Source organism: Rosistilla oblonga (genome assembly GCF_007751715.1).
Taxonomy (GTDB): Bacteria; Planctomycetota; Planctomycetia; order Pirellulales; family Pirellulaceae; genus Rosistilla; species Rosistilla oblonga.
Genome location: NZ_CP036292.1, coordinates 7,208,934 through 7,250,512 on the forward strand (window position 1 = coordinate 7,208,934; position 41,579 = coordinate 7,250,512).

Below are 41,579 nucleotides of genomic sequence, written 5' to 3' on the forward strand. Positions count from 1 at the left end.
CGCAGTCGAAGAACGGATCGCCGCCGATGGCACGATTTTGCAACCGCTGGATCTCGAAGCCGCCCGCCTGCAGATCGATGCGCTGCGACGCTCCGGAGCTGAATCGCTGGCGATCGGTCTATTAAACGCCTACATCAACCCGGCCCACGAACAAGCACTGGTCGATCTTGCCCTGGCCGCTGGGTTCGCCAACGTCAGCGCGTCGCATCGGATTGCTCCGGTGATCAAGTTGGTCGATCGAGCTGAAACGACGGTCTTGGACGCCTATCTGAATCCGGTCATCGCCGACTATGTCGCTCGAGTTTGGCAGCAGTTCGGCGGCGTCGATCGATGTCAGTTGCAGTTGATGACCAGTGGCGGGACGCTGGTTCCCGGCGACGCCTTCCGCGGCAAGGACAGCATCCTTTCGGGGCCCGCCGGCGGTGTCGTTGCGCTTGCGGAAATCGCCCGCGCGCATGGAGCGGCCGAGGCGATCGGTTTCGACATGGGAGGGACCAGTACCGACGTCAGTCGATTCGCGGGGCAGCCGGTCCGCCAATACGAAGCCTTCAAAGCGGGGACGCGGATCCTGACACCGATGATGGCGATCGAAACGGTTGCCGCCGGGGGCGGTTCGATCTGCCGATTCGATGGCCAACGGATGTGCGTGGGGCCCGAAAGCGCTGGCGCCGATCCGGGGCCGGCCTGTTATGGACGTGGTGGTCCGTTGACGGTCACCGACCTGAACGTCGTCCTGGGTCGCGTGTTGGCCGATCGGTTTCCCTTCCCGATGGATCGCGATGCGGCGATCGCTCGGTTGGCTGAGATTCAACAGACGATGGAAGCGGCGGGACATCCGATCGAATCGGCCGAAGCGTTAGCCGCTGGTTTTCGTGCGATCGCAAACCATCATATGGCCGAAGCCGTCCGCGCGGTCACGACCGCCGAAGGCCGCGATCCGCGAGGGATGACGCTTGTCGGATTTGGCGGCGCCGCGGGGCAGCATCTGTGTGATGTCGCCGAGGTGTTGGGGATTCGCAAGATCATCGATCACCCGCAAGCGAGTCTGTTGAGCGCGTTGGGGATGGGATTGGCCGCGACCGGCAACACGCAATCGCATGGCATCTATCGGCCGCTGGAAAAAGTCTCCGACGAGGAGCTAACCGATCGGATCGAAGCAGTCACGCAACAGGCGCTCGCCGAACTTCCAACCGCTCCCGACGGTGTCGCGGCAACGATTCGTGAAACGATCGACGTCCGCTACCTCGGAACCGACGCGGCGCTCGAGATCGATTGCCGATCGCGCGACGAGATCGCAGCGGCATTTCACCGTCAGCATCGCGAACAGTTTGGGTACCAGCGGATCGATCAACCGTTGGAACTTGTCGCGGTTCGTGCGACTGTCAGCTTGCCGGGTGCAGCCAGTTTGCAGCGTCTTGCCGAAGTCGAATCTCAGGCTTGCCAACCGGCAGCGTTTCAAGACGTCTGGCTCGGCGACCGCTGGCAACAAGTCGCTTCGTTCGACCGCGACCAATTGGTCCCCGGAGCGCAGATCGTGGGACCCGCGATCGTCGCGTCGGACCATCACACGTTGGTCGTCGATCGCAACTGGAAGGCTCAAGTCGCCGAAGACCTTTCGATCGTGTTGGTTCAAGAGGAAGCGGCAAGCGATCGGCGAGTTGCTGTCGAAACGGACGAAGCGACTTGCGATCCGGTGCTGTTGGAAATTTTTGCCAGCCGATTCCAGCAGATCGCCAATCAGATGGGACTGGTCCTCGGGCGGACCGCGATCAGTGTGAACGTCAAAGAGCGGCGGGACTACAGTTGTGCAATCTTCCGTGGCGACGGCAGCCTAGTCGCCAACGCGCCTCACGTGCCGGTGCATCTGGGTGCGATGGGGCATACCGTCCGATCGATTATGGCGCAGTTTCCCGAGATGTTTCCGGGGGATTGTTTTGTCACCAACGATCCGTTTGCCGGCGGTTCGCATCTACCCGACGTGACGGTGATCACGCCGGTCTTTGTCGATAGCGATCCAGAATCCGCAAGCGATCGGGGAACGAGACGTCCCGATTTCTTTGTCGCCAGCCGTGCGCATCACGCTGAGATCGGTGGGATCACCCCCGGTTCGATGCCGCCGGACGCGAGCAACCTCAACCAGGAAGGCGTCTTGATTCGCGGTCTGGCATTGGTCCGCAACGGCCAGCAACATCAAGAGGATTTGAAGCGGTTGCTTTCGGCCGGCGAATATCCTTCGCGATGCGTGGCGGAGAATCTTGCCGACATCGCAGCGCAACAAGCCGCCGGAACGGGCGGGGCACGTGATCTGTGCTCGCTGGTCGCTCAATACGGCGGCGCGGTGGTCGATCGCTACATGATGCATCTGCAAGATGTCGCCGCCGCCGCGGTTTCCGCTCGCCTGCGTCGGTTGCCCGCTGGGGCGATGCAGTTCGAAGACTCTCTGGACGATGGCACGCCGATCTGCGTGCAGATGCAGGTGATCGACGATCGCTTGCGGATCGATTTCGCCGGCACCGCCGGCGTCCATCCGCGTGGTTTTAATGCGACCCCGGCGATTGTGACCGCAGCGGTTTTGTATGTGCTGCGAACCTTGATCGATCAACCGTTGCCGTTAAACGAAGGCGTGCTGCGATGCGTCGACCTGCATCTTCCGGTTGGGCTGTTGAACCCGACGCGAGACGACGATCCGAGAAAGTGTCCCGCGGTGGTGGCGGGAAATGTGGAGACGAGCCAACGCGTGGTCGATGTGCTGTTGGGGGCATTAGGCGTGGCGGCGGCAAGCCAAGGGACGATGAACAACTTCGTCATCGGCGACGCCACATTCGGCTACTATGAAACGATTTGTGGTGGCAGCGGCGCGACGGCGACTGGCAACGGAGCGTCGGCGGTCCACACGCACATGACCAACACAAGGATCACCGATCCGGAGGTGCTCGAATTGCGGTATCCGATGCGTTTGATTCGGTTTGCGATTCGGCGCGGCAGCGGCGGCGTGGGCGAACATGACGGCGGCGACGGCGCGATTCGCGAGGTCGAGTTTTTGAAACCGCTGACCGTTTCCTTGTTGACAGGGCGGCGAACCGATCGCCCACCCTACGGTCTCGCTGGTGGAGCCGATGGCGCGTTGGGCGAGAATTGGCACACCGCGGCCGACGGCGAGAAACAGCGGCTAGCCGCCTGTTGCCGGATCGAAGTCCAAGCCGGCGACAGGATCACCTTGCTGACGCCCGGCGGCGGCGGGTACGGATTAAAACCCAATTGATCTCGTTTTGCGAAACGCTCGACCTACGGCGGCTTATCGACTGCACAAGCCGAACCTGGTTAGCGACTCTCCGCTATTACAGCTGCGGGCAATCGAACCAGTTCAGCAGCTTGGCGTCCATCCAGTAGCGGTCGCCGGTTTCGAGTTGCCGGCCGCCGATGAAGCCGACATGTCCGCCGCGGCGGGTGGTGTGCAGTTCGACGTGGCCGGGCCAGTCGGCTTCGCGAAGGCAGCCGATCGGGATGATCGGATCGTCTTCGGAAGCCAGGATCATCGTGGGGACTGCGATCCCGGAGGCCAACGGCGCCGCGGCAGCTTGCGCGTAATAGTCCTCCACGTCGCGGAATCCGCTGAGCGGAGCGGTGACAAGGCCATCGAAGTCCCACAGCGTTCTGGGGTGAGGATTCCAGTTGATCGCCCGCCAATCCTCCCGCTGCTCGACCAACGGAGCGACCCGCGACCGCAGCTTGCGGATGAAGTACAGGCCGTAGGGCCGCATCATCCAGCGGCTCATGTTGCGGCAACATCGGGCTGGATCGATCGGCGGAGCGACCGCCGCAGCTCGCGTGATCCGGTCGGCTGGGAACTCGGGGACCAGGATCCCTTTGCCGATCTCGCCGAGCATCTTTAATAAGATGTTGCCTCCCATCGAAATGCCGATCGGCCAGATCGGCGAATCGTCGCACAGTTCGGCGATCCGGGTGATGGCGGCTAAGAGATCGCCGCTGCGACCCGAGTGCGGCAGCTCGCGAGCCAGATCGCGGCCGGCGCCACAGCCGCGCATGTCCATGCGAAAGACACGGACGCCGCAGCGGTTGAGTTTGTCGGCCATCCGAATCATGTAACTGGCCCCATGGCAGCCGCACAAACCATGCAGCAAAATGACGACCGGCTGGCCAGGTGTCCAACCCGGCGGAGTATCATCGTGCAAAACGATCTGATCCCCATCGTCCAGGACGACGCGATGCTGCGTCGCCTTGTAGGGGATCTGGGGCGTGGGGATCAGCGTCGTGGCGAGCGTTTGCAGATGTCCCCCCAACAGCAAGGGATGGGGTTGGAACGAAAGGGACACAGCGGCGAGTTCCTTGGTTTGGAGAAGCGGCAACAAACAAATCCAGCCATCCCGTGGCGAAGACTGCCGCGCCCGGCGAAGACGACGCGCGTGCTGGTGCCGATTTTTGATGCACCAGCTATAATAAGAGTTTCTTGATTTGGATGTCTAGCGATGCAGAAGATTCGATCGTTTATTGCGATACCGCTCACCGATGAAATTCAAAACGCCGCGGGTCGGATGGTCGATCGGCTTCGCGAACCGGCAACCGGCGTAAAGTGGGTCGATGCCGACAATCTGCACCTGACGCTGAAGTTTCTCGGCGACGTCGACAATATCGAAGTCCCCGACGTCTGCAAGGCGTTGCGGAAGTGTTGTGCGAACGTCGAACCCTTCTCGCTCTCGATCCAGGGGATCGGTGGATTCCCCGATCTGCAACGGGCCCGCGTCGTCTGGGCTGGCGTCGAAGATCAATCCTCGGGTCTGTGCCCGTTGGCAGAATCGATCGACATCGAAATGGGCAAGCTGGGCTTTAAGCGGGAGTTCCGCGACTACACCCCTCACCTGACCCTGGGCCGACTGAAAAAAGGAAGTCGTTTAGGGGAGGACTTTGTCGCCGCGGCGGAAAAGGAAGCTGATACCGAACTGGGGACGATTCATGTCCAGGAAGTCCACGTCTTCGCCAGTTTTATGGACAAACACCAGAAAGGGCCGACCTACAACGTGATGGATCGCGTCGCGTTGGACTGATCGCTGCGTAACACCAGCGTCATTGGACCGCATCGACGATCGATCGCGTCGATGCGACGGGGCTTCTAAAGAGCTCTCGTGACCTCCGGCCAGGCCCAAGGCACGGCTTATTCGATCGGCGTCAGTTCGGTCTCTTCCAACTCCGGCTCGGTGGGGACCGGCCCGTTCGCTTCGGGTGGTTCCAAACCGCGCTGCGTGGAAATGGTTTGTTCCATCTCGGCACGATTTCGCTCGCGAATCTCGAGGATGAACTTCAGCACCTGTTGCTGCTGCGGATCCAACACCGCACCGATCTCGGCATCGCGAGTGGCGACCAAAGCGGCGATCTGCCGCTGCAGCACATCGATCTGCGATTGGTAACCCTGTTGGATCTGGTAGATCTTGCGTCGCTGGGAATTGGTGATGATCTCCGAATAGCCCGGCGGCAGTCGCTGCGTCTCGACGCCGCTACCGGAACCCAATTCGCCATCGATCTGCGCCGCGTCGCTCGCTTCGCCAGCCGCCGATTCCTGTTCGTCTCCCGGCAGGTCGTTCGCCACCGGGGTGGTCCCAGCCTCTTGTTGTCCGATCGAACGAGCTGGCAGATTGGCGACGATCGCGACCGCCGCCAACAACAATAGAAATGCAGAACGTTTCATCCGAGTGTTCCCCCAATGCGAGACGGTTGTGCCTTGAAGCCTCTGTCCAAGCGGAAACGCTAGAGGCTTCATCGGTTCTAACAACAGGTCGTCACGACCTCTGCTCACCATCAAAGGACGCGTAATCGCGTCGCTCACCGTGCTCGATCGGGGGAAATTTCTGACTCGCTTAGCGGGTTGTTTGAACCCCGCCCAAAAATCGATCGAAGCTGCTTACGACTTCTCGACCCATTGTGGTTCGGGTTCGATCGCTTCGGCACATGCACCGCCTTGGTCGGCGCGGCCGCTGCCTTCGAGTCGGCTGATCAACTTGATATGTTGATCCTGCTCGCACAAGATTTGGCAACTCAATCGAACCCCCTGTTGGTCGATGCCGCGAGCCGACAGCGTCGCTTGTTCGGCTTCGGTCATCTTCGACGGTTCGCCTGCGATAAATTCAACGCGGCAGGTGGTGCAGCGGCATTTGCCACCACAGGCATGCAATTGATCGGTGCTGGCGATCTTGGTCAACGCGTTGACCAAGCGTGTCCCGGCGGGAACTTCAAATTCACCCTGACCTTCGATAGTTAACTTTGGCATCGAAAATGCTCCTGTTGATTGTTTTATGGGGGTACCCCTTTGTCAGGGGTTCCGGTGTTAGTCCGCCGTTAACCTAGCAACCGATAGCAGCCTGGGACCAGAGGTGTCACGCCCCGAGCCAATACTATTTACAGAGCAAGAGAGACTGTTCCCAAATCAAGTGGTTGTTGGTCCCCGATACAAAGGGTACTATCCGATTGTCCACTTTTGGCGAGCAGACGATGCTTACGAGCAGGTCCGGCAAGCGGGCGAATCACATTTGGGAAAGCGAATCGAAAGGGATCACCATGGCCAAGAAATCAGCAAAATCGAGTGCAAAAGCAGGTAAGATCGACCCAGGCATGAAAGCCGTTTTGGCGCGTGAACCGGGTTTGGCCTCCACCTTGCAGCAGATCGAAAAATCGTTTGGCGGTGGGGCGATCATGCCTTTGGGTGCCGAATCACAATTAAAAATCAGCGGGATTCCGACCGGCAGCTTGAGCCTGGACATGGCCTTGGGCGGCTTCGGTCTGCCTCGCGGCCGGATCATCGAAGTCTACGGCCCCGAATCGAGCGGTAAGACGACGCTAGCATTGCACGTCGCCGCCGAAGCACAAAAGGCGGGTGGCATCGCGGCGATCATCGATGCCGAGCACGCTTTTGATCCCGGCTGGGGTAAGAAGCTGGGCGTCGAACTCGATTCGCTGTTGGTCAGCCAACCCAGCAGCGGTGAAGAGGCGATGCAGATCACCGAGATGTTGGTCAAAAGCAACTCGGTCGACGTGATCATCATCGACTCGGTCGCGGCTTTGGTACCACGTGCGGAACTCGAAGGCGAAATCGGAGCGTCGCACGTCGGGCTGCAAGCGCGTCTGATGAGCCAATCGATGCGGAAGCTGACCGGTGCGATCGCGAAGAGCAAATCGGTGGTGATCTTCATCAACCAGATCCGCGAAAAGATCGGCGTGATGTTCGGCAGCCCCGAAACCACACCGGGCGGTCGGGCGTTGAAGTTCTACGCCAGTTGCCGGATCGACGTCCGTCGGATCGGTGCTCTCAAAGATGGCGAAGAACAGGTCGGCCAACGGGTCAAATGCAAGATCGTCAAGAACAAGGTGGCACCGCCGTTCCGGATCGCTGAATTCGATATGATGCATAATAATGGTATCAGTTTCGAAGGCGACATCCTCGACTTGGGACTGGAACACAACGTGCTCACTCGCAGCGGTGCTTGGTTCAAGTATGGCGAAACCTATCTTGGACAAGGCAAGGAGAAGGCGCGTAACTTCCTGATCGAGAACACCGAAACGCGCGACGAGATCCGCGACCGGATCATGACCGCGGGCGGGTTCGCAGGCCCTGTCGAAATCGGTCCCGAGGACGACGCTGCCAATGCGGATGACTTGAGCGATGTCGATGAAGAAGCGACGACCAACAGTTAACAACGGCTTCGATTTGCGGACGGGTTGATTCAAGATGCGACAAATTGCTTTCCTCGTTGTCATTTTGCTCTCGGCCTGTCCGACCTCGGCACAGCAACCGCCCGACGCGTTGCTGTCGATGCAGTCGGCGTTAACCAATGCGATCGATCGCGCGGGGCGTTCGGTCGTTGCGATCGCTCGCGTTCGCAAAGATCTGCCCGCCGATGCGATGGGTGATCTGAAATTTAATCTCCCCGGGCTCGGTCAACCGCTGATCGATCCGACCAATCCGGCGTTTGTTCCGACCGAGTTTGCGTCGGGCGTGATCGTTTCGGCCGACGGCGACGTCCTGACGAACTTCCACGTCCTCGACGATCCCAAACAGAACGACTATTACGTCTGGCATCGCGGAATCGGCAGCCAGGCGGTCGTCCAAGCGACTCCCGCCGAAGTCCAAGCAGGCGACCCGTGGACCGATCTGGCGATCCTGCGAATCGAAAACGCCAAGGATCTCCCCGCGATCAAAATGGGCGATGCCTCGCAGATCCAGCGCGGCATGTTCGTGATCTCTTTAGGCAATCCGTACGCTATCGCTCGCGACGGATACCCCAGCGCCAGCATGGGGATCGTTTCAAATCTTCAGCGGGCCGCGGCGGCGCAGCCCGACAAGGAATCGCGCGGCCAAGCTCCCCCTAGCCAACAGCTGCACGAATTTGGGACCTTGATTCAAACCGACGCCAAGTTGAACCTGGGGACCAGCGGCGGAGCGTTGGTTAATCTGCAGGGCGAGATGATCGGGCTGACGACATCGCTGGCCGCGGTCGCTGGATACGAACAATCGGCCGGGTTTGCGATTCCGATCGACAAATCGATGCGAGCCGCGATCGATCAATTGCTCGAGGGCAAAACGCCCGCGTTCGGCTTCTTGGGGTTGGAACCAGCCGACCTCCCCGAACCGCAACGCGCCCGCGGGCTGCGTGGAGCGATCGTTCGCCAGGTGCTGCAAGGCATGCCAGCTCAACGGGCTGGTTTGCGCAGTGGCGATTTGATCACCAAGATCGACGGCCAACCGATCGATGGCGCGGCGGGATTGTTTCGCGAGATGAGTCGCCGACCGGCGAACGCGAAGGTCCAGATGACACTGCTGCAAGGCAATCCGCTGACCGACGACTTTCAATCCAAAATCGTCGACGTCACGCTGGGGAAGAAGTACCTAGCGTTGACCAAACCGGGCTACAGCCGCTTTCCCGAACCGAGCTGGCGTGGATTGCGAGTCGACCACGGGACGGCCCTACCGCCGGGCCAGTTGTTTGGGTTCTCGCGGCCTCGGGAGATCCTGCCCGTTGCGGTGATCAGCGTCGATCCCGACACGCCCGCCTGGAACGCCGGGCTGCGACCGGGGCAATTCGTGCAGAAAGTGGGCGACAAATCGGTGCCAGATCCCGATACCTTCTATGAGCTAGTGAAAGAGCAGACCGATGCGGTCGCGCTGACGATTGTGGGCCCCGGCGATCGCGAGCAACGGATCTCGGTCCCGACGAGCATCCAATAGTCGCTGCGGCGATGCGAAACGCGAAGGTTTGCGGGGAATGCCCCGAGACCGCAGCCGGACCGTTTCTGCCGACTAGGCAAGCTCCACAGCTCATGCTACCTGTTGGAAAACTCCATTTCTCGTTAAAAATGCAGTTTTGAAACTTCGCCTCCCGCGCCCCACCCGACTCAAAGAGCAGCATCGATGAAGACCGACGAACTGCGTGAAATGTACTTGGATTTCTATGTCAGCAAAGGACATACGCTGCAGGGAAGCGATGTGCTGGTGCCGACCTGGGATCCCTCGGTGCTGTTCACTCCCGCGGGCATGAACCAGTTCAAGGATCACTTCCTGGGCAAGGTGAAGCTCGATTTCACGCGGGCGACGACCTGCCAAAAGTGTCTGCGAACCGGCGACATCGAAAACGTCGGCCGCACCGCCTACCACCACACCTTCTTCGAGATGCTGGGCAACTTCAGCTTCGGCGATTATTTCAAGGCCGAAGCGATCCACTGGGCGTGGGAATTCCTGACCAGCAAGAAGTGGTTGAACATCCCCGCCGGCCGGCTGAACGTGACGGTCTACAAAGACGATGACGAAGCGTTTGGGATCTGGCACGAACAGATCGGCCTGCCGACATCCAAGATCGCCCGGATGGACGAGGACGAAAACTTCTGGCCCGCCAGCGCGCCGAGCCAGGGCCCCGATGGCGTCTGCGGTCCCTGCAGCGAGATCTATTACGAATTGGAAGGTGGCGAATCGGTCGAGATCTGGAACCTCGTCTTCACCCAGTTCAACCGCATCGGCAGCCCTCCCGACAACCTGCATCCGCTGCCCAGCAAAAACATCGACACCGGAATGGGGCTGGAACGCTGTGCCAGCGTCCTGCAGGGTCAACCGACCAATTACCACATCGATAATCTGTTCCCGATCGTGCAAGCTGCCGCCGAAGTCTGCAGCCGCAATTATTCGTTGGACAGCGACGATGGCCGCCGCTTGCGACGGATCACCGATCACGTCCGCGCCTGCACTTTTTCGATCCACGAAAACGTCTACCCCGGCCCCGACAAAGCCAAATATGTCGTCCGCCGCTTGATCCGCCGCGCCGTCTTGGACGGACATCAAATGGGTTTACGTGAACCGTTCCTGCACCAAATCGTGCCGGCGGTTGTCGAACAGATGAAGAGGCCGTATCCGGAACTGGCTGAATCGGTTCAACGCGTCACCCGCGTGATGCAGAAAGAGGAAGAAGCGTTCTTCCAAACGCTCGACGCCGCGCTCTCGCGGATCGATCAGATGTTCACGCGGATGGAAGATGTCGCCGGCGTGATGGTCGACGGCAACGAAGCGGCCGACCTCTACAAAACCTACGGCGTCCCGCCGGAACTGTTGCAGACGCTGGCATCGGAAAAGAACCTGACCTTCGACTGGGACGGATACAACAAATCGATGGACCAACACGCCGTCGATAGCGGCGCGGGTCAGAAAGAGCTGTTCCAGACCGGTCCTTTGGAAACGCTGAAGGAATCGCTCCGCGAGACTCCGTTCCTGGGCTACGAACAGATCTCGGCCAGCTGCCACGTCAAAGGCATCATCGTCGGCAACACCGATGGCGACGAGCATCTGTTGGGCAAAGTTGCCGCGGGCGGTGCCGATCAAGAACTCCGCGTCGTCTTGGACCACACTCCCTTCTACGCCGAAAGCGGCGGCCAAGTTGGCGACGTCGGGACGATCCACAACGACGATTTTGAGTTCCATGTCACCGACACGCAGAAGCATGCCGCATTGATCGTCCATTACGGACATCTAGTCCGCGGCACGATCCATGAAAACGCAACGGTCACCGCCGACGTCGACGCGACGCGACGCGGCGCGATCAGCCGCGCCCACTCCGCGACCCACATCCTGCACCACGCGTTGCAAAAACATGTCGGCCAACACGCCCAACAACAGGGATCCAAGGTCGAAGCCGACGTGTTGCGATTCGACTTCACCAATCAAGAAGCCCTTTCCGAAACGCAGATCGAAGCGATTCAAAGCGACGTCTTGGAACATGTCGCCGCCGGCGATCCGATTCGGTGGGACACCGTCCCGTTGGCCGACGCCCGAGCTGCCGGAGCGATGATGCTGTTTGGTGAAAAGTATCCCGACCCGGTACGGATGGTATCGATGGGAGAGTTCTCCAAAGAGTTGTGCGGCGGCACGCACTTGGATAACACCGGCGACGTTCAAGCGTTTGAATTGACAAGCGAGGAGAGCGTTTCCAGCAACACCCGCCGGATCGTGGCGTTGACGGGCGAAAAAGCGAAAGCCTATCGCCAGCAAACGACCGAGATTCTCGAAGCGGCAGCCAAACAATTGGCCTGTCCCGTCGCTGCGGTTAGCGAAGCGACCAAGAGCTTGATCGACCAGGTTCGTAAGCTGAAGAAGCAACTGGCCAGCGGAAACGCCGACGTCCAAAAGCGGACTCCCGTGACCGGCGGCGGTGGCGAGGCGAGCTATGCAAAGATGAAGTTGATCGTCCGCGATACCGCTCGAATGTTGAACGTCGCAGCGGCCGATGTCAGCTCGCGGATCGATGCCCTGTTGGCCGACGAAAAGTCATTGATCCAGCAACTGGCCAACCTGACCGCCGGTGAACAAGTGACCGCCGACGATCTTTTGGCCGACGCCGAAACCGTAGGCGAAGCGCTGTTGATCGTCCGGACGATCGATGGTGCCAATCCCAACGTGATCCGCCAGTTGATCGACCAGCTGCGAAAGAAAAGCGACAAGCCGGTTGCGGTTCTGTTGGCGACGGTTGTTGGCGGCGACAAGGTGATCTTGGTCGCAGGGATCAGCAAATCCCTGGTCGAAGGCGGGATGAGCGCTGGCAAATGGGTTGGCGAAGTCGCAGCGGTCGTCGGTGGCGGCGGCGGTGGCAAACCCGACCTGGCTCAAGCCGGCGGCAAGGATCCCGAAAAACTCCCCGCTGCGATCGACAAGGCGAAAGAGGTCGGTCGATCGATGATCGGCTAAGGCCCTTGGTGTGACTTGGTTGAACGGAAATGAGAACTTCCGTTGCAGCATGGTGAATGGAGGCGCGGCCGGTGCAGTTGCTCAGCCTCCACGACACCTTCAAGCCGCGCATCGCTCAAGCATCGGATCTCTCAAGATTCACGTCGCGGCCGCCTCCGGCCCGATCCGGGTTGCGATTCCGTGACGAGGCGCATCGGTTGGCCTTCTTCCAACAGTGTCGTGTTCTTGATCGACACAAATTCGCGCCGCGATGACTCTCCGCAAACTGTCTCGCCTGGATGACAGTTTTTCTGATAAACGCTGGTAATTTGCTCAAAAGAGCAGCCTTTTTGCTGGGCTTTCACGGCGATAGCGCCATCTGCGCAAGTGCTTTCTAGTTCCCAAATCCGTTGACCGGACAGCCGATACCTGTAACATACAGCTACCTAGCAGCGGGATCGCGGCAACCGTTCCTCATGCCTCAAGTCATTAGCACTTCCTCATTAACTCATGCACGGGACAGATGTTTTGTCACTAGAAACACGCAGCATCCGAATCCCGCGTGTCGCGATGGCGGTACGACTTCTGTTCGCTCTCTTTCTGTTGAGCACCGGGATCATGACGATCAGCTTTGCCATCAACGGGTATCCCGTCGGTGATCCACCAGGAGATGTCGGTCGATTCATGATGGCGCTCGAAAAGACGGGCTATCTGATTTTCTGGGTCGGCTTTTTCAAAGCGGTTGTGGGGGGACTGATGTTCGTGCCTCGGACCGCCCCCTTGGCTGTGCTGATGTCTCTCCCTTATGCCTTCAATATCCTGCTGTATGTGACGCTCTTCGCCCATCAATATCTTGTGGTCGGCCTCCCCGATTTCGCAGCGTGTGCGCTGTTGATTTATTGCTACTTCGATTGGTATCGCCCGATCTTTGCTGGACCAACGACGGCGCCGTGGCAGGTTTCTTGTGGAGATGGAAATGCACTTTGATTCCGAATCCTCGCCCGGATTTGCCATAGGGCGTGTCGCTTATCTGATTCGTAGTGGGATGGCGGCAGAGCTGAAGAAAGCCGGCTGGCCCTTTTCGCCGGAGGAAACGCAGACGTTGATCACGTTGTCCGACGCCGGGGAACCGAGGAGTATGAACGAGTTGGCATCGCTGATGATTCGCGATCCAACGACGGTGAAACGCCAGTTGGATCGGTTGGTCGAACATCAATTTGTCGAACGCAGTGCCTCGAGCGAAGACGCCCGGATTGTGATGATCCGCTTGACTCGCCGTGGCGAACAGAAACTGCAGAAGATCCTCCCACTGCTGGATGACTTGCGAAAAACTGCATTGCAGGGAATCCCCAAGTCTGACTTGGAAACAACGCGAAACGTCTTGCAAAAAATGCAGATCAACTTAAGAAACCACGTCGCAAAGGATTAAGCTCATGAGTAAAAACAGATTCTCATTCGACCTTTCTCGGTTCACTGTTGGCGCAGCGAAAGCCTGGCTACTCGGCATCGTCGCGCTGACCGCCACGGTCGCCCATGGCCAAACGCAAACCGATCCCGACACGGCGCTACGGATGCTGAACGCTCAGCAGCAGCAGTTTGAAAAGGGAGTTATCCAAGTCGCGGACAACGTCTTCACCGCGGTAGGTTTTCACGGCGCGAACACTTCGATGATCGTCGGCACCGACGGGGTGATCATCATCGATACGCTCTTCGGTCCCAGCAGTGCGGCCGACGCAGCTGAGGCCTTTCGGCAATACAGCGACAAACCGGTCAAGGCGATCATCTATACGCACAGCCATGGCGATCACATCGGTGGCGGCAGTGCGTTTGTCGGCGACGCGAAGCCCGACATCTACGCCACCGAGAGTTTTGGTTCGGCCGAAGGCGTCAACAAAGCTGTCGATCCGATTAAGCAGAAGCGAAACGTACGCCAGTTCGGTCGCAAGCTCTCGCCGGCCGAAAGCACCAACCGCGGTGTTGCCCCGGCGGGTACAAAAGATGGCGACCGCGGCGAAGGGTTTCTTCCACCGACCGTCACCGTTCCCAACAGCGGACTCAAAACAACGATCGCGGGAATCGATATCGAATTCCACATCAGCCCCGGAGAAACCGACGACGCGATGTTTATCTGGCTGCCCAGCGAGAAGGTGCTTTTCGCGGGGGACAACTTTTACAATTCCTTTCCCAACCTCTACGCGATCCGTGGCACCGCCTATCGCGACGTGCTGAATTGGTCCGAAAGCGTTGGCAAGATGGCCGCGTTAAAACCACATGTAGTCGTCCCGGGCCACACGATGCCGATCGCAGGAGAGGAAGCGGCGACCGCGGCACTGCAGGATTACAGCGATGCGATTCGCAGCGTGTACGATCAAACCGTGCGAGGCATCAACGCCGGAAAAGGTCCCGAACAACTTGCGCACGAAGTCGAACTCCCCGAGCATCTTCAAGACAAACCGTACCTGATTCAGTTCTACGGAGCGGTGCCGCATGCGGTACGCGCCATCTATTGCGGGTTGTTGGGTTGGTACGACGGCAATCCAACGACGCTAAATCCGCTGGAGCCCAGGATCAAAGCGAAGAAGATGGCTCAGCTGGCAGGCGGGACTGCCGAACTAACCGCTCAGATGGAAGCCGCCCTGGAGAAGCAGGATTACCAATGGGCACTGGAGCTGTCCGACCACGTGAAATGGCTCGACGATGCCGATCGGAAGCTCGCCCGCAAAACAAAGATCGCGGCGCTGCGAGGCTTGGCAGCGAGAGAGTACAACGCGCCCAACAGAAACTACTACCTCAGCTATGCCAACGAACTCGAATCGGGCCAGTTGAGCAACGTCTGGTTCTAATCGCGATCCGAGTTCGGATCCGAACGTTCCCGACAACGCGAGTTGTCGGGAACGCTGCGGTTGCACGGGCTACTTGGCGGCTGGAAGGATGCCTCGCGAGATCATCCACTCGTGGCATAGCATCGGCCAGTGTTCGGCGCCGGGGCGGCCTGCGGCTAGGCCTAATCCGTGTCGGCCCTTCTCGAAGATGTGCATCTCGACGGGCACCTTGTGCTTGTGGCAGGCCAGATAGAAGTGGATGGAGTTCTGCGGCGGCACAGCGGTATCTTCGCTGGTGTGGAGCAAGAAGATCGGCGGTGTCTTTTCGGTCACCTGCGATTCGTTCGACAGCGACTCGACAAGTTCTTCGGGTGCGTCTTCGCCCAGCAGATTGCGTTGGCTGCCGCGGTGCGTATACGGTTTGTTCAGCCCGATCACCGCGTAACACAAGACGGCAAAGTCGGGGCGGCAGCTGACGCGATCGATCGGATCGGCCGCGTCGGGATTCCCGTCGTCGAAGTGGGTCGCCGCAGTCGATGCCAAGTGACCGCCGGCGGAGAAGCCGAGGATCCCGATCCGATTGGGATCGATGTTCAGTTCAGCAGCTTGAGCGCGGAGGGTGCGGATCGCTCGCTGGGCATCCATCAACGGATAGGGGTGTTTGTAACCGGCTCCCTGGTTTCCTTTGCCGCGATGGCGGTACTGGCAGATCGCTGCGGTGACGCCGAGATCCTGCAACCAATTTGCAATCGCATACCCCTCGTGATCGATCGCCAATCCGCCGTAGCCACCACCGGGGAGGACGACGATCGCCGGCCGTGGACCGTCGCCGGCCGCCTTGTAGATCGTCAAATTAGGCAGATCGCCAACCTGATCGCCTCCCGCACCGGGAGCTCCATCCTTCCAAAGCGGTTTCGGTTCAGGCGAATCGGCAACAACGGTGGCTGACAAAATCAAGCAGGTCAGCGGTGCAAACAGGAAGGCTTTCAGCTTCATCATGTGGAATCTCACGTCGTGTTGAAGTAAATCGGGGGTGCGAAACGGTCACAACGAGCCAGCTCGATGTGCCGCGGCTGCCATCGCCAACATCATACTCACCCGAGAATGAGTGTGTGTGCCGTGGTCGCGTGCAGATCATTTGACGTTGTCGGTGAACCGCAGTGCGTAGAGATCGGCGTCGATCATCTTGACCCGCAACCGAATCGTCTTCCCGCGCAGCGAGCTGAGGTCGGAGCCCGAGTTCCAGGTTGCGGTTGCCGCCAATTCGTCTCCAAAAAGTTCGGGCATCTCCTGCATCGTGAACCCTGGAATCGGTTGGCCCTTTTCGTCCTGGATCTCGATCTGGATGCTGCCAGCTGCGGAGCTGGCGTAGTTGAGCTGCAGCGAGTCGCCGTCGAATTGGATCGGATGCGTGGTGAACTCGCCATGTTTGCCGCCTCCGACATGAGCCGAGGCAAATCCTTGTTGGCGGACGGTCAGCCGACGGATGCGATGGTCGGCGTGTCGATAGTGCTCGCTGATATAAAGCGACCACTCACCATCGCCCCCGTCGTAGATGCCATACGCAACCATGTTGCTACGGTCGGTCCAATTTTTTGGATCCAGCCCCGGCCTAGCCCAGGCTTGCAGGAAGGGGCGATCCCAGTGGACCCCGTCGCGGCTGGACATGAAGATCGTATCGGAAACGCCTTTGACGCTGTGTTCGGGAATCTTCCGCCGAGCGGGTTGGAAGCGTTTGGGGAACGACAGAAACAGATGAGGCGCGGTCGGGCAGGGAATGGTGGCCGAGGTGTAAAAGTGTTCCTTCGGTGCATCCTCCGCATAACGATGGGGAACGCCGGTCGACCATTTCAGAAAGTCCTGTGAATGGCTGCTCTGAATCGCTCGCAGTTGGTCTTCGACGGAAAAGATGCGACTGAAACATGCGTACCGGTTTCGCGCGGCGTCCCAAAAAGCGAGGTTCTGAGAATCGAACGCCCCTTTGGTAATGACCGGTTCCTTTTGAAGCTTTCGCCAGTGAATCCCGTCGGCCGATGCGAAGGCGTACAGACCGCCTGGCGTGTCACCGTATTGCCAGTTCTTTCCGGGCATCTTGACCCCGCCCAACGCTTTGAAACGGGCATCGGGTTTGGCCGACGGGTTGGCATCGAGGAAAGGAGCGAAGTTGTGCGATTCGACGCCACGCCAGATCACGTTGTTTTCTTTGGTCCCCCCCGCTTCGATCAGTCCCAGCTTGGGACGCGTGAAATGAATCCCATCCTCGCTCTCGGCGACACAGGTGAATTGCGACTCGGAATGATCGGGGCCTCCGTCGGATCCGCGGTAGTACAGCCGAACCTTCTCGCCATCTTGGACTACCGAAAAATAGGCGCTCGTCGGCCCCTCCCAAGGTTTGTCGGTCGTCAGCACGATCTCCCGGCGAACGGGCTCGTGCAGCTTCAATTCGACGTTCTGCTTGGAATCGATAAGGTATTCGTCGACGAACAGCTCCCATCGCGACCCGAGCATCAAAGGTTCGGCGGCATGGTTTGATGCGGTCAGCGAGGCAAGGATCACGAGTGCCGGAAGCATGCGATTGCGAGGGTATCTCATGGCGACTCCAAAGGGTGGGGGATGGGGGTAGGTGAGGAGTTGGAAGACCGACAAACCTACGGCGGCGGAGACTCGAGGAATCCGATTCGCGATCAGCTCCACAAACCGGAGGGCGTGGTGTGATCCCGTAGTAGGCTTGGTTGGCCCCCATCATAACCGCTGCGCACGGGCGATGCGCTCTGCGCCGCAACCGATGCGCACCGTCGAGAATGCGTTGTATACTTGCGCTCAAAAGTTGACCTAAGCCCCAAAACCCGAACCCCAGAAAACCCAGCCGTTCATGTCATCCGTTGGCAAACTAGCGCTATCTTGCCTTTGCCTGCTGGGCACTGTAACGATTCTGCATGCCCACTTTAATCTAGGCATGTTCGATCGGCCGCAACACATCGCCGGAGACGAGAATGGGGCGGTTCGGAAGTCATTGCGAGTTGGTCATCTGCCGGTGACCTGCCATCTGACCTGTCCGGTCACCAGCTGGGTCAGCAAGCATTCGCAGCAGCATTCGGAATTCGTTTCGTGGCGGTACACCAGCTGGCCAGCGATGACCGAAGACATCGACGCGGGGAATCTCGACGCCGCCTTCATCCTGGCTCCGCTTGCGATGGTGATGCAGCGTCAGGGAACGCCGGTCAAGATCGTCCACCTGGGGCATCGCGACGGCACGGCGATCGTCGTTAATAAAGACTCACCCTACAAAACGTTTGCCGATCTTCGCGGCAAGCGGATCGCGATTCCGCATCGCTATTCGAACCAACGCATCCTGATCGAAAAACTGAAAGATGAGTTCGGGTTGACGAATGCCGAGATCACGCTGATCGATTACCCGCCGCCGGAGATGCCTGCCGGTTTGAAATCGGGGCAGTTCGAAGCCTACATCGTCGGCGAACCGTTTGCCGCCAAAGCAGAGATGGACGGCTTCGGCCGCGTCCTCTACTTCACCAAAGATATCTGGCCCAACTTTATCTCCTGTGTCTTGGTCGTGACCGAGCGGTTGATCGAGCGCGACCCGGAACTTGTTACCGAACTGGTGCAGGGAATATCGGCATCGGGAAAGTGGATCGACCAAGGGGACGATCGCTTGATGGCCGGTCTGGCTGTCGAAGGAACGCCGTCGGCCGATGGCGATGCGATTCCCGAACAGTTCGGCCGCTCGCCGCGGATGCAGGCCGCCTGGATCGCCGCCCGGCAAGAATATTACAACCAAGATCCCGAGCTACTAAAGTTTGTCCTGACGCGTCCCTTGGACCGCGTCAGTTACAGCCGCTTGGATCTGGCCAGAGAAGATTTTGCCGAGATCCAAGATTACGCCCAACGGCTGGGCTTCTTCAGCTTTCGCCCCGTGACAGCCGACGATCCGTTTGGATTCGACGACTACTGCGACCCATCGTTTGAGCAATCGGGAATGTGGTCGCTGCCGCTGGAATCCGAGGAGCCGCAGTGATGCTTGCACGCAAGATTCTGCTGGGCACTCTGGGGATCGGGATCTTCCTGTTGATCTGGCATCTGGCGACGCTGGGGAACAGCCGGACCGATGTTCCCGGGCCTTGGTTGGCGTTCAACGGGCTGATCGAACTGGCCGGGCAAGGCGTGTTGTGGCGGTACGTGATCGCTTCGGTCTTCCGCGTCGCTTGGGGATTTTTCCTGGCCGCGATCGTTGGTATTCCGTTGGGCCTGGCGATCGGTTGGTCGCTGTGGATTCGCGAGTTGTTGAATCCGTTGGTTCAAGCGTTGCGGCCGATCTCGCCGATCGCATGGCTGCCGATTGCAGTGTTGGTCTTTGGCGGAGTGCAATGGTGGGAACCAAGCGATCTGGCGGCGATCTTCTTGATCTTCCTGGCGTCGTTGTTTCCAATCGTTACCGCCGCGACATCGTCGGTCGGTGCGATCGATGAAAAGTATTTGCGAGCCGCCGAGAACTTTGGCGTTCGCGGGTTGCCGCTGCTGCGATTGGTGATCCTGCCCGCCGCGCTGCCTCAGATTTTGACGGGCCTGCGATTGGCGATGGGGATCGCCTGGGTCGTCGTCGTGGCGGCGGAGATGTTGGGCGTTCAATCGGGGCTAGGGTTTCAGATCAACGATTCGCGGAACAACCTCCGCTACGATTTTGTCGTCGCTGCAATGTTGGTGATTTCGGTGATCGGGATGCTGTTGGATGCCGCGATGTCGCGGATCGAACGGACATCATTGGCACGCACCGGGATGGCAAGACGATGACCCAACCAACACCCAAGATCGAACTTCGCGATCTGCAACTGGAATACAGCGGCCGCGATGGGGCTGTGATGCCGGTGCTGCAATCGATCGACCTGACGGTCCGCGAGGGAGAGTTCATCTGCATCGTCGGCCCTTCGGGTTGCGGCAAGTCGACGTTGTTGAACATCGCCTGCGGATTCCTGCAACCGACTCGCGGTCAAGTCTTGATCGACGGCACGGTGGTCCAGCGTCCCGATCGGCGCCGCGTCTTTATCTTCCAGAACAACGCCGTCTTCCCGTGGCTGACCGTCCAGCAGAACATCGGATTTGGTCTGTTGGATCAATCGCCAAAAGAGCGCGACGAAGCGGTCCGGCATTACACCGAGATGGTCGGATTGACCGGTTTCGAACAGGCCTATCCCCGCGAACTCTCCGGCGGAATGAACCAACGGGTCGAGATCGCAAGGGCATTGGCTGCCGATCCCGATGTGCTGTACATGGACGAGCCGTTGGGTGCGCTCGACTTTTTGACCCGTCTGAAGATGCGGACCGATCTGGTCGAGATCTGGCGGCGGACGCAGAAGACGATCCTATTCGTAACGCACGACGTCGAGGAATCGGTGCAATTAGCCGACCGCGTCGTTGTGATGAGTCCACGGCCGGCGGAGATCCGCGCGATTCTCGACGTCGACCTGCCGCGTCCCCGCAACCTCGACTCTCCCGAATACCTCGCGATCCGCGACAAGATCTTCCGCACGATGGGGCTGGACCATTCGGGAATGCAAGCCGAAGCGTAAGACCGCAAAATCGCAGCGATCTCACCCCCGGCCGATTCATCGGATAACTCGCTCGTCCCCAATACGCCAGGTCCCCGCGAACAGGTCCTGGCGCTTGGGTTGGACGTCGGCTACTCGCTAGCCTTGTTGTTCCGCTGAGCCGCTTCGAGCTTGCGGATGTCTGCAGGACTCAAGTTGGGCCGCTGCAGTTCCAACGTCAGCTTGTTCAGCTTGCCGGTGAACTCAAAGGGCGTTTTGTAATCTTTGTCATCGACCGGCGTGCCGGTGTCCGATCCGATATCAAACGTTTCGTCCCATTGCAGAATCAGTGGAATCGTATGGGGCAGCTTGCCGGTGGCGACTTCCTTGCCATCGACTTTGAGGACGCCGATTCCGCTTTGCCCAATACCGCTGAGGTTGTTGAACGCCAATGTCCCCATCCCCATTCCGTCGTAAGTGAATTCGAACTCCAACACGTGCTTGCCGGGAGCGAGCGCGTCGGGTCCTTCCCAACGCTGGCGTTTCAGATCGACAAGGTTCCACAGAAAGACCGGCTTGCCTTTAAGTAGGTAGAAGCCGTAGCCACCGAATCGGCCGCCCGATGTCAGCAGCATCCCTTCGGCACCATTTTCTGGGACTTCGATATCGGCGGTGATCGAATACGAACAATTGATCAGTACCGGCGAATCGCCTTGTGGGACGCCCGTCATCGGCTGCGTGTAGGTGAACTCGGTCCGCCCGGCGGTGATGTTCGGACGGGGCGCGACCAACCGGGTCGCCACGGTGGCGTCCAATGGAAGCACTTGGTACTTGCGAGCTTCCTCCAGGAACAACGCCTTCAACTCTTCCAGCTTTTCCGGATGCTCGGCGGCGATATCGTTGCTCTGCGTCCAGTCTTTGGTCAGGTCAAATAGTTCCCATGTGACGTTGTTGACGGGATCTTGATTGACAGCGCCCACGATTTCCCATGGCGGACGGACGACCTTTGTGCTGGCCATCCAACCCTCATGATAGATCGCGTGATCTCCCATCATTTCGAAGTATTGCGTCTTGTGCGTCGAGGGCGCGTTGGCGTTTGATTCGTCGAACGTGTAGGCAAAGCTGACGCCTTCGATCGGCTTTTGCGGGATGCCATCAACTTCTTCGGGAGCCGCGATGCCAGCCGTTTCCAGGATCGTTGGTACGACGTCGATCACGTGATGGAACTGGTGCCGAATCCCGCCTGCATCTTTGATCTTCGCTGGCCACGAAACGCACATACCCTGGCGAACGCCGCCCAGATGCGAAGCAACCTGCTTGGTCCAACTGTAAGGCGTGCAGAACGACCACGACCATGGCACAGCCATGTGATTGTAGGTCTGATCCGAACCCCAGACGTCGTAGAACTTCTCCAGTTGCAGCTCGACAGGAACTTCGACTCCGTTAAACGCAGCGACTTCGTTCGGCGTGCCAACCTGAGTTCCTTCGACACTGCCGCCGTTGTCGCCACTGATGTAGATAATCAGCGTGTCGTCCAGTTTGCCCATATCTTCGACGGCTTGAATGACGCGGCCGATTTCATGGTCGGTGTAGGCCAGGTAGGCGGCGTAGACTTCGACTTGGCGAATGAACAGCTTCTTCTCGTCGGCAGTCAATTCGTCCCAATGCTTCAACAGATCATCGGGCCATGGCGTCAGCTTGGCATCCGCCGGGATCACTCCCAACTTCTTCTGGTTGGCGAAAATCGTTTTGCGAAGTTCGTTCCAGCCCTCGTCGAAGAGATGCATGTCGCTGATCTTCTCGATCCACTCAGGCGTCGCGTGATGAGGTGCGTGCGTGCCGCCGGGGACGTAATAACAGAAGAACGGTTTGGTCGGATCGATCTGATTCAGTTGGTTCAGTTTCGCGATCGCGTCGTCCGCTTGCGCGGTCGTCAGGTTCCACTCGGGATTGTCGACATAAGGATAGATGGGAGTTGTCTGACGGTACAGATTCGGTTGCCACTGGCTCGTATCTCCACCGACAAACCCGTAGAAATAGTCGAATCCCATGCCGATCGGCCATTGGTCAAACGGGCCGACTTGGCTCGCTTGGAACGTGGGAACATTGTGATCCTTGCCGAACCATGACGTGCTGTAGCCATTGTCTTTGAGGATTCGGCCGATCGTGGCTTTGTCCTTTTCGATAATGCTGTTGTAGCCGGGGAAGCCGGTCGATTGCTCGGAGATCACACCGAAGCCGGCGGAGTGATGGTTGCGACCGGTGATCAACGCAGCCCGAGTTGGCGAGCAGAGCGATGTCGAATGGAACTGCGTATAACGCAGGCCGGCTTTGCCGATTCGATCCAACGCGGGCGTTGGGATGACGCCGCCAAAGGTGCTTGGTGCGCCAAATCCGACGTCGTCGGTCATGATCAACAACACGTTGGGAGCTTCTTTGGGAGGCACGATCCGCGGTGCCCACCACGCCTTCGACTGAGCCGCGTTGTCTTTGATCTTTCCGCCAAACTTCTCCGCCGGAGCGGGCAATTGTTTGCCATCGATCGTAGTCGTCGCCGCGGGAGAACCAAGTTCACCGATGACTTGTGGAACAAATGCCGACTTGGCGGTGCCAGCGTTTGAGCCGCCGCGACCGGCCGCCGGCGGAGAACCATCTTGAGACCAGCCCGGACTGGTCATGACCATTCCGACAACAAACACGGGGAACAAACGCCTAGACACGGCGCGCAAGCAATTCTTGTTCATGATGAGATCTTTCTACTGAAATAGGTGACGCGAATCCGGCCAGATTGTAGCGGACAGGCTAACAGAATCGCCAGCATTCTCCCCATCTTTATATAGATTTCACCTCGACCTTGTTAGCACCCTTGATAGGTGACAGGACGAATCCGAGCGTCCAATGGAAGCGTCAGAAAAGAAGGTAACGCGACGCGTCAACGAGAGCTTCACACTGCTCCACGCAGCCGCCTTGGGTTACCAACGATCTAGCGAGATGCCGTTGGTAGATGTAGAAGACCGCTTGGAATCGCGGGCAGATGCGGCGATACGATCGATTGGGATCAGTGGCTCAACGCGCGCGGTGGCTTGCGTTTCGCGGACTCGATCAATCCCCAGCCAGCTCTGGAAAAACCTCTTCGTCGAGGTTCATACGTTTGACTAGGGTACGAACCCGTAGCAGAAAGTCGCTCTTGTAATTGGCGACTTGTTGTTCGTTGAGATTCAATTCCTCAGCGACTTGCTTGTTGCCGACGCCGCGGACGAACAGAAGTTCCAGACATCGCAGCTTCTTCCAATCGCCGCGTTGTTTCCAATGTTTGATTTGCGATTCGAGAGCCTCCCGAACTGCGGTCTCCTCCAGATTCCGCCGCTCGCCGCTGCGGGCGATCGAGCTGGCCGGGCGGGCTGTCCCGGCGAGATCCCACGATCCCTGCGATCCGGTGGCGGAGAAGGAGATCGCCGGTCGACGCCCCTCGCGACGCAAGTGATCGGTCAATTTGTAGGCGCAGATCGAAAACAGATAACTCTCCAACGGCCGCGCCCCGTCGTAGTTCGGCAGGCTGGTCAGGAAGCCGATAAACGCTTCCTGCACGATATCTTCGCTGGCCGCCCGGTTCCGAATCCGACTCTCCGCAAACGCCAACAACCGGCCTTCGTAGCGATCGATCAGATCCTCCCACGCCCGCTGGTCTCCCTCGCGAATGCGACTCACGAGCAGCGAATTGGCTTGGGTTTCGGACATCATCAAACTTAGGTTTTAGGATCGAAGGAAGAGTAGGGCGTTGCGGCGAATCGTTCGACAATCGCGATGCCGTGCGGCGACGGTTTTATGCCAACGCGGTTTTGTCGTCGTGTCCTACTTTGGACCGCGGCGAGATCGATTTTAGCAGCACCGTCAGTCCCGACAGCCCCACCAAAGCCAAGGCGGCCAACACGCCGAGCCCTTTCAATCGCTGGCCAACTTCCAAGGCCTGCCATTGTTGCGTGATCTCGGAATGGAAGTCGTCGTCCAAAACCAAGACGCTCGCGTGTTGGAACATCTCTCCGGTGCTGGTCGTCAGTTTGCCGTTGTAGGTCCGATCGGGATCGACCAGCCCCGACGCGATCTGTTCGGCCGGCACGGCGATCTTCTCGCCCGCTCCCGGAAAACCAAGGGCTTGATCGATGTAAGCGATCAACGCGATCTTCTGCTGTTGCAGCAAGCTCTCGCGACTCGAATCGGCCGACAAACTAGGGACCGATTGGACGACCAGTTCAGCCCAGTCGTCGCCGATCTTATCGGGTTGATCGACCCACATCGGTCGGTCTTCGGGATAGATCGGGTAGTCGAGCGGAGCGGTGGAAAGTTCGTGAGGCTGCGAATCGTCTTCGCTCGGCTCGACCTTCGATTCTGGCTTTTCCTCCAGCTTCGAATCCGATTTCTCATCGGCCGCCGCTTCGACTTTCGACAACTCCTTCGGCTCGTCCGCTTCGTCGGCGATGCCGCTCGACGCGACGCCCATGACAAAGCCAAACACCGTTGCCAACAGCAGAGCGAGGTAGGGCGATTTCGTTTTTGATATCAACATGGCTCTTTGAGCTCCTGACGTTTTTTCAATCACAACACCGATCGAAGACGACGATTCACGAAGGGACGTGAAGCGGTTGCCATCACGCACCGTGAACCCGCGCGATTCGGTGGGCGGGGTTTTTCCAAACCGCTGCCATCTGGATGGCGATCACCATCGCGGCGGCGGTCAGCATGCCCCAAGGTTGTGGCACGGGGATCACTTGGTTGACCAACCAGGCGACAACGACAACAACCGCGATCGACCAGATACTCATCCGGCGAGCTCGCAGCGGATCAGCCGCTCGCCACCAGCGAGCCAGGAAAAAGATCGCTGCGAAGTGAGCCATCATCGCTGGCAACAGGATCTCACCCGACCCGGAATACATGTGACGGGGCAGATCCAGCGCGACGCGGTCCAGGTCAAACCCCGAATCCATCGGGATCATCAACCCGCGTCCCAAGCCATACGCGATCGCGCCAACCACCGCTCCCACGCCCAATTGAACGATGCGTCGCGGCAGCCCTTCGGCTTCGTCGCTCTCCCACGCTTTGCCCAAGCCCAGCATCAACCAAGCGCCGGCAAGCGCCGTCGCCGCCCCCCAAGCAAAAGGAGCGATCGCACGGGCTCCGCCATCTCCTTCGGCGATGCCAAACATCGTCGCCACCCAGCCCAAAACACCCAGCACGATCAACGCGGTTGCCCAGGATTCGGTCAGTTCCGCGGCGCGGGTGCGAAGCGATTTGTCAGCCAATTCGCGGCGGGCCATCATCCGCCACTGCTGCCGCGTCGGCGTCATCTGCTGTCGCCGCTGGGCGTTGACAGCTGCCGCATGCGCCGCGGCATAACTGGGCTGTCGTTGATTGGTTAAGACCATCGTGCGAATCACGTAATACGGAATATAGAGCATCGCCAACAGCGACAGCATTGGCAGCAACCAGGCGGAGTTCATCAACAGGATCACCACCGCAACGACGACAACGATCAAGCGTCCCAACGGGTTGGCACTGCGATCGTGCCACCAATGATTCAGATCGTGAGCGCTCTTGTGTACAGCAAAGGCAAGCGGTTCACTCGGCGCCTTCTTCGCGTTATGGACCGGCCCGGAGTTCATCGCCGGTCCGGCAGCGTTGTTCCGTGGATTGTTTTGTTGTGCGTAGTGAGGCGTCGCCGGGTCGGAAATCAATTCGGCAAGGATCGGCCGTGCGTGCGCGTCGGGATCGAGTTGGGCGAGTCCATGTTTATCGAGCAACATCCCCAGCGGTTCCAACAACTCGGCGACGCTCTTCTGTCGCGCTTCGGGATTCTTTTGCAACGCCTTGGCGATCACGCCGCGGAAGGGCGGTTCGACCTGCGACAGATCGGGATCGCTGGTCAAGTGCTTCATGATGATCTCGTGAGACGATTCGCCATTGAAGGGAACGTCTCCGGTCAACAGTTCGAACAGGATGATCCCAAGGGCGTAGATGTCGATCTCTTTGCCATACTCTCCGCGACCGATCTCCGGTGCCATGTAGTGGAACGTGCCAACGCTTTCGGTGTTGCCACCGCGTCGCGAACAGGAGATGAACTTGCTGAGACCATAGTCGCCGATCTTGAAGATCCCTTCGTCGTCGAAGATGTTTCCAGGTTTGAGATCGCGGTGCACGATCCCATGATCGTGCAGGTAAGCGACACCGGCGGCGAGATCGCCGAACCAACGCAGGGCTTGCTCGCGAGGGAGACCTTGGCGGTGGCGATCGAGTTCGTCGCGAAGGGTCGCACCGGCGACATACTCCATCAAGATCCAAGCCTGATCGTTGTCGTCGTACTTCACGTCGTACAGCGCGACCAGATTGGGATGCTTCAGATTCATGCAGTGACCGACGCCACGCAGCTCGATATCCAGGTTGCGTTGGACCCGCTTCAGAGCGACTTCTTTGCCCGCACCGCTGACAGCGAAATAGACCTCACCAAATCCGCCTACACCGATCCCACGCTTGATCGTGTATCCCTTTAAGGGTTGGTCGCCGGTGGCGTAGGTGAATTTCATCGTTAAACCTGTTTTCCGCAAATCCTCGTCGGCCAGCGGATTGGGAGCATATCGCGTCGATTCTATTTTATCTGCTAATGCGGGCATCGCGTTAAGTTCCTTATCGGACAGCGTCGTTGCAGCACCGATGTGCGCCGAGCCATCGGAAGTTGGGTCCGAGTTAACAGGCCGGATCGATTCGCGTTTAGGGCGCCAAAACATTCAAATCGTCTCGTTTTTCGTGCTTTTCATAACCGCTCCATCGACATCGCCAACGTTTCTCCAACGATCCGACAGTCCGAACTCAATACCGCCGTCTGCCCGATCTGCGTCCCATCGACGACCAACGGTTCCTCGCTGCGGATCCGCCAATCGTCTCCAGAGACAAACAGGATCACGTCGCTGGTCCAATGCGAACATTGGATATGAGCCCCTTGAGAGGGCCCGATCACGCAGGTGTCGGCCAGCAGGATCATTCCGTCGGCGCGGGGCTGCGTGCGATGACGGCTGACCAAATTCAATCGCGCTGAAGAACTCAGCGGATGCGTTTTTTGAAACTCGAACTGGACGACGCTCCCCAGTTGAAACCGATCGCCGGTTCGCAGCAGGGTAGGGCGGTCCAACGGTTCGCCTTGCAGACGCGTTGAGGCCAGCGGTTGCAACACGTAATCGCTCCCCTGCCGGCGAACCGCCGCTGCCCGCCGCGAGAGGTCGCCTTGGACATTGATCTCGACCGACGAACCCGCTCCCGGACCACCGATCAACCACTCGTCGCCGGCGACGATCAAGAAGCCACCCACACCATCGATCCACAGCATCCGCGCGTTCTTGCTATCGCTGCCGCGCTGGGCATGCGATCGGTCGTGCGGTCGGTCTTCCACCACGCTGTTCACCTCGATTGTCGAACCAGCTAAATATTCGTTGTTCCACGACGGCAGCCCGGTTGGATTAACAACCGGGCCACAGGTCATCGATTGACTTTCACCACCGTCGATCAGTCGATCTGAATCATCGCAACCGAATCTTCCGCGGTAGGTTGGTCGCCGTTGAAGTAGGTCGAGACCTGATTCAAGATGTCTTCGTCCGACTCCTCGGTCAACTCGATCGTACCGTAATACTGATTGTCGACAGCCAACAACTCTTCGTCGACTTCGATCCGAGTGCGGATGCTGTCGATAAGATCGCGGGTTCGCGACAGATGGCTATCGTCCAGGTTCAGCGAGCTGGCGGCGTGTGCAACTTGGTTGGCTGCATATTGAGCCTGCAAGTTTTCGACTTCGACTTCCAACTGACGCTTGGCCGACAACATCTCATCCATGCGGTCCTTGGCAGCTTGCAGCGTCTTCTCACGAGCGGTGAGCATCTGTTGCAGCTTGTCCACGGTTGCCTTCTGGGTCTTGAATCGGTTGAAGCGACCGGCCAGATCGTCTTTCACTTGGTCGGCACTATAAGTTCGCTTGGCGTAAACGAACCGCGTGTCGCCACTTTGCAGATCGGCGGTCAAACGCATGATGTCGCGTTCAGCCGAAGCCAACATGTCGGCCTTCGAATCGATCTGCTTTTGAAGTTTTGCGACGTGGATTTTTTCCGACGCGATCAACTTCATGTTCTTGGCGATCTCCGGCTGCAGGTCGTCGATCATCTGACGGGCACGATCGATTTCCACGTTTACCGGTACGACATCTTTGACCGCATCGCGAGCGTAACCGAACCCGGTCTTCATATAGCTCGACATTCCGGTCCCAAAAACGAGCCCAGAAAGCAACAGGGCCAGGCTACCGCCAACTAGGGTTTTCTTAATCATCACACTTACTCTCTATCTAAATTTGACTTTGCATTCCCTGAATTCTTGCGACCCCACCAAGGATCCATGTTCCATTCATCCAGTAGTTCGCCGCCGCCGCGGGGATCTTGGTGAATCGAACCGAAAATTTTTCCAGGTCGGAACAATTGCCCGTCCTTCCAAGGGAAAAGCCTGATTTGCCGCAGAGTTCTTTTGGTTTGCCGGGCGAACTCGATTAAGTTCGGGAAAGGAGAGGGAACCCTGGCACGCTGGAAGCCGTATTAAAGTGACAATGCTGCTTGCTCCTCCGTTGCGGATGAAGTGTTCGCATCACTTGGACACGTTGGAAGCCGTATTAAAGAGACAATGCTGCCTTTTTGAGACATTCGCGTCCTAAAAAAGCAGCGCGGTAAACCGCGTCAGAATTTAGGCAAGTTGACTTAACTTGATAGAGCAAAAGGAGTTAAGCGTTCTCAGCAAGAATTGCCATGTCACCATGGCACGTTGATTGCTCCGAACCTTTATTCAGAAGAATCGGTCTTAATTGGCATCGACCGCAACCGCGGCAATGCCGATAAACGATACTAGGGACTGTCGAACCGGGAGACGAATTATGTCGCCAATCTATTCCAATCCGAAAAACGGAACTGCCACCACGCTTCCTATCGAAGCGACTTGGGCAGAGCTCTCCGAACGGACAGACAAATCCGATACCAGCGCTTTGGCTCAATGGATCGAGGCAGATCTCGAGCGTATCGAAAATCAGTTGAGCGATTTCATTACGCCCAACACGCTGAAGAAGTCGTTGCGCAGCGGACGCTAACGACGATTGAAGCACTCGCGGCGGGCGACACCGCCCACCGCGATCGATCATTCTATAGGCCTAAGCTTCGAACTTGCCCAAGCAGAGGGTCACGTTCTGGCCACCAAAACCGAAGCTGTTGTTCAACGCATACTTCACTTTGGCCTGCCGCGCTTCGTTGGGCACGTAATCCAGATCGCAAAGCGGATCGGGATTTTCATAATTGATCGTCGGTGGCAGCACGCTGTCGCGAATCGCTAGCAAACAGACGATCATCTCGGTCACGCCCGCTGCGGCAATCAAGTGCCCCATCATGCTCTTCGTACTGCTGACCGGCGTCTTATAAGCGTTGTCGCCAAAGACCTGCTTGCATGCTAGCGTTTCGACCTTGTCGTTGACCGTCGTGCTGGTTCCGTGAGCATTGACGTAATCAATGTCCTCGGGATTCAGTCCCGCATCGCTGATCGCCATCCGCATGCTTGCAATTCCGCCGTGCCCATCGGGTGGAATGTCGGTGATCCGGAACGCGTCGGCTGTCGTTCCATAACCGAGGATCTCACCGTAGATCGGGGCCCCACGGCGGCGAGCGTGTTCGAGTTCTTCGAGAACAACCATGCCGGAGCCCTCGCCCAAAACAAACCCATCGCGACGGGCGTCGAACGGGCGGCTGGCCGCTGTCGGGTTAGCGTTGTTCTCGCTGAGAGCCGTCAGCAGATTAAATCCGGTGACGCCAAAGGGATGGATCATGCTGTGCGTGCCGCCGGAAAGCATCACGTCGGCATCGCCGCGGCGGATGATCTCGGTCGCTTCGCCGATCGCTTGGCTGCTGGCCGCACAAGCTGTCAGACAGTTGTAGTTGGGCCCTTGAGCGTTGAACATCGCCGCCAGATGGGCCGCCGGCATGTTCGGTTCCTGTTCCAATTCGACCAGCGGATTGAGTACTTCCAGTCCCTTCTGCAGGAACTTGGCCATGTCGTACTCGCCCCCCTCCATCGCGACGGTCATCATGTCGGTGAAGGTGACAAAGTCCTGGTTTCCTTCGCCGCTGCCCAGGTAGACGCCAAAGCGGTGCGGGGCGACGCCGGCGTCCATGATCCCGCTTTCGCTGATCGCCTGCTTCGCCGCACCGGCAGCAAACTTGGTGTGCCGGCCACGGTGCTTCCACAATTCGGGATCTTCGCCGGTATCGGTGATGTCCCAACCCTTCACCTCTGCCGAGATTTGGGTCGGAAAACCTTTGGCGTTAAACAACGTCGTATACCCGACGCCGCTTTGACCCTCCTGCAAGCCTTTCCATACGGTGGTTGGATCATGTCCCATGGGGTTGATCATACCGATGCCAGTGACGACAACGCGTGGACGCATGGTGTTACCTTTGAAGATGCAAATATTTGGACAGATTGGATTTTTGATTTGCGATTCCCGCAGCCTACCGATCTTCGATGTGGCGAAGCGACGGAGACCGTCGGGACGGCTGATCGGGAAGCTTTTGATCCAAAGCTGAAAACGTGAGTTTACCGGTTGGGAAAATCGCGAGCCCGAATCGCGAAACTTAAGCGTAGCCGAACTTGCCGCCGATTGGTATTCGGGTTTCCCCTCGGATCCGAGCGATCTCGCCGGCTAGGACCCGACAATTGCGGATCCCCGCGTGGCGGCAGGGAGAACCAGTGGTCGATCCTCTTCCGCCAGCCGGGTTAGATTTGCTGGCGGCTTTAGGTTGCCGGAGTCGATTCGTCGTCCAGCAGATTCTTGGAGACTGGCAGCGGATTTCCGTCGGCATCCTGAGCGACTTCCCACAATCGCATCAGCCGCAACATCGTCAGCAGATTCGCCGGATTGAACAGCTGGCCGGTGCCAAAGCGTTCCTCGTCCAGGAAGGCAAACAACATCTGCACCTCCGCCTGCAGTTTGCCTTCGCAGTAACTGGTTCCGGTGATCACCGCCCCATCGTTCTGCAGATCGTCGATCGTGGCGGTGTAGTGCAGGGTATCGCCGGGGCGAGCGGGTTGGTGGAATTTGGCTTTCCCAACCTTCGCCAGCACGATCCGCTGTTGAAAATCGAAGCACTCCGAGACCAGGATCCCGCCGGTCTGGGCGAGACCTTCGATGATCAGAGTGTTGGGAAAGACGGGGTGCGCCGGCAGATATTCGTCGACCGGTTCCTCGGTCAACGAGATATTTTTGATCGCTTCGGCGCGCTCACGGCTCTTGAAATAGGTGAAGCGATCGATCCAAAACCAACGCATTGTCTTATGCCACTCTGTCGATAAATAAAAGCTTCCACGCTGACAGCCAGCTGTTCCGCGAATGGCCTCGATGCCATTTGACGGGCGAACCCCGCCATCACAGCCGCTGCGGCGGCCATCGTTCGCCTGTCCGGGCGACACAAACTTCGCTGGGTCCAAACCGCAATCGATTGGGACCTACCGACGAGGATGCGTCGCAGAAAACGAGCGTTTGCAATCGGGTAGAAACCGATTTTTGTTCCAACCGGGGGGCGGCAACGCCCCGCGATTCTCTGTCCCAACGCGCCCCGGGGAGGGACGCGGTTTGGCGAGACGCTGCAGAGGTCGATTGCGTTCGCACCTCTGCTTCCTGGCGAGCGACAGACCGAGGCGATGATGCTATCAAAACGAAGCACCTCGCCTCGCGGCGGCTCACCCGATCCGACGAACAACTCCCAGCGGACGGTCCCGCCGGGGCGGGGCCTAATTAGGCGCCGACCTTGGAGTTGACGTAGCTGCACAGATCGTTGACGGTCAACAGATCGCCGAAGTCTTGAACGCGAGGGTTCTTTTCGAACTTCGACAGATCGGCCCACGACATACGCTTCTTCAGCTCGACCAAGCCGTCTTCGGTGACCTTGCCATCTTTGACATATTCGCTGTTGGTCAAAATGTCCTCGGGGAACAATTCTTCGCGAGGAATTTGGATGTCGAAGGCTTTTTCCAACTTGAACACGATGTCCAGAAAGTCGATCGATTCGGCACCAAGATCGCCAACCATCGTCGCTTCGGGAGTGACTTCGTCGTCGTCAACACCTAGTGCGTCGACCAGAGCAGCTTGAACCTTTTCGTAGACTTCGTCTTGCGTAGGCATCGTTATTTAAACCTTTCGTATTTACGAATATGTGCCGTTTGACTGTTTCTTCGGCACGTGTATCAAAGTGATTTGCTGTGTTGCAATTACAATGTCGACTGCGTCATCGCTTGGATCACTGCGGGCTGATCCCCAAACATATTAAAGAACTGCTCTCGAACAAACCTTCGGGTATCGTCGTCGTTATTGTGCGGACTCGCTTCGCTGCCGGACCGCTCCAAGATTAAACGTGCCGATACCGTTACTTTATCGCCCTTCGTGGCCTGAGCCTTGACCGTCACTAGCGGACCATCCTCTTTAAACTTGTCAGCTTTGATCTCCAAGGTCTCTCCGGGACACAAAAAGTCACCGAACTTGACCGATTTGGCTTCGACCAAAAAGACGTGAGGCGAGGCAAAATCTTCGCCGGTTCGAACCATCCACATCGCCGCTTGGTACAATGCTTCGAGCATCATCACCCCCGGCATGACCGGAAAACGTGGGAAATGGTCCAATAGATAGTCTTCCGACGCGTGCAGCGTGCGGCGGGCGATAAGTTGAATCCCGGGTTGGAGCGCAACGATTTCGTCGAGCTGACTGTAACGCATCTTGGACAAAATCAAATTCCTTCACGATCGCTGGGCAAGGGATTAACGTGCCTTAACGCAAATAGAATAGTAGCCAGCGTTTATCGCCTCAAGCGTAGAATCGTTACAATCACCCCAGTTAACGCCAAGTTATCGAGGTTTCCTGGTTATTAAACAGGCGCACTCCCTCATTTAGCACCTTCTCTCTTCCTCTACAGTTCCCAGCGACGATTTCCAAGTGAACGAAGATTCCCTATCTTCCGCTGCCACAGCTAGCAACTTTGTCCTGCTGTGGCACCAATTGCCAGCATCCTCGCCGCGACGATCCCATTTCGATCTGATGTTGGAGGACTCCGGACAGCTGAGAACTTGGGCGATCCCGCGGATCCCCTCACCTGGCGAAAGCGTCCAGGGACTTGGTCTGCCTCCACATCGAATCGCCTACCTCGATCTGGAAGGGGAGATCTCCGGCGGACGCGGGTCGGTGCGGCGCATCGATCGGGGGACCTACACGATCATCGAATCGAGTGACGAACAACTATCGATCGAGATCCGCGGCGATCAGCTGACGGGGCAGTTGCGGTTTCGCGCAACCGAATCGGATCAGTTGTGGGAGATCTCGCGAGTCGACGCCTTGGCCAATTTGTAGATCGGCCCGTCGGGGATCCAAGCGGTGTGAGCCTTGGCGCCGGTGCGGCCGGCCAACACGATCTCGCCATCCAACAATTCCAGCGTCTCGATCACGACGGGGGTTTCGACGTAGCGGTCGTGTTCGCTGGGAACGGTCACCAGTGCTATCAAGTCGTCCTCTTCGTTCTCCCAGCGAACTTCCAGATCCCCCCGCGATGCGGCGATGCTGATCTTGTCGGAGAAGTGTTGCAGAGGGATCGGCAGCGCGCCGGCTCGCAAACGGTGAATCTGCAGCGCGATCACGTTCGGTTCGTCGGTCAGCTGGGCGTGCAGTTCAAACGAGATCACCGAATCGATCCGCCCCCGCCGGTAGCGAGCCGCGACGATCACCTTGCCATCTTCGACCGAGACCCGCGGATCTTCGGTTCCCGGGGGGAGGACGTTGGGAAATTGATTCGCCAGTTCCGACGCTAGCCAAGCGTTGATCTGATCGGTGGTAAACGTGGCGTGCCAATCGCCGACGATCTGCACCTGTTGAGAGAGCTGTTCGAACTGAGCTTGCAGTTCTTCTTTATGTTGCAGTGCCAGCGGTGCCGATGCGACCGCGGTCTTATAAAACGCCGGAGCCTGCTGTGCGGCGCGAGCGGCCCACCAGGTGAACGCTCCCAGACCGGTTGCGATAAAAACGAGAACCAGTCCGAGTGTTTTCAATAGCCGTCGCATGGCAAAGTCCCTGAAGCCATTGGATGCGAGAAGAAGCACGCCAAAGCATCTTACGGAAGCTGTTAAAGCCAGGTCAACTTCCATATTCGGCCGATCGGGCATCGTTCGCAGGCGATTGGGCCCCCCAACGGGGAAGCAAACGCGGTTCGATCGCCCCCAAACCAAGCTATCGATATCGCTTCGATTCGCTAACATGTTCCAAGTGTCTGCTTGGCTGAGATTCTTTTGTATTAAATCGTGGAATCCGCTACCGTGCGTTGCCGCGGGATCGATCGCCAGGACTGCGATCGATCGACGTTCCGATTCGTCCGGCGTGCACTGGGCGATGCACAAGCCGTCGCCAGGTCGGGGTGCTATCAATCGAAGCAAGCTGGTTCCTGGGATTTCTGTTCTGGGGGTTATGGACGATTGGGGGTCATCTCGATCGGGGACAGCGATCTTTGCAGCGGTCGCAGGTTGGACGCTGACGCTGTAATTTGCTGTATAAGCTGGGAATATTCGAAGCAACGTTCATCCGACGGAGACGATCAATGCGACCTTGGGGACCCCGCCGCGGCGGCTGGCAGGATCGAAATTTGTTCCGCCCGCTGGAGAGCTCGGCGACGCGGCGGCGGCGCAGCACAACGCGCGATGCGGAAGCTTCGCAGACTAGCTCAAGTTCGCCGGCAGAGGATGACGATCCAAAGCACAAACTTCAGCGAACCGAAGCGATCTTAGTCCTGTCACGGGGATCACTTACGACGCGGAAATTGGCCGCTTTGGCTGGCTTGGCGGACGCCACCGAAGCGCGTACACTGATCCGCCAACTTAACCAGCTTTACGATCAACGGGGTCGCGCGTTTCGCGCCGAAGAGATTGCCGGCGGTTACCAATTGTTAACCCGACCACAATTTGCCCCCTACCTGCGGCGATTGGGGCACGTGCCGCAAGCGGTTCGGTTGTCCTCCCCGATGCTCGAAACATTGGCCATCGTGGCTTACCGCCAACCTGTGTTGCGAGCCGATATCGAAGCGGTTCGCGGCGTGCAAAGCGGTGAATTGCTGCGGCAATTGATGGAAAAGGATTTAGTCCGGATCAGCGGTCGCAGCGACGAACTGGGCCGTCCCTATTTGTATTCCACGACAAAGAGATTTTTGCAGGTCTTTGGCCTCCGTAACACCGATGCCTTACCATGCAGCCAGTGGTTCAAAGAACAGCCGGTCGACGTACCAACAACCGGCACCCCCGATAACCTAGACCCAGTTCTTGACAGTCCCGATAAGGAGTCCGACGTGAGTATCGCTATCGCTTCATCCCATCATGATGCCTCACCCGAGCACACCGACGCGATCGTCGCCGTTTCAAGTACTGAGTCGAGTGTTTCCAATCCGCCAGCTGCGATCATCGAAGACGAAGAAGATGAGCAGTGGAACGACGACGATGATGACGACGACTGGGACGACGAAGACGACGATTGGGACGATGAAGATCCCGACGACGACGACTCAGATGACGACGACGATGACTGGGACGAAGAAGAAGAAGCCGACGAGGACGACGACGACGACAGCAAGGACGACGACTGGGAAGAAGTCGACGACGATGATGACGATGACCTCGAAGAAGCTGACGGCGAGGGAGACGAGTGGGTCGACGATGAAGACGACGACGACTGGGATGACGACGACGAAGATGAATTTTAATCGTCGCCGCGGTTTCTAACGCCGCTGCCTCTACGCAGTCGGTCGAACGACTCTAACGCTCGCGGGCCGTTTCGTCCGGCCCGGTTTCGAGCATGTTTTCAGCCAGATGAGGTGCCAGGACTGCCGGCGTCGGGTAGTCCCAGGCTAGGGTGGGCGTCAGTTCCAGCCCCAACCAATCTTCGACATCTCCCGCCAGTTCCATCGTGGCCAATGAATCGAGGCCATAATCGGCCAGCGGTTTATCGCGATCGGCCGGGCCGTTGTCCGGATTTCCTCGCGCTGCCAACCACTCCAACAACCAACCTTCGATCGCCGCGCTAACAGCCGGCAAATCGTCGGGCGTGATCGTTGTGGGGAGCTCGGGAAATTCGACGTTCCCACCCAACATGATCGATCGATCCCAGCGATGTTTAGTCTTCAATTCGCCGCTGAAAAACTGACGCCGACACGCTTGCCGTTGCACCTTGCCGCTGGTCGTCAACGGAACGCCTCCGGGCCGCGTCAACGCGATCGTCCGCGCATCGACTTCGTGTTGTTCGATCAACCGTCGCCGCAATCGGCGGACCAGACCGGCCAACGATTCCGGTGGCGTCTGCCGAGCGACTTCCGCCACAACCGCCAACGCCTCTTGCCCGTCTCCTTGCGCCGAAAAGGCTGCCGCTGGGCCACCGCTGGCTTCCCCTAAACACTCGCAGACCGTCGCTTCGATATCTTGCGGATAGACGTTGCGGCCGCGAAGGATGATCACGTCTTTCATCCGCCCGGTCACGTATAACTGGTCGCGGTGCAGGAACCCTAAATCCCCGCTCCGCAAAAACTTTCCCGCCTCGGGCTCGCCAGCGATCGTCGCATGAAACTGTTCCGCGTTGACCGCCTCTCGATTCCAATAACCGTCGGCGACGCTGGGTCCCTGCAACCAGATCTCTCCCACCGCGCCATCGGCCTGCGCCGCGGCGGTATCGGGATCGACGATTGCGATTCGCATTCCATCGGCTGCCGGACCGCTACTGACCAATCGTTGGACCGTCGCTTCGGGCTGACCTTCAGCCGCCGGCTGATACCTTCCCACGGAGAGCGAATCGCGATCGACATCCAGATATTTGGGTTCGTTGCGATCGCCACCGCCAGCGGCCAACAGCGTCGCTTCGGCCAAACCGTAACAGGGGCAGAAGCTGCTGGCGCGATAGCCCGCCGGTTCAAATCGCTGGATAAACGCCTCCAGCGTCGCCGCCCGCACCGGTTCAGCCCCGCAAAACGCCGTCGTCCAACAACTCAGATCCAACCCCCGGGTGTGTTCCGGATCGATCCGATCGACACACAACTGGTAAGCAAAATTGGGAGCTCCGCTGAACGAAGCCCGATGCGAACTGATCGCTTGCAACCACCGCAGCGGCCGCTGCAGAAAGCTTCGCGGCGACATCAAAACCGCTTCGCCGCCGACGTAGATAGGTTCCAAGATCCCGCCGATCAAACCCATGTCGTGGTAGGCGGGCAACCAAAAGACACCCCGGCTGTGCTCGCTCGCGTCATCGGCGGCAAACTCCAATGCGTAACTGCTGCGGATCGATTCGAGATTGCTCAGCAGGTTGGCGTTGCGAACCATCACTCCCTTCGGATCGCTTGTCGAACCGCTTGTGTATTGCAGCAGCCCCAACGCTTCGCCCGAACCGTCGTCGATGTGAGGATCGAAGTCGACCGCCGCGACGCCATCGGTGGCGATCCGGTGGGTCTTATGAACAACCTCGTTCAACCGCTTAAAGTCCAAACCTTCAAGGGTCTCGCGATCGGCGATCAAGGCCGCCGGTTGGCAATCGACAGCCGCAGTGTCCAAGCGCGGCATCGCTCGCCCCGGCTTGGGGAAGCAGGTGGGGACGGGGACTAGGCCGGCATAGCTGGCGCCAAAGAAGCCGACTAAAAACTCGAGCCCCGGCGGGAACAGCAGCAGCGCCCGATCCCCCGGCGTGGTGCACTGGGCCAATTCGGCGGCGACCGATCGGGCTCGCCGATCCAGCTGGCCGTAGGTGATCGATTGCGATTCCCCTGCGTCGGTCAAAAACGTGGCGACCGCTCGGTCGGGGTGGCGGCGGCTGCGATCGACCATCAGTTCGGTCAACGATCGCCAACCGCCATGCCGCTGCGTTGTTTCTTGTGGTAGCGACATATTTTTATGGCTGGAAATCATGTTGCCCGGTCTACGAAAGTCACAACATGCCGACGACCGTCGTCGACTCGTTGAGATCTGGCTGCCCTGTTACGATGGAAATACGCCGTGGACGTTACGATTGTAACGAGAATGGCGTGCCAACCAAACGGCCGCGCCGACCGTTTCGCCCCCCCTTTGGATCGTTTTTTCTAAAAAACTCGTCACCTCAAAGTCCATGTTCCGAACGATTTACGAGGCCGCCGAGCCGAAGCTGCAGTTTTTCTGGTTCTGCCACGCCGGTGCCGGTTCGGCGTCACTGGTCCGAGCGGCTCGAGGTTTATCGGGGCCGCTGAGTCTGCAAGTGGCTTCGCTCCCCGGACGCGAACACCGCTTCCGCGATGGGCTGAACCTCTCGCTCGATGAATTAGTCGACCAATTGGCCGCCGAACTGCGAGCTCAGATTCGCGGCCCCTATCATTTAATAGGGCACAGTTTTGGCAGCCTGTTGAGCTATCTGCTGGCTCAGAAAATGATCGCCGCCGGTCTGCCGCCACTCAGCCTGACCGTGATGACGCTAGCCGCGCCCGACCGCGTCAACCGAAATCCGCGAACCGCCCATCTGAGCAACGAAGAATTCCTCGACTACCTCGACCACCGCTTCGGCAGCGTCCCCCGCGCGTTGCGGACGAATCCCGAAGCGGCAGCGTTGTTTTTGCCGATCGTTCGCTACGACTTACAATTGCTCGAATCGTACGTTCACCAACCGACCCCGCCGCTGCCGATTCCGATCCTGGCGTTGGCCGGCAGCGACGATCGCGCCGTCAGCCCCGAAGCGATGCGGCAGTGGGAGCGGTTTACCAGCGAATCGTTCGAATTGCAGACGATCCCCGGCGGCCACTTCTTTCCCACGGAAAATGTTGAACCGATCATCCAGCGGGCGATCGGAGCATTCCAGCAAGGACCTTCATGATCGCATCTCGATGCCGTTAGCGGATCGTTCGACCTGATCCAAATCGAATCATTCCAGCAAGGCTCTTATATGACTGCATCCCCTTCGCCAGTCTCCAAATCACGCAGCCCGATCGTGTGGATCATCACCGCGATCGTGTTGCTGGTCGTCGGGCTGTTTGGTTGCCTTATCCTGTGGCTCGCCAGTGGCGTCTCGGGCCGCGAATTTGCCCCTTCGCACTTCCAGACTCGGACATTTAATGTCGCTTCGGTCCCCTGGATCGGATTCCAGATCGGCAGCCTCGATCACTCCTCCGTCAACGATGCGACCAGCCAATATCTGATCGCCAACAAATTGATCAACGTTCCCGCGACGCCACCCAAACGCTGGGACCTGCTGGAAATCCACCGCAATGTCAGCCTCCCTCACGATGCCGATGCAAGCGTACTGACGCTCTACCTGACGGGGCGGGGCAGCCACGGCGTCGATTGGGAACAATGGAGCAAGGATCATCCAGCCGCCGCCGCTGTTTTTTGGCCGTTTGTGCAACAACTGGCGATCGACCAACTGTATCTCATGCTGCCGCAAGCCTTCGATCTGGCTCGCCAACAGACCGATCCAGTCGAACTGCAACAAGCGCTCGACGACTACTTCGTCGCCGAATTCCCCGCCTTCGCCGCCGACCTGGCCCATGCTGGTCGAGAGGCCGAAGCGATCGCGGCCCTCGAATCGGCGATCGATCGCTATCCCCAACAGGCTTCCTTTTCAGCCGCCTTGGACGATCTGCAGTCGCAAAAATGAACGCCCCGGATTTCTCGAAGCCATGATCTATTTAGACAACAACGCCACGACGGCGATCACCCCCGAAGTGCTCGACGCGATGCGAGCCGATTGGCTGCTGGGGCCCGCCAATCCGTCGGCTCAACATCGCATCGGTCGATCGGCCAAACTGCGGTTGGAGGATGCCTGCGATGCGATGTTGGATTGCTTGTCCGCCAGCGAACATCGTTTTCTACTGACCAGCGGCGGCACCGAAGCCAATAACTGGGTGATCGGCAACCTGGGACAGGGGGACGGGCCGATCGTCGTCAGCCAGATCGAACACCCCAGCATTCTCGCGGCGGCTCGCGCCGCGCAGGCTCGCGGCATCCCCGTCCGCTATCTGCCGGTCGATGCCAACGGAATCGTCGATCTTCCGCTGTTGCAAACTTGGCTCGCCGAGACTCCCAAGCCACGGCTGGTCTCGATCATGGCTGCCAACAACGAAACCGGCGTGATCCAAACAATCGCGCCGTTAGCTGCCTGCTGCAATGATGCTGGGGTCCCCTTCCATTCGGATCTTTCGCAAATGCTGGGCAAGCTGCCCGTCGACATCGACCAAATGGGAATCACCGCCGCGACCATCGCGGCCCACAAATTCCATGGACCCGTCGGAGTCGGAGGGCTGATCCTGCGTCGCAACGCACCGATCTCGCCGCTGCTGGTCGGCGGGGCACAGCAACTGGAACACCGCGCCGGGACCGAACCGACTGCCCTGGTCGTCGGCATGATGACCGCTATCCAACAATGTTTGAACGACTTATCCACAACGCAAACCGCGATGCGACAACGCCGCGACGCGTTGGAAGCGGGGCTGCGGCAACAGATTCCCGATCTGGTAGTCCACAGCGCCGCGGTCGATCGGCTGCCGCAAACGACCTGCTTTTCAATCCCCAACATCGATCGCCAAGCGTTATTGATGCGGTTGGATTTCGAATCGGTCGCCTGCAGCACGGGTAGCGCCTGTGCGAGTGGCAGCAGCGAACCGAGCCACGTTTTGCAAGCGATGGGAGCCGATTCGTCGCTCCTCAGCAGTTCGATTCGCCTGAGCGGCTCGATTTTTACCACCGATTCAGAGATCGACACGGCCGTCTCGCGTATCGTCCGCTGTTGCAACAAGTTAAGGGATTATCAAGATGTGGAAAAATAACGTATTGTTTGTGGATAACTTTTCGATTCCTTGATATAACCGATTCCAGCGGTTACGTAACCTGTGGAATTCCGGACCAGTGACACGCATTATTTGCGAGCGTTCTGTT

34 protein-coding genes (1 of these 34 only partly in view) are annotated in these 41,579 nt (G+C 58.5%); 17 read left to right on the top strand and 17 right to left on the bottom strand.

The genetic code is table 11. The features are described 5' to 3' along the window. Positions 1–3,262, top strand: partial view of a hydantoinase B/oxoprolinase family protein gene (locus tag CA51_RS25425; protein WP_145123899.1) — the 3' portion only. Its footprint begins 581 nt before the window's first position; only the last 3,262 of its 3,843 coding nucleotides appear in the window; the start codon falls outside the window, past its left edge; the stop codon is at positions 3,260–3,262. A gap of 76 nt (positions 3,263–3,338) precedes the next feature. Here CA51_RS25425 and CA51_RS25430 read toward each other — a convergent pair whose 3' ends face one another. Then, on the bottom strand, positions 3,339–4,367 hold the full coding sequence (locus tag CA51_RS25430; RefSeq protein ID WP_197451475.1) for a YheT family hydrolase: 1,029 nt from the start codon (positions 4,365–4,367) through the stop codon (positions 3,339–3,341). Positions 4,368–4,487: 120 nt separating this feature from the next. On the opposite strand from CA51_RS25430, the gene thpR reads away from it, so the two are divergent. Further along, entirely contained in the window at positions 4,488–5,063 is a 576-nt protein-coding gene (thpR, locus tag CA51_RS25435) for an RNA 2',3'-cyclic phosphodiesterase (protein WP_145123901.1), read from the top strand. Between the two features lie 107 nt (positions 5,064–5,170). On the opposite strand, the gene CA51_RS25440 is transcribed toward thpR, so the two are convergent. Both CA51_RS25440 and CA51_RS25445 read right to left on the bottom strand, forming a co-directional pair. Then, positions 5,171–5,701 carry a hypothetical protein gene (locus CA51_RS25440; protein ID WP_145123902.1) on the bottom strand — a complete coding sequence of 177 codons (531 nt, stop codon included), beginning with the start codon at positions 5,699–5,701 and terminating at the stop codon, positions 5,171–5,173. Positions 5,702–5,914: 213 nt separating this feature from the next. Next, positions 5,915–6,280, bottom strand: coding sequence for a 2Fe-2S iron-sulfur cluster-binding protein (locus CA51_RS25445; RefSeq protein ID WP_145123903.1), 366 nt, complete (start codon positions 6,278–6,280; stop codon positions 5,915–5,917). 287 nt (positions 6,281–6,567) lie between these two features. On the opposite strand from CA51_RS25445, the gene recA reads away from it, so the two are divergent. The 6 genes from recA to CA51_RS25475 all read left to right on the top strand — a co-directional run bounded on the left by recA (position 6,568) and on the right by CA51_RS25475 (position 15,051). Next, positions 6,568–7,701: a recombinase RecA gene (recA, locus tag CA51_RS25450; RefSeq protein ID WP_145123904.1), complete on the top strand. Its 1,134-nt coding sequence runs from the start codon at positions 6,568–6,570 to the stop codon at positions 7,699–7,701. A gap of 34 nt (positions 7,702–7,735) precedes the next feature. Then, positions 7,736–9,232: a trypsin-like peptidase domain-containing protein gene (locus CA51_RS25455; protein ID WP_145123905.1), complete on the top strand. Its 1,497-nt coding sequence runs from the start codon at positions 7,736–7,738 to the stop codon at positions 9,230–9,232. A gap of 183 nt (positions 9,233–9,415) precedes the next feature. Continuing rightward, positions 9,416–12,229, top strand: a complete 2,814-nt coding sequence (gene alaS / locus CA51_RS25460) for an alanine--tRNA ligase (protein WP_145123906.1) — start codon at positions 9,416–9,418, stop codon at positions 12,227–12,229. A 549-nt stretch (positions 12,230–12,778) separates the two neighbouring features. After that, positions 12,779–13,195, top strand: a complete 417-nt coding sequence (locus CA51_RS25465; protein WP_420821489.1) for a hypothetical protein — start codon at positions 12,779–12,781, stop codon at positions 13,193–13,195. Beyond that, positions 13,185–13,637, top strand: coding sequence for a MarR family winged helix-turn-helix transcriptional regulator (locus tag CA51_RS25470; RefSeq protein WP_145123908.1), 453 nt, complete (start codon positions 13,185–13,187; stop codon positions 13,635–13,637). Before CA51_RS25465 ends, CA51_RS25470 begins: the two co-directional genes overlap by 11 nt. Positions 13,638–13,641: 4 nt before the next feature. Beyond that, positions 13,642–15,051 carry an alkyl/aryl-sulfatase gene (locus tag CA51_RS25475; RefSeq protein ID WP_145123909.1) on the top strand — a complete coding sequence of 470 codons (1,410 nt, stop codon included), beginning with the start codon at positions 13,642–13,644 and terminating at the stop codon, positions 15,049–15,051. A 69-nt stretch (positions 15,052–15,120) separates the two neighbouring features. On the opposite strand, the gene CA51_RS25480 is transcribed toward CA51_RS25475, so the two are convergent. Together CA51_RS25480 and CA51_RS25485 are read right to left on the bottom strand one after the other, a co-directional pair. Next, positions 15,121–16,029 carry an alpha/beta hydrolase gene (locus CA51_RS25480; RefSeq protein WP_197451476.1) on the bottom strand — a complete coding sequence of 303 codons (909 nt, stop codon included), beginning with the start codon at positions 16,027–16,029 and terminating at the stop codon, positions 15,121–15,123. Between the two features lie 135 nt (positions 16,030–16,164). Then, complete coding sequence (locus CA51_RS25485) at positions 16,165–17,622, bottom strand: hypothetical protein (RefSeq protein ID WP_145123910.1); 1,458 nt, start codon at positions 17,620–17,622, stop codon at positions 16,165–16,167. A gap of 364 nt (positions 17,623–17,986) precedes the next feature. Between CA51_RS25485 and CA51_RS25490 the strand changes: the two genes are divergently transcribed. Genes CA51_RS25490 through CA51_RS25500 form a run of 3 tightly spaced genes read left to right on the top strand, consistent with a single transcriptional unit; the run spans position 17,987 to position 20,612 of the window. After that, positions 17,987–19,063: an ABC transporter substrate-binding protein gene (locus CA51_RS25490; protein WP_231745898.1), complete on the top strand. Its 1,077-nt coding sequence runs from the start codon at positions 17,987–17,989 to the stop codon at positions 19,061–19,063. Continuing rightward, positions 19,063–19,836, top strand: a complete 774-nt coding sequence (locus tag CA51_RS25495) for an ABC transporter permease (RefSeq protein ID WP_145123912.1) — start codon at positions 19,063–19,065, stop codon at positions 19,834–19,836. The genes CA51_RS25490 and CA51_RS25495 overlap by 1 nt, the downstream gene beginning before the upstream one ends. After that, positions 19,833–20,612 (top strand): ABC transporter ATP-binding protein, encoded by a 780-nt coding sequence (locus CA51_RS25500; RefSeq protein ID WP_145123913.1) that lies wholly within the window; start codon positions 19,833–19,835, stop codon positions 20,610–20,612. The genes CA51_RS25495 and CA51_RS25500 overlap by 4 nt, the downstream gene beginning before the upstream one ends. 110 nt (positions 20,613–20,722) lie before the next feature. On the opposite strand, the gene CA51_RS25505 is transcribed toward CA51_RS25500, so the two are convergent. The 6 genes from CA51_RS25505 to CA51_RS25530 form a co-directional block, all read right to left on the bottom strand. Then, complete coding sequence (locus CA51_RS25505) at positions 20,723–23,314, bottom strand: arylsulfatase (protein ID WP_145123914.1); 2,592 nt, start codon at positions 23,312–23,314, stop codon at positions 20,723–20,725. A 358-nt stretch (positions 23,315–23,672) separates the two neighbouring features. Continuing rightward, complete coding sequence (locus CA51_RS25510) at positions 23,673–24,308, bottom strand: RNA polymerase sigma factor (protein WP_145124349.1); 636 nt, start codon at positions 24,306–24,308, stop codon at positions 23,673–23,675. A gap of 85 nt (positions 24,309–24,393) precedes the next feature. After that, the gene (locus CA51_RS25515; RefSeq protein WP_145123915.1) at positions 24,394–25,134 is read right to left on the bottom strand and encodes a hypothetical protein; all 741 of its coding nucleotides are present in this window, start codon (positions 25,132–25,134) and stop codon (positions 24,394–24,396) included. Positions 25,135–25,216: 82 nt separating this feature from the next. Then, positions 25,217–27,232, bottom strand: a complete 2,016-nt coding sequence (locus tag CA51_RS25520; RefSeq protein ID WP_145123916.1) for a serine/threonine-protein kinase — start codon at positions 27,230–27,232, stop codon at positions 25,217–25,219. Between the two features lie 140 nt (positions 27,233–27,372). Beyond that, a complete protein-coding gene (locus tag CA51_RS25525; RefSeq protein ID WP_145123917.1) occupies positions 27,373–28,095 on the bottom strand; it encodes an FHA domain-containing protein in 723 nt (240 codons plus the stop codon). A gap of 23 nt (positions 28,096–28,118) precedes the next feature. After that, the gene (locus CA51_RS25530) at positions 28,119–28,928 is read right to left on the bottom strand and encodes a hypothetical protein (protein ID WP_145123918.1); all 810 of its coding nucleotides are present in this window, start codon (positions 28,926–28,928) and stop codon (positions 28,119–28,121) included. Between the two features lie 592 nt (positions 28,929–29,520). Here CA51_RS25530 and CA51_RS25535 point away from each other — a divergent pair. Continuing rightward, on the top strand, positions 29,521–29,730 hold the full coding sequence (locus CA51_RS25535; protein WP_145123919.1) for a hypothetical protein: 210 nt from the start codon (positions 29,521–29,523) through the stop codon (positions 29,728–29,730). Positions 29,731–29,790: 60 nt separating this feature from the next. On the opposite strand, the gene CA51_RS25540 is transcribed toward CA51_RS25535, so the two are convergent. The 4 genes from CA51_RS25540 to CA51_RS25555 form a co-directional block, all read right to left on the bottom strand. Continuing rightward, on the bottom strand, positions 29,791–31,074 hold the full coding sequence (locus CA51_RS25540) for a beta-ketoacyl-[acyl-carrier-protein] synthase family protein (protein WP_145123920.1): 1,284 nt from the start codon (positions 31,072–31,074) through the stop codon (positions 29,791–29,793). Positions 31,075–31,421: 347 nt separating this feature from the next. Beyond that, complete coding sequence (locus CA51_RS25545) at positions 31,422–31,955, bottom strand: 3-hydroxyacyl-ACP dehydratase FabZ family protein (RefSeq protein ID WP_145123921.1); 534 nt, start codon at positions 31,953–31,955, stop codon at positions 31,422–31,424. 466 nt (positions 31,956–32,421) lie between these two features. Further along, positions 32,422–32,808 (bottom strand): acyl carrier protein, encoded by a 387-nt coding sequence (locus CA51_RS25550; RefSeq protein WP_145123922.1) that lies wholly within the window; start codon positions 32,806–32,808, stop codon positions 32,422–32,424. An 86-nt stretch (positions 32,809–32,894) separates the two neighbouring features. Then, the gene (locus CA51_RS25555) at positions 32,895–33,395 is read right to left on the bottom strand and encodes an ApeI family dehydratase (protein WP_145123923.1); all 501 of its coding nucleotides are present in this window, start codon (positions 33,393–33,395) and stop codon (positions 32,895–32,897) included. Between the two features lie 217 nt (positions 33,396–33,612). Between CA51_RS25555 and CA51_RS25560 the strand changes: the two genes are divergently transcribed. After that, the gene (locus CA51_RS25560) at positions 33,613–34,023 is read left to right on the top strand and encodes a DNA polymerase ligase N-terminal domain-containing protein (protein WP_145123924.1); all 411 of its coding nucleotides are present in this window, start codon (positions 33,613–33,615) and stop codon (positions 34,021–34,023) included. Here the strand turns inward: CA51_RS25560 and CA51_RS25565 are convergent. Next, positions 33,978–34,727 carry a hypothetical protein gene (locus CA51_RS25565; protein WP_145123925.1) on the bottom strand — a complete coding sequence of 250 codons (750 nt, stop codon included), beginning with the start codon at positions 34,725–34,727 and terminating at the stop codon, positions 33,978–33,980. The genes CA51_RS25560 and CA51_RS25565 overlap by 46 nt on opposite strands. A 530-nt stretch (positions 34,728–35,257) precedes the next feature. Between CA51_RS25565 and scpB the strand changes: the two genes are divergently transcribed. Continuing rightward, positions 35,258–36,409 (top strand): SMC-Scp complex subunit ScpB, encoded by a 1,152-nt coding sequence (gene scpB / locus CA51_RS26035; protein ID WP_197451478.1) that lies wholly within the window; start codon positions 35,258–35,260, stop codon positions 36,407–36,409. Positions 36,410–36,461: 52 nt separating this feature from the next. Here scpB and CA51_RS25580 read toward each other — a convergent pair whose 3' ends face one another. After that, complete coding sequence (locus CA51_RS25580; RefSeq protein ID WP_197451479.1) at positions 36,462–38,570, bottom strand: AMP-binding protein; 2,109 nt, start codon at positions 38,568–38,570, stop codon at positions 36,462–36,464. 217 nt (positions 38,571–38,787) lie between these two features. Between CA51_RS25580 and CA51_RS25585 the strand changes: the two genes are divergently transcribed. The 3 genes from CA51_RS25585 (at position 38,788) to CA51_RS25595 (ending at position 41,470) form a co-directional block, all read left to right on the top strand. Beyond that, positions 38,788–39,522 (top strand): thioesterase II family protein, encoded by a 735-nt coding sequence (locus CA51_RS25585; protein WP_145123927.1) that lies wholly within the window; start codon positions 38,788–38,790, stop codon positions 39,520–39,522. A 69-nt stretch (positions 39,523–39,591) separates the two neighbouring features. Then, the gene (locus CA51_RS25590; protein WP_145123928.1) at positions 39,592–40,302 is read left to right on the top strand and encodes a hypothetical protein; all 711 of its coding nucleotides are present in this window, start codon (positions 39,592–39,594) and stop codon (positions 40,300–40,302) included. A gap of 22 nt (positions 40,303–40,324) precedes the next feature. Beyond that, positions 40,325–41,470, top strand: a complete 1,146-nt coding sequence (locus CA51_RS25595; RefSeq protein ID WP_197451480.1) for a cysteine desulfurase family protein — start codon at positions 40,325–40,327, stop codon at positions 41,468–41,470. Positions 41,471–41,579: the final 109 nt, after the last annotated feature.

Excerpts from the sequence above, each read along its gene's own strand:
- alaS (WP_145123906.1), top strand. The coding sequence starts at position 9,416 with ATGAAGACCGACGAACTGCGTGAAATGTACTTGGATTTCTATGTCAGC.
- recA (WP_145123904.1), top strand. The coding sequence starts at position 6,568 with ATGGCCAAGAAATCAGCAAAATCGAGTGCAAAAGCAGGTAAGATCGAC.
- CA51_RS25565 (WP_145123925.1), bottom strand. The coding sequence starts at position 34,727 with ATGCGACGGCTATTGAAAACACTCGGACTGGTTCTCGTTTTTATCGCA.
- CA51_RS25465 (WP_420821489.1), top strand. The coding sequence starts at position 12,779 with ATGGCGGTACGACTTCTGTTCGCTCTCTTTCTGTTGAGCACCGGGATC.
- CA51_RS25520 (WP_145123916.1), bottom strand. The coding sequence starts at position 27,232 with ATGCCCGCATTAGCAGATAAAATAGAATCGACGCGATATGCTCCCAAT.
- CA51_RS25540 (WP_145123920.1), bottom strand. The coding sequence starts at position 31,074 with ATGCGTCCACGCGTTGTCGTCACTGGCATCGGTATGATCAACCCCATG.
- CA51_RS25485 (WP_145123910.1), bottom strand. The coding sequence starts at position 17,622 with ATGAGATACCCTCGCAATCGCATGCTTCCGGCACTCGTGATCCTTGCC.
- CA51_RS25535 (WP_145123919.1), top strand. The coding sequence starts at position 29,521 with ATGTCGCCAATCTATTCCAATCCGAAAAACGGAACTGCCACCACGCTT.
- CA51_RS25580 (WP_197451479.1), bottom strand. The coding sequence starts at position 38,570 with ATGTCGCTACCACAAGAAACAACGCAGCGGCATGGCGGTTGGCGATCG.
- CA51_RS25455 (WP_145123905.1), top strand. The coding sequence starts at position 7,736 with ATGCGACAAATTGCTTTCCTCGTTGTCATTTTGCTCTCGGCCTGTCCG.
- CA51_RS25490 (WP_231745898.1), top strand. The coding sequence starts at position 17,987 with ATGTTCGATCGGCCGCAACACATCGCCGGAGACGAGAATGGGGCGGTT.
- thpR (WP_145123901.1), top strand. The coding sequence starts at position 4,488 with ATGCAGAAGATTCGATCGTTTATTGCGATACCGCTCACCGATGAAATT.
- CA51_RS25500 (WP_145123913.1), top strand. The coding sequence starts at position 19,833 with ATGACCCAACCAACACCCAAGATCGAACTTCGCGATCTGCAACTGGAA.
- CA51_RS25585 (WP_145123927.1), top strand. The coding sequence starts at position 38,788 with ATGTTCCGAACGATTTACGAGGCCGCCGAGCCGAAGCTGCAGTTTTTC.
- CA51_RS25510 (WP_145124349.1), bottom strand. The coding sequence starts at position 24,308 with ATGTCCGAAACCCAAGCCAATTCGCTGCTCGTGAGTCGCATTCGCGAG.
- CA51_RS25530 (WP_145123918.1), bottom strand. The coding sequence starts at position 28,928 with ATGATTAAGAAAACCCTAGTTGGCGGTAGCCTGGCCCTGTTGCTTTCT.
- CA51_RS25505 (WP_145123914.1), bottom strand. The coding sequence starts at position 23,314 with ATGAACAAGAATTGCTTGCGCGCCGTGTCTAGGCGTTTGTTCCCCGTG.
- CA51_RS25475 (WP_145123909.1), top strand. The coding sequence starts at position 13,642 with ATGAGTAAAAACAGATTCTCATTCGACCTTTCTCGGTTCACTGTTGGC.
- CA51_RS25480 (WP_197451476.1), bottom strand. The coding sequence starts at position 16,029 with ATGATGAAGCTGAAAGCCTTCCTGTTTGCACCGCTGACCTGCTTGATT.
- CA51_RS25590 (WP_145123928.1), top strand. The coding sequence starts at position 39,592 with ATGACTGCATCCCCTTCGCCAGTCTCCAAATCACGCAGCCCGATCGTG.
- CA51_RS25445 (WP_145123903.1), bottom strand. The coding sequence starts at position 6,280 with ATGCCAAAGTTAACTATCGAAGGTCAGGGTGAATTTGAAGTTCCCGCC.
- CA51_RS25470 (WP_145123908.1), top strand. The coding sequence starts at position 13,185 with ATGCACTTTGATTCCGAATCCTCGCCCGGATTTGCCATAGGGCGTGTC.
- CA51_RS25545 (WP_145123921.1), bottom strand. The coding sequence starts at position 31,955 with ATGCGTTGGTTTTGGATCGATCGCTTCACCTATTTCAAGAGCCGTGAG.
- CA51_RS25550 (WP_145123922.1), bottom strand. The coding sequence starts at position 32,808 with ATGCCTACGCAAGACGAAGTCTACGAAAAGGTTCAAGCTGCTCTGGTC.
- CA51_RS25495 (WP_145123912.1), top strand. The coding sequence starts at position 19,063 with ATGCTTGCACGCAAGATTCTGCTGGGCACTCTGGGGATCGGGATCTTC.
- CA51_RS25525 (WP_145123917.1), bottom strand. The coding sequence starts at position 28,095 with ATGACCTGTGGCCCGGTTGTTAATCCAACCGGGCTGCCGTCGTGGAAC.
- scpB (WP_197451478.1), top strand. The coding sequence starts at position 35,258 with ATGCGACCTTGGGGACCCCGCCGCGGCGGCTGGCAGGATCGAAATTTG.
- CA51_RS25440 (WP_145123902.1), bottom strand. The coding sequence starts at position 5,701 with ATGAAACGTTCTGCATTTCTATTGTTGTTGGCGGCGGTCGCGATCGTC.
- CA51_RS25555 (WP_145123923.1), bottom strand. The coding sequence starts at position 33,395 with ATGCGTTACAGTCAGCTCGACGAAATCGTTGCGCTCCAACCCGGGATT.
- CA51_RS25515 (WP_145123915.1), bottom strand. The coding sequence starts at position 25,134 with ATGTTGATATCAAAAACGAAATCGCCCTACCTCGCTCTGCTGTTGGCA.
- CA51_RS25595 (WP_197451480.1), top strand. The coding sequence starts at position 40,325 with ATGATCTATTTAGACAACAACGCCACGACGGCGATCACCCCCGAAGTG.